The following is a 57,671-nucleotide window of genomic DNA, read 5'->3' on the forward strand; positions in this document are numbered from 1 at the left end:
TTCCGCAGTAGCTCAGTGGTAGAGCTATCGGCTGTTAACCGATCGGTCGTAGGTTCGAGTCCTACCTGCGGAGCCATGGCCCGTTGGTCAAGTGGTTAAGACACCGCCCTTTCACGGCGGTAACACGGGTTCGAATCCCGTACGGGTCATACAAAAAAGAGTCAGCATTATGCTGGCTCTTTTTTATTTTGTTGATCCTTTTTATCATGTTACTTTCCAGAAATAAATAAAGGAATTTTGGAAAAGCTATGGTATGTATAAAAAGGAGGAAATAAATAATGACACGAGTTAGAGACTTAATGAGTACCCATATTGTACATTGTACACCGCTAGACAATGTATATGAGGCAGCTGTAAAAATGAAGGAAGAATCGGTTGGGTTAATTCCTGTTGTTGAAAATGAGCAAGTTATTGGGCTTGTTACTGATCGAGATTTAGTTGTTCGAGGGATTGCTGAAAAACATCCTGGATCTAATAAAATTACAAATGTAATGACAACAAATATTATCTCAGTTTCTCCAAATGATTCTATTGAAAAAGCTACAGAGCTAATGGCACAGTATCAAATTAGACGGTTACCAGTAGTTGATAGTGGTCAGCTTATTGGCATGTTAGCACTAGGGGATTTAGCTATAAGGGAATCGGCAGATGATCAAGCTGGATTTGCCTTGAGCGAAATCTCAGAGCGTACAGAGTAAATTGAAACTTTAATTAACCGAGATTTTAATGGTCACTCATAAAGAGCTAAATTATATATAAAGTTCAGATGCATTATTCTAGTATATATGGATTAAACTAATATGTTAGCGTGATGTATCTGAGGCATTATATAATAAGTATATGGTTAATAATTTCCACAGTTTTTTTAAATTTGTTATTCTTCATTTTTAATAAGAGAAAAGATGATATACTGATAGATATAAGTATTATGAGAGATTTTGAATATAACAATATTAATTTTTAGTGGTACGATAATAAATTAATATTTCCTACATAGATGAAAAGGGAAGGGGAATTATATGAAGGCTGTACAGGGCGATCCAAATTGGAATTTGGTTACAGATACATATATAGAACCAAATAATTTTGCTGAATTATTTTCTTTGCTTGTACCTTGTCACCCAAAAGGTGAGGGGAAAGAACGAACTATATTAGTATGGAAAGAGAAAGAATTTTATAAAGAAGAAAATTTAGCGGCATTTATCGTATATGGCATGAATAAAGTAAAGAATTTACCGCAGTTTCATAAAGATGAAATTCCAACTTTAGTGCGTATTCTTCGCTTATGCCAAGAGATTGGTTGGTATGAAGAGGCAAATGCTTTTATGATAGCACAAGGATTAGCTGAGTTTGTTCATACTTCATTGGAATATGAAACATGGGATCTTTTGACGCAATCAGTTGCTTTAAACTATTTAATTATTAAATATCGTATAGGTGAATTGACAGATAGGGATATTGAAATTTGGGATAGAGTTAAATTTAATGAGAAATGTATAACCGATTGTAAACATTTATTATCTCATAAAGAAGTATTGGAATTTACATTCTTTTATATGTGCAAGAGAGCGAAATCATTATCAAAAGAGCAATTAAATAGTGATATGATGAGTTTAGCAATGTATTGTAATACTTTCGTATATGATTTATATACACATGATTTATTACGGAAATATCGTAAGTGTACAGATTTCCTATCATATTATGGACCTAGTCAGGCAGTTTTAGCATGTCAAAGAGCTGTATTATCTCAAATTTCCGATCGCTTAGACCCATTAAAGACAACACATGTAGATGATTATTTATATGTAATGAAAGAAATGATGGAGCATATGACGATAGGAGTAATGGATCGATACGGTCATTTTATTGGAAAGCTACTATCTTATGTGCCATTTTTCGAGATGATACAAGTTCCACAGCATGCATATTATTGTGAAGAATTACTGTATATTTGTAAGGGCATTGAATATAAAGAAGAAACACTACGCAATTATATATTTATACAATTACATGATTGTTTACCATCATTCTTTAGGCTATTTCTTAAAAATAAGCGTTACGCAACGATTCATGATATTCTTTTCTATTGGTGCGATGACGAACAACGAATGAGCTTAGAGAAAAAATATAATCTGAGCTTTATTTATGAAAAATATGCTTGTGGATAAACAATATTTTCGATATGAAAAATTAATATAAATTAAAAAGGATCTCCAGTTTATGTGAGATCCTTTTTTGTTAGTAAAACAAGGAGAAAGTGATTAAAACAAGAAACAACATTCCATATAGAAGAAGTTGTGCAGTATAACTTCCTTGTATACCAAAAAAAGTATTGGCTTTCTTATACAAATGCAATATGTATTTTATTGGAGTATCTTTGAAAGATTGGTACACAGTGTCTCCTCTTTCTAAGCTTCTTGTTCTTGTTTTTGTTTTTGGTTATAAGGGACATTAATATATCTAGCTACAAATAATAAAACAGCCATAAAGAATACTGGAAATACAGTAGATAAATAAAAGCCATTACTAATTATATTTGTTATGAGAGCACTCAAAAGAAATATAGCGTTATAAATATGGGCAATTTTTTGTTTTAGTTGCACTTGAAATGATTCCATCATAATTTCTAATGCAACAAAAGCAATAATAATAGATAAAAATACAATGTTTGTATTGTAAATGATTAAACAACAGATTAAACCTAAAAAGGCTGCGTATTCAATTATAAGAGGTATATTGCGTGGCATACAATTTACCTAACTAAATATGGCAGTGGATTTACTGCATTTGTTTTTTCAAAATTCCATTCTCCATTATGTAATTCAAAATGAAGATGTTGCCCGTATGAATGACCTGTGTTGCCCATATGACCTACTAATTGTCCAGCTTGTACTTGATCACCAGTTTGTACAGTACGATCCTTCATATGAGCATAAACAGTTGTATATAATTTCCCATTGATTTGATGCGCAATGAACACAACATTGCCATAGCTAGCTGAATAATAAGATTTCACAACTTTACCTGCAGCAGCAGCTTGGATAGAGACGTTCCCTGGAGCAGCAATATCTATACCATAATGCATTTGTTCCCAGCGTATATCAAAGGTTGAGCTAATTCTTCCTTGAGCAGGGAATTTGAAAGCAGCTGGAATAGATGAAGGCTGATCTGTTTTAGCCTGTGGTTGATTTTGTACTACATAGTGTTTTGCTACATATCCGTATCCTGTGCCAAAACGAATTTTATACCAAGTTCCTACAGTTTCTACTACTTGTACTTGTGTACCGTTTTGTAATGAACCGAGTAGAGCGCTACTTGTACTAGTGTTGCTACGTACATTCAGATTAGGTGTTGCAACAGTATATTTTGTATTATTTTGAACGGTGATTCCTTTTACTAAGGGTTGTGAACCATTAGAGATGAATGCTTTTTGTACGTAACCCGTTTGGCCATTATGTGATATTTTATACCATTCGCCTTGATCTTCTTGAACGGTAATAAACTTGCCATTTGGTAATACATCTAAAATGGAAGATTCTAAATTAGGTTCAGAGCGAACGTTTAATGCATTAGCATTGACGATGTATTGATCATTAGATTGAAGTTTGTTTTTTAGTAAAATAGCATCTTTTTGTACATAACCTACTTTATTATGAACAGATACTTTATACCAACCATTAGTTGTTTCAAGGATGTTCACTTTTGTATTAAAGCGAATTGTATCAATTGATGTGCTTTTTACGTTATCTTCTGTATGTAATGCTACTTGATCGACTTTGACATACCCAGTTTTAACATTAGATAATTGTTCAGCGTTTGCTTTTTGTACATTTGTTTCACCCATAGAAGGAAGTAAAGAAGCAATCGCTACAGTAGTTGCTGTTAAAGCCGTAGCTTTCATATTCATGGAATAGAGACCTCCTCTAGTTGTATAGTTTTAATTTTATTATAGTATAAAGATATAATATAGTGGGTGTATTCACATAAATGTAATATGAAATCAATATAAAAATAAATTTTTTGAGGATAATGATTCCTTTTTATACAATTAATTTGGGTTTTATTTTCTAAAATAGAATGTATGTATTGTATAACTTCAATATTTTGTTGATAATTAAGAAAATTAAAACAGTTGATGATGTCTTATTAGGGTGTTATACTGACAGTGATAATTTTATAGTTTGCTAGGAGAGCTGGTGTTGCCAGCTGAGAGTAGGCCGTAAGCCTTTGATCCTTTTTATTACCTGATCTAGATTATGCTAGCGTAGGGAAGCAATTCGGACACTAACAATGAGTCCCCGTTTCTTTGCGTATAGAAACGGGGCTTTTTTATTTGAAAATTTCATATTGAAACCACTAGGGGTGCTTGATTTGCTGAGAGAGGAATAATCCTTAACCCTTATAACACCTGATCTAGGTAATACTAGCGAAGGGAAGTGGAACATCGAATAAATGTATAATTTTATTTGCTGTAACCACTTCTTATATATAGAAGTGGTTTTTTATTTAGATACATATATTGAAAGGGGATAGAGAAATGAAATTTTGTGATAGATTATTAGAAACTGTGCAACCGGTTTGGGAGATGAGTCATAATCATCCGTTTGTAGTGGGTATGGGAGATGGCACGTTAGAAAAAGATAAATTCCAGTATTATATTATTCAAGATTATTTATATCTGCTAGATTATGCAAAGTTATATGCGATTGGTGTTGTAAAAGCAACGAATCCACAAGTAATGGGAAAGTTCGCTGAACAAATTGATGGGATATTAAATGGCGAAATGACAATCCATAAACAATATGCAAAAAGACTTGGAATTTCTATAGAGGATATAGAGTCTGCGAAACCATCTGCTAAAAATTTAGCTTATACAAATTACATGATGTCTGTATCTCAAAATGGCACACTTGCAGAATTAATAGCAGCGCTTCTTCCATGTATGTGGAGCTACTGGGAAATTGGAAAGCGTTTAAATGATATTCCTGGAGCAAGAGATCATGAGTTTTTTGGTGAGTGGATTCAAGGATATAGTTCGGAAGAATACGGTAATCTTTGTATTTGGTTAATAGATTTATTAAATGAAATGGCAGTTGGAAAGTCTGAGAAAGAACTAGATAGATTAGAGGAGATTTTCTTATATTCCAGTCGATTTGAATATTTATTCTGGGATATGTCCTATCGTAAGGAGATGTGGGGATTTGAGGAGCAAGAACATACTACAGTTTCATAATGTTTCTTTTCATTACGATGAGAAACCAATCATCCATGAATTAAATGCTTCTATACATGAGAAAGAGTTTGTCAGTATTATCGGACCGAGTGGATGTGGGAAAAGTACTTTATTTCGCCTTATTACAGGCCTAGAGAAGGTAAGTATTGGAAAGATAGAACTGACAGAAACAAAGCACCATCCTGTAGGATATATGCCGCAAAAAGATATGCTTTTGCCGTGGAGAACAATTATTGAGAATGCTGCTCTGCCGCTAGAGTGCCAAGGTGTACAGAAGAAAGAAGCACAAGTAAAGGCAAAGGAACTGTTATATAAATTTGGTTTACAAGGATATGAGACAAAACATCCGAAAGATTTATCTGGTGGTATGAGGCAACGCGTATCTTTTATCCGAACTTTGTTAACGGGCGGGGAGATATTGTTATTAGATGAACCGTTTAGCGCGTTAGATGCTTTAACGAAGGCCTCTTTGCAAGAATGGCTGTTTGAACAATGGCAAGAGTGGGAAAAAACAATTTTATTCATTACTCATGATGTTGAAGAAGCGTTATTTCTTTCGAACCGAGTTTTAGTAGTGGAACAGCAGCCGATAACGACTTTGACTGAGCGGATTGTACCACTTGATCATAACAGAACACGAAAAGATTTATATAAACCGGAAGTATTAGCGCTGAAAGATGAGCTTCTTAGTATGTTACAAAGGCAGGTACTTGTGTGATGAACCGATTGAAAGAATTAGTTCCTGCTATTACACTTTCTAGTATTTTACTAGCTGTGTGGGAAATAGGAGCAAGAATTGTAGATGAGATGTACATTTTACCGTCACCGTCTGCGATTGTAATGAAGATATGGAAACTAAAAGACATATTATTTACGGTTCATTTACCTGCAACGTTATACGTCGTTTTAATAGGTGTTGTTATTTCTATCGTATTAGGTGTAGGGCTAGCGATGTTAATGAATGCGAGTACATGGATGGAAAGAGCATTTTATCCATTATTAGTTGCTTCACAAACGATTCCGATTACTGCGCTTGCTCCGCTATTTGTTTTATGGTTTGGATACACAATTTGGAGTAAGGTTGTTGTCACAGTTTTAATTACGTTTTTCCCGATTGCGGTCAATACGTATGATGGACTGCGTAGTACAAAAAAAGAATGGGAGGAGCTCTTAGTTACATATGGAGCAACGAAAAGAGATATTTTTCTTAAATTAAAGTTGCCGTCTGCTCTTCCTTATTTTTTCTCAGCTTTAAAAATTGCAGTTCCGCTTAGTGTTATCGGAGCAGCAATTGGAGAATGGCTCGGTGCACAAGCTGGACTTGGATATTTCAGTAAGAGAATGATGACGCAGTTAGATGGAGCTGGCGTATTTGCACCCATTGTATTGTTATCATTATTAGCTATTTTCTTCGTCGTACTTATTTCCATATTAGAAAAGAAATTCATTAGTTGGAGGAAGCATTCATGAAATTTTTAAAGCGCATCTTTGTGTTTACATTATTAATTGCAATGATTACAGGATGTTCGAGTAATTCAGCATCAGAAAAAAGTAAAAAAGAGAAAGAAATAACAGTCATGTTAGATTGGTATCCAAATGCGGTACATAGCTTTATTTATGCAGCAATTGAAAAAGGATACTTTAAAGAAGAAGGTGTAAAGGTAAATATTAAATTCCCTTCTAATCCGACTGATCCATTAACATTGGCAGCAGCAGGGAAGGTGACAGTTGGCTTGTATTATCAGCCAGATGTTGTTATGGCAAGAGCAAATGAGCAAATTCCAGTGAAATCAATTGGGGCTGTCGTACGTTCACCATTAAATCATGTCGTATCGCTGAAATCAGCGGGTATTCAATCACCGAAAGATTTAGAAGGAAAAACAGTAGGATATTCTGGAACACCTTTAAGTGAGATGTATTTAAAAACGATGGTAAAAGAAGCTGGTGGTAATCCTGATACAGTGAAAGTAGTTGATGTTGGATTTGATTTAGTACCAGCCTTAATTACGAAAAAAGTGGATGCGGTAACAGGGGCATACATTAATCATGAAGTACCGGTTATGCGTCATGAAGGCCATGAACCAGCTTACTTTAATCCAGCTGATTACGGAGTACCGAACTATCATGAACTTGTGTTTGTAACAGGTGATAAAACGTTGAAAAAAGATAAAGAAGCGTTGCAAGCTTTCTTACGTGGTACGAAAAAAGGCTATGATTTCATGAAGAAAAACCCAGATGAAGCATTGAATATTTTATTAAATCATCAAGAAAAAGAAAACTTCCCACTTGTGCCAGAAGTTGAAAAGGAAAGTATGAAAATTTTATTAGAGAAGATGGAAACGAAAGATGAGCCATTTTTATCAGATTCAAAAGAATCTTGGGAGAAACAAAATAAATGGCTGAAGGACAAAGGAATGACGAAAGAAACCGTTCCAGCCGATGAACTATTCGAAAATATTTTAAAGTAGGCGAATGAATATGAAAAATGAGCTCCACGTAATCTCAAATGGCCATATGCCATTCGAAGAGTTAGTGAATGTAGCGATGCAAATTGAGAGTGAGATTGATTATTTGCATATTCGTGAGCGTGAGAAGAGTACGAAGGAGTTATATGAAGGTGTGGAAAGTCTTTTAATGGAAGGCTTTCCGGCTTCTAAAATTGTCATAAATGATCGAATTGATATTGCAATTTTATTAAATATTCCTCGTGTTCAACTAGGGTATCGAAGCACAGATGTAAAGTCAGTGAAAGAAAAGTTTTCGTATTTGCATGTCGGTTATTCTGTGCATTCCCTAGATGAAGCGATAGTAGCATTTAAAAATGGAGCGGATTCACTCGTTTATGGTCATGTATTTCCGACAGATTGTAAAAAAGGTGTGCCAGCGAGAGGGCTTGAAGAAATTTCTGACATTGCAAGGTGTTTATCTATACCGATTACAGCAATTGGAGGAATTACTCCAGAAAACGCAGTGGATGTCCTTACTAACGGTGTAAGCGGTATAGCAGTTATGTCCGGAATTGTAAGTAGTAGTGACCCATATAGCAAAGCGAAATCTTATAAGGAATCAATAAGAAAGTGGGCGGAAAAACATGTGTGAGAAGTATGATGTAGCGATTATTGGTGGTGGTGTAATTGGTAGTTCAGTTGCACATTTTCTAGCAGAAAGAGGACATAAAGTAGCGATTGTAGAGAAGCAAAGAATTGCATCGGAAGCTTCAAAAGCAGCTGCTGGTCTACTTGGTGTTCAGGCAGAATGGGATGCGTATGATCCGCTATTTGAACTTGCTAGAGAAAGCCGAGCTATATTTCCACAACTTGCAACAGTTTTACGTGAAAAGACGGGTATTGATATTGGATATGAAGAAAAAGGAATTTATCGTATTGCTCAAAATGGAGATGAGAAGAAAAGAATCCTTCACATTATGGATTGGCAGCAAAAAACAGGTGAAGATTCCTACTTTCTAACGGGAGACCATGTGCGGGAAAAAGAGCCGTATCTATCCGAATCCATTATAGGAGCAGTATATTATCCGAAAGACGGTCATGTTATTGCACCAGAGCTTACGAAAGCATTCGCACATTCTGCGGCAATGTCAGGTGCTGATATATATGAACAGACAGAAGTATTTGATATTCGTATTGAAAATAATAAAGTGACTGGAGTTATTACAAGTGAAGGTATTGTCACATGTGAGAAAGTCGTTATTGCAGGAGGTTCATGGAGCACGAAGTTACTCAATTATTTTCACCGCGATTGGGGTACATATCCAGTTAAAGGAGAAGTGGTTGCGGTAAGAAGTAGAAAACAACTTTTAAAAGCACCTATTTTTCAAGAAAGATTTTACATTACTCCAAAGCGCGGTGGACGTTACGTAATTGGGGCAACAATGAAGCACCATACGTTCAATAAAACTGTGCAGCCAGAAAGTATAACTTCTATATTAGAGCGTGCTTATACAATATTGCCAGCTTTAAAAGAAGCAGAATGGGAAAGCGCGTGGGCAGGATTAAGACCACAATCGAATCATGAAGCTCCTTATATGGGAGAGCATGAAGAAATAAAAGGTTTATATGCTTGTACGGGCCATTATCGGAACGGTATTTTATTAAGTCCTATTTCTGGCCAATATATGGCTGATTTAATAGAAGGAAAGCAAGAGAATCATTTGCTAGATTCCTTGCTTTCTAGAAGAGTTTAGAAAGGGGATGGAAGTTTGAATTTAAAAATTAATGGTAACCAAATTGAAGTGCCAGCGAGTGTAAAAACAGTAGCTGAGTTACTTACACATTTAGAGTTAGATAACAGAATTGTTGTAGTAGAGCGTAATAAAGATATTTTACAAAAAGATGATCATACAGATACATCTGTTTTTGATGGAGATCAAATTGAGATTGTAACTTTCGTAGGAGGCGGTTGATTATGTTGAACATTGGACCATTTTCATTTCATTCTAGACTTTTATTAGGTACAGGTAAATTCCCTGATTTTGACGTACAGCAAAAGGCAATTGACGTTTCTGAAGCTGAAATTTTAACGTTTGCAGTACGTCGTATGGATATCTTTGATGCAAAGCAACCTAATTTATTAGAGAAACTTGATGTGAAAAAATATACGTTATTACCAAATACAGCAGGAGCAAAAAACGCTGAAGAGGCTGTTCGTATTGCAAAATTAGCAAAAGCTTCTGGGCTTTGTGACATGATAAAGGTAGAAGTTATTGGTGATGATAGAACGTTATTACCTGATCCGGTAGAAACGTTAAAGGCATCTGAAATGTTACTGGAAGAAGGATTTATCGTACTTCCGTATACATCTGATGATGTTGTATTAGCACGTAAATTACAAGAGCTTGGCGTGCATGCGATTATGCCAGGAGCATCTCCAATCGGATCAGGACTTGGTATTGTAAATCCATTAAATTTGAGCTTCATTATTGAACAAGCGACAGTACCAGTTATCGTTGATGCCGGTATTGGTAGCCCAGCTGATGCGGCATTTGCAATGGAATTAGGAGCAGATGGCGTGTTATTAAATACAGCTGTATCAGGAGCAAAAGATCCTATTAAAATGGCACAAGCAATGAAATTAAGTATTGAAGCAGGCCGTTTAGGATTTGAAGCAGGTCGTATTGCACGTAAACGTTGTGCAACTGCAAGTAGTCCTTTAGAAGGAATGAGTGTAGTTGAATAATCGATATTCTCGCCAAGAACTATTTTCTCCAATTGGAGAAGAAGGACAGCAAAAGATAAGAGAAAAGCATGTGCTTATTATCGGTGCAGGTGCATTAGGTAGTGCAAATGCAGAGATGTTTGTAAGAGCAGGTGTTGGCAAGATAACAATTGTTGACCGTGATTATGTAGATTGGAGTAATTTACAAAGACAACAATTGTATGCAGAGAGCGACGTAAAGAATAATCTTCCGAAAGCTATAGCGGCTAAAAAACGTTTAGAAGAGATTAATAGCGATGTAACAATAGAAGCTCTCGTTCAAGACGTAACAGCTGAAGGGCTAGAAGAACTTGTTACAAACGTTGATGTAATGATTGATGCGACTGATAATTTTGAAACACGCTTTATTGTGAATGATATAGCACAAAAATATTCTATTCCATGGATTTACGGTGCATGTGTAGGTAGTTATGGTCTTTCTTATACAATCATTCCTAGTAAAACACCATGTTTATCATGTTTATTGCAGTCGATTCCGCTTGGCGGGGCAACATGTGATACAGCGGGTATTATATCACCTGCTGTATCTCTTGTCGTTTCTCATCAAGTAACAGAAGCTCTTAAACTGTTAGTAGAAGATTACGAATCACTTCGAGATGGGCTTGTATCGTTTGATATGTGGAAGAATGAGTATTCATGTATGAATGTGCAAAAGCTTCGCCAGCATAATTGTTCTTCATGCGGAGAGAATGCATTATATCCGTATTTAAATAAAGAGAACACATCAAAAACAGCAGTTTTATGCGGGCGAAATACAGTTCAAATTAGACCACCTCATAAAGAGGAAATGAATTTTGAACAATATAAAGAGTTGCTGGAAGGTCGCGTGAATGATTTAAATGTAAATCCATATTTACTATCATTTTCTGTTGAAGACAAGAGGTTAGTCGCCTTTAAAGATGGCCGTGTGCTCGTACATGGAACGAAAGATATAAGCGAAGCAAAAACGATTTATCATCGCTATTTTGGATAGAAAAGGATGAGTGGGATGAAAGTGAATAAAGCTTTAACAATTGCAGGGTCTGATAGCGGCGGCGGTGCTGGAATTCAGGCAGATTTAAAAACATTCCAAGAGCTTGGTGTATACGGAATGACGGCTATGACGGCAATTACTGCTCAAAACACGCTTGGCGTTCAAGGGGTATATCCTGTTCCGTTAGAAGGTATTACAGAACAGCTGAATTCAATTGGTACGGATTTAACACCAGATGCAGTGAAACTAGGAATGTTATTTAGTAGTGAAATAATTCAAATTGTTGCAGAACAAATTAAAAAATTTGGCTGGAATAATATTGTGCTAGATCCCGTTATGATTGCAAAAGGCGGTGCATCATTATTACAGCAAGAAGCAGTTCAAGCATTAAAAGAATATTTATTACCAGTAGCAACTGTTATAACACCGAATGTCCCAGAAGCAGAAGTGTTAACTGGGATGGAGATTCATAATGTTGAAGATAGTAAGGAAGCTGCAAAAGTATTGCACGAATTAGGTGCTAAATATGTGCTTATGAAGGGCGGACATGCAGAATATCAAGGTAATGAAGTAATTGATTTCCTCTTTGATGGAGAAAAATTTATTGAGTTTAGAAGCGAGCGAATTCCTTCAAAGCAAACGCACGGAAGTGGGTGTACATTTGCTTCAGCGGTTACAGCAGGACTTGCGAAAGGATACTCAATTGAAGATGCTGTTCAAGAAGCAAAACGATTTATTAGTATAGCAATTGAAGAGCCATTGAATATTGGTAGTGGTCATGGACCGACGAATCATTTTGCGTATAAAGTGAATAGAACGCGTGTATAGATAAGTGAAAAGCCAGTTTTATAACTGGCTTTTTTTCTGTTTACTTTTTCAAAATACAGGAGTAATATATCAGCCAGAATATATTTTTTTGTAAACGCTGAGTCCAATTATATGGAGCGGAGGAACCAATTTGTGCAGTGTCACTAGGGGTGAATCTTTCAAATTTGAAAGTAGGGCTACTCTCAAAGCCCGAATCCGACAGCTAACTTCGTAAGCGTCTTGAGAGAGGACGGTGCCATGATGGATACATCACTTCATCGATCTGATTAGTATAGGGGAATATCAATCTATGTTTGATTTCTTTTATACTAAGGAGGATGAGGTACATGGAACTAACACTTATTTGTGTTGGAGAAGAAAGTAAGGTAAATAGTTTAAGAGATCTAGTTGCATTTCAACATGAGTTAGTTATTTTTACAGCAAATGAAGAGGTAGCGGCTGAAGTTAGGAATTGTGGGTTTGATTGGACTTATAGTTTTAGTAAGGAGCAGGATTTTACTAGTATTTGTGAGTGTATTAAGAAGGTCATTTTACTAGGGGATGAGCTTCCAATCGTTAGTTTCTTCACAGAACACATTCGTTTTTCTTTTCAAGCACCTATTACTGTTGTTACAAGGAATAAACGATATCCAGCGAGGCTCTATGAAACAATTGGAGCTAAGTTTGTCGTGTTTACAAATTGTGATAATATTTCTTTTTTATTTTCTGAATAGGGCGGGGGAAGAAATGATGAAGGTACTATTACTTGGAGATATAGCAAATCGTTGGGCAGTATCGGTAGAGCGAGTTCAAGAATTGGTTCAAATTGATCCTCTTTTTCCCGGGCCATATATTATATTACCGTCAAAAGATGCTTTGTATTTAGAGATGGATATTACCGAGTATGAGCAGCTACATGCAGAATTGACACAAGTTTATATTCGTGGGAGAAATTTACGTGCATTTTTAAGAGGAGAATAAAGGTTGAATAAAAAAGAGCGAATGCTGAGTGCAACAGGCTATGCACTTCATGTCATTCGCTCTTTTTATTTCATATTTAAAAGGTCATTTTTAAGAAAAGAAAAGAGAAATAAAGAAAATAGATGAAATAATAGTAATAATCTTCAATGTAAGCGTTTAAATGAATGTAAATATTATTATTTTCAGCAATTTCCCCCTTTACAAGTGAAATATAGAGGAGTATATTTACTCTCATAAATCATTCATAAAATTTCCAAAAAAACCTAAAATCGCTGAGTTCCAGAAATGGAGCGGGGGAACCAATTTTGTGCATCGTCACTTGGGGTGAATCTTTCAGTTTTGAAAGTAGGGCTACTCTTTAGGCCCGAATCCGACAGCTAACCTCGTAAGCGTTTAGAGAGGAGGTTTACTTTTTGTTGTTCATTTTTTGAACACTGAGTAGAGCTCAGTGTTCTTTTTTAATATTTAAATGGTAAATTTTAACAAAAGAAGAGAGGGATAGTTATGTTAGATGTTGTAATGGTCGGGATTTTTATTTTATTAGTTGCATCGATGGCAAGTCTTGCAAGTTGGTCAGATAAAGTTGTGAAAGAAGGAAAGCAATCATGATGATTGTCTTATCGGTTATTGTCGCAGCAATTACAGTGTATTTAGTGTATGCATTATTAAATCCAGAGAAGTTTTAATTAGGGGGAATCATTCATTATGATTTGGGTTGCAGTCATTATTACAATGCTCTTGTTTATTTTAGTAGCAAAGCCAACGGGGATTTATTTAGAAAAAGCTTTTCAAGGTAGCAAAACGTTAGATAAAGTATTCGGGCCTTTTGAAAAACTTATTTTTAAAATTACGGGTGTAAAAGCATACAATCAAACGTGGAAACAGTACGCATTATCATTAGTTTTATTAAATGGATTTATGATCGTTGTCGTATACTTCATTTTCAGATTACAAGGTGTGCTGCCACTAAATCCAGCGCATATTGAAGGGATGGAGCCTACGCTCGCTTTTAATACAGCAATTAGTTTTATGGCTGATACAAACTTACAGCATTATAGCGGTGAAAATGGTTTATCTTATTTATCACAATTAATCGGAATTACATTTTTAATGTTTGCGGCACCAGCAACGACATTAGCGCTCGTTATGGCTTTTATAAGAGGACTTGCTGGAAAAGAACTTGGTAACTTTTTCGTTGATTTTACGAGAGCGTTAACGAGAGTGTTTCTTCCTATCGCATTTATTGCGGCACTAGTTTTTGTCGCACTTGGCGTACCGCAAACGCTAGATGGAGCGGTTACAGCACAAACGATTGATGGGGCAAAACAAAGTATATTACGTGGACCTGTTGCATCATTCGTTTCCATTAAGGAACTTGGAAATAACGGCGGTGGATTTTTCGGAGCAAACTCTACGCATCCTTTTGAAAATCCAGGACAAATGAGTAATATTTTGCAAATGATGCTTATGATGTTATTACCAACAGCACTTCCATTTACGTACGGACGAATGGTAGGAAATAAAAAACAAGGTCGCATCCTTTTCGTGTCACTATTTATGGTATTTTTACTAGGGTTTATAACGATTACGACATCTGAACTAAACGGGAACCCGGCATTAAATGGAATGGGTATCGAACATGTACAAGGAAGTACAGAAGGGAAAGAAGTACGATTTGGAACAGTATTTTCTTCACTATACGCAACAGTAACGACAGCTGCTGAAACTGGGGCTGTTAATACGATGCATGATACGTTAACACCAATTGGCGGTCTAGTTCCACTTGTAAATATGATGTTAAATACAGTGTATGGCGGCGTTGGAGCAGGCTTTGTAAACATTATGATGTATGCAATTATCGCGGTGTTTATATCTGGGTTAATGGTTGGACGGACACCAGAGTTTTTAGGTAAAAAGATTGAAGGTAAGGAAATGAAATTAATCGCGGTCACGATTTTATTTCATCCATTGCTCATTTTAGGCTTTTCGGCATTAGCTCTTTCAACAAATTTAGGGACGGATGCTATTTCTCATTCCGGTTTCCACGGTTTAACGCAAGTTGTATATGAGTATACATCGTCAGCTGCGAATAACGGATCTGGATTTGAAGGATTAGGAGATAATACACCGTTTTGGAATATTACGACTGGTTTAGTTATGTTTTTAGGACGTTACTTCAGTTTAATTACGATGCTAGCTGTGGCAGCTTCGTTGAAAGAAAAAACGGTAGTGCCAGAAACAGTCGGAACGTTCCGTACAGATAATAGTTTATTTGGTGGCATCTTCATCGGAACAATTGTAATTGTTGGTGCATTAACATTCTTTCCGATGTTAGTACTCGGACCAATTGCAGAATTTCTTACATTGAAGTAATGGAGGGTAAATGATGAGACCGGTAGTAGTAAAAGAAAAACAATTAAATGAGTCACAAATACATGCTGTAGAAGATGAAGTTAGACAAGCGAAAACGATGGATCGTGATATCGTAACACATGCGATGAAGCAATCCATTGCGAAATTGAATCCGAAAGTCATGATAAAGAATCCGATTATGTTCGTTGTGGAAATTGGATTTATCATTACGTTCATTTTATCTTTTCTTCCAAGTAGTTCTAGTAGTATACCAGGTTGGTTTAATATAACAGTTTCTCTCATTCTATTATTTACAGTTTTATTTGCGAATTTTGCAGAAGCATTAGCAGAAGGTCGTGGTAAAGCGCAAGCCGATTCTTTAAAGCAGTCAAAGAAAGATGTGTTTGCAAATGTTGTAAAAGAAAATGGAGACATTGTCCAAGTTTCAGCAACTGATCTTACAAAAGGTGACGTTGTTATCGTAAAACAAGGAGAAATGATTCCGAATGATGGCGAAGTAATCAAAGGATTAGCATCTGTAGATGAATCTGCAATTACAGGGGAATCAGCTCCTGTTATAAAAGAAGCAGGCGGTGATTTTTGTTCCGTAACAGGTGGAACGATGGTCGTAAGTGATGAAATTACAATTGTCATTACGAGTAATCCTGGTGAATCATTTATAGACAAAATGATTTCTTTAGTAGAAGGAGCTGCTCGTCAAAAAACGCCGAATGAGATTGCTTTAAATACAGTATTAACGAGCTTAACTCTTATTTTCTTGATCGTCGTTGTGACGTTGCCGATTTTTACAAATTATTTAGGGTTTCAAATTGATACTGCTGTGCTAGTTGCATTATTAGTTTGTTTAATTCCAACGACAATTGGTGGGCTATTATCGGCAATTGGTATTGCTGGGATGGACCGTGTGACAAAGTTTAACGTGTTAGCGATGTCGGGGAAAGCAGTAGAAGCTGCTGGCGATATTAATACAATTATTTTAGATAAAACAGGTACAATTACTTTTGGGAACCGGATGGCTCATACATTATTGCCTGTAGGAAATGAAACGATTGAGCAAGTTGGAAAGTGGGCCGCTATTAGTTCTGTTTTAGATGAAACACCAGAAGGTCGATCTGTTATCGAGTATGTGCAGGGAAAATCTATATCATACAATAGAGAACTTGCAGAACAAGGTGAGTTTGTTCCGTTTAAAGCAGAAACGAGAATGAGTGGTGTTGATTTACAAGACGGAACGAAAGTGAGAAAAGGTGCTGTAGGTGCCGTTATTGAATGGGTTGAGTCACAAGGCGGAATAATTCCGAAAGATGTAAATCAAAAAGCAGACTTAATTTCAAAAGAGGGTGGAACACCACTTGTAGTTGCAGTAGATAATCGTATTTACGGTTTAATTTATTTAAAGGATACAGTAAAACCGGGTATGCGTGAGCGTTTTGAACAGTTACGCCAAATGGGGATTAAAACGGTTATGTGTACAGGTGATAATCCGTTAACGGCAGCAACGATTGCAAAAGAAGCTGGAGTAGATGAATTCGTTGCCGAGTGTAAACCGGAAGATAAAATTGCTGTTATTAAAGCAGAGCAAGATAAAGGGAAACTTGTAGCGATGACAGGTGATGGTACAAATGATGCTCCAGCATTAGCGCAGGCCGACGTTGGATTAGCGATGAACAGTGGTACGACAGCAGCGAAAGAAGCGGCGAACATGATTGATCTAGACTCGAATCCAACGAAAATTATTGAGGTTGTAGGAATTGGTAAGCAATTGTTAATGACGCGAGGTGCGTTAACGACGTTTAGTATTGCGAATGATATAGCGAAATATTTTGCAATCATTCCAGCAATGTTTACACTTGCGATTCCGCAAATGGAAGCATTGAACATTATGAAATTAACATCACCACTGTCAGCGATTTTATCAGCATTAATATTTAACGCTGTTATTATTCCATTACTCATTCCGTTAGCGATGAAAGGTATTGCATATAAACCGATGAGTTCTAATGCATTGCTTAGCCGAAACTTACTTATTTATGGGCTTGGCGGAGTTATCGTTCCGTTCATTGGAATTAAAGTAATTGATATGATTGTCGGCTTGTTCATATAAGGAAGAGGGGAAAAAGATGGAAAAGAAACAAAGTATACTATCACCAATTATCCGTATTACTTTTACATTTCTAGTGTTGTGTGGACTTGTATACCCACTTATTGTTACTGGTATTGCACAAGCAGTGATGAAGGATAATGCGGATGGAAGTCTAATATATAATGATAAAAATGAAGTGATTGGTTCTAAATTAATCGGGCAAAACTTCACGGATCCACGTTATTTTCAAGGGCGTGTTTCTAGTATTGAATATAAGGCAGAAGCATCTGGTTCAAATAACTATGCACCATCTAATCCAGATTTAGTAAAGCGAGTAGAGAAAAGTATTGAAGAGTGGAAGAAACAAAATCCCACTGTTCCAGTCACAGAAGTACCGATAGATTTAATGACAAATTCAGGTTCAGGGCTAGATCCGGATATTAGTCCAAAGGCGGCTTCCGTACAGGTAGAGCGCATCTCGAAATTAACGAGAATCCCGAAAGAATCGCTGGATCAGTTGATTAAAGATCAAACAGAAGGTGCAGCACTTGGTTTATTTGGAGAAGATCGCGTGAACGTTTTAAAGTTAAATTTAGAATTACAGAAACTACTGAAATAGTAACAGTGCTACCTCAATCTAATGGATTGAGGTAGCGTTGTTTCGAAAGAAAGGTTGTGAATGTTTTGTATGCAGATGACTATAAACCGACTTTTCAAAGGCGAACACCAGAGGAATATTTAGAATATATTCGTCAGCAAAATCGGGGAAAGTTAAAGTTATATGTCGGAGCAGCTCCAGGCGTAGGAAAAAGTTATAAAATGCTCTTTGATGCAAGGGAAATGAAAAAAGATGGAATTGATATTGTAATTGGTTTAATTGAAACGCATGGAAGAAAAGAGACGGAAGAAGCAATTGCTGATTTAGAAAAAGTTCCTTTGAAAGAAATACAGTATAAAGGAAAGGTATTTTATGAGCTTGATGTGGAAGGAATAAAAAAACGCGCGCCGCAAGTAGTCGTAGTGGATGAACTTGCGCATAGTAATGTTCCTGGTTCTAAACATAAGAAACGTTATATGGATGTGCAGGAATTGTTAGAGGCTGGTATATCGGTATTATCAGCGTTTAACATTCAACATTTAGAAAGCGTTCATGATATTGTAGCTCAAATTACGAATGTAAAAGTACGAGAACGTATTCCAGATTTTATTTTGCAAAAAGCAAATGAAATTCAGCTCGTTGATGCAACGCCCGAGGTATTAAGGAAGAGACTAATAGACGGAAAGATATATAAAGAAGAAAAAATTCAGCAAAGTTTACAAAATTTCTTTACACTTAATAATTTAGGAGCACTTAGGGAATTATCACTTCGCGAGGTTGCCGATGATATGGACGAGAAAATTAGCCAAACAGTAATAGAACCAATTGGCGTAAAAGAAAAAATTCTTGTTTGTGTACAATACAGTTCAACAGCGGAGAAATTAATAAGACGGGGATGGCGCATGGCTGATCGGTTAAATGCTGAATTGTACGTATTAAACGTTGAGAGGGAAAATATAGATTCTATTTCAGCTGGAAAAAAGCAGACGATTGAAGAGTGGAAGACGCTAACGAATCAATTTGATGCAAGTTTTGTATTAGAAGAAGCAAGAGGGAGAAAGCCAGCGGATGTTATTATTGAAGTTGCGAAAAGATTACAAGTAACGCAAATTTTACTTGGGCAATCGGCAAGAACTCGTTGGGAAGAAATACGAAAAGGTTCGATTGTAAATGAGATTATGAGGCAAACGAGGTATATTGATATTCATATCGTTGCAGATCAAAGAGTTTAAAATAGAGCCGCCTTTTTTTGGGGCTCTATTTTGCTTTTTGTACAGCATGAAAACTTAGCATTTTCATTGCATATAAGATTACAAGTAAAAACATAATTGCGCCTAGGAAGAAAATCCAAAAGTAATTTTGGTTAAATAAAAGAAATCCACCTATAAGTGGCCCTGTACCCATACCAAGATAGCGGATGAAGTTGTATATACCGATAGCTGTTGCACGTTCTTGTACGAATTCTTCTGTTAATAAAGTAGTGTGAGTTGGCATAGAAAGTCCCATACTAAAACCGTACAAAGATGTAACGATAATGATGAAGGGGATATTGATGCTATATGTGAAAGAGAATAAAACGACACATATAATATTGAAGAAACTCGTAATAAATAAAGCTTGCTTTGTTGTGAGGCGTTTTTGCAAAAACTTGTAGCAAAAACTTCCTAGCATGATAGAAAGAGACATTGGTACAAACATAAGACCAATTTTATTTACAGTTAAATGAAATGAATTTGTTAAAATACTCGGTAAAAAAACGAGAAAGCAAAAGTAAATACAAAATTGAATGAAGCCAATAAGAGTAATAGAAAATCCAGTTTTATTTTTTAAGATAAGAGAGTAATTCTTTTGTGCTTTAGACTGCTTAATTACATTTGGCTTTGTTTCTGGAAGTAGTGAAATGTTTATCATTAATAAGATAATGCCAAGTGTAGATAAAAAGAGAAATACAGATAAGTGACCATTTATACTGCCAAGATAACCACCTATGAGAGGAGCCATTGCAGGTGCGAGGGCAAGTAACATTTGGTATAGGCTCATCGCTTCTCCGCGTTCTTTTCCTTCAAATAAATCGCCGATAATCGTTGCTGAAACTACAGGTATAGCCGCTATTCCTATAGCTTGAACAGCTCTAAAAAAGAGAAATAAATAAATGTTTGCCGAAAAAGCACATCCGATTGAAGCAATCGTACTAATAATTAAACTAGGAATAAGGACAGATTTTCTCCCTTTTGTATCAATTAAAGGGCCATATATGAGCTGCATAATCGCAAGAACGAATGTAAAAAGTGAAACTGTTACATTTACAAGATAAAGAGAAGTATGAAAAGAATTTTGAATCATCGGTAAGATAGGTGTGTAAATATTTTGAGCGAAGGAACCGAATAAGGCACTAATACAGATAAAATATAAAATGAAATTTAGTTTAGATTTTTTCATCTTGTTAACCCCCTTGTAATTTAGTTTCCTAGGAAACTAAATTTATTTTAACATGATTTTCTCACTTGTAAAGATGAAAAAATAATTTTAAAATGGTATATAGTTAAATTGTTTCTTCGGAAACTTAGGAGGCGGACGGATTGAAGCATGCAACGAAGCAAATGGAAATACTGTCGGACATTCGTACACTTTTGCATAAAAAAGAAGAACATTTAAAACGACAAAACGAGAAGTTTCTTCGTGAGACAGGTGTAAGTAGTATGTCTTTATCTGAGTTACATGTAATCGAATGTATCGGAAAAAATGGTTTGATGAATGTAACGGCAATTACGACAGAAATGGGCATGACGAAGGGAGCAATCTCTAAAATTTGTACAAAGTTGTTTCAAAAGCAATTCGTTGAGAAGATGCAAATGTTAGATAATCAAAAAGAAATCTTCTTCCGCTTAACGGAAAGTGGGAATGAAATATATAAAGCTCATGAAAAATTGCATAAGCAAGCTGAAGAAAAGTGGTTGTTACTTTTAGATGGATATACGAAAGAAGAGCAAGACTTTATTCAAAGGTTTATAAAGGATGTCTCCAATCATTTGGAAATATAATTGGAAGAAAAAACTCCTTTTTCTCAAGTCTTTTAAATATAATTTCTGAAAGAACTCATATATAATAGAAAAAGATACTTAACATGGTGAATAATTAAAGAGTCAATATATATAGAGGAGAGAGTAACATGCTTGAAAATACGGGGTTAGTATTAGAAGGCGGCGGTATGCGTGGTGTGTACACGGGCGGGATATTAGAATACTTTATGGAACAAGATTTATATTTTCCATATGTAATCGGTGTATCAGCTGGTGCTTGTCATGCAGCGTCGTATCTTTCCAGACAAAGAAATAGAAATAAAACGGTCAATATTGATTATGCATCACATCCGAAATATTTATCGTATAAAAACTTATGGAGAAAACGTCAGCTATTTGATATGGATTTCATTTTTCATGAAATTCCAGAAAAGTATGTGCCGTTTGATTTTGAAACATACTTTAATAGCCCGGAACGTTTCCTTGTAGGAACGACGGATTGTGAAACAGGGCAATCTGTTTATTTTGAAAAAGAAGGAACGAATGATGATGCGCTAAATTTATTACAAGCGTCTAGTTCATTGCCTTTCATTGCACCGGTAGTAAATTACCGCGGTAAACAACTGTTAGATGGCGGGATTTCTGATCCAATTCCAGTTCGTAAAGCGCAAGAGGATGGATTTAAAAAATCAGTCGTTATTTTAACGAGAAATCATGGCTACGCGAAGAAAAAATCAAGGTTTGGATGGGTTGCAGCGAAAGCTTATAAAAAATATCCGAACCTTGTTAACACGATGCTCAATCGTTATGAAGTGTATAATGAAACACTTCACTATATTGAAAAAGAAGAACAAGCTGGCAATTTATTTGTTATTCGCCCAGAAGTGCCGCTTCAAGTAGATCGTATGGAAAAAGATACAGCAAAACTACAAAATTTATACGAGCAAGGCTATGAAGATGCAAAGAGACAGTTTGCAGATTTAAAGGCGTTCTTGCAAAAATAAGTATTAGGCTGCGGAGAAGAGTTTCTCCGCAGCTTTTTTATATTGCTACTTATACGTTACTTTTTAAAAATGTATGAATGTTTAAGTGTTTAAAGAGTTTGTAAAACACCGGGGTTTCTTGTTGAGGAGAATTTATTTGAAGGATATTATGATGATGTAGCGCTACTAAACTATTAAATTTATGAGGTGATTGTTAATGAAAGGAAAAGTTTTTTCAATTACGACTTTAGTATTATTAGCAACATCAACCTCAACAAGTGCATTCTATCCAACTCTAAGCGGTAACCTACTATCTTACAGAGCTCAAACTACTACGAATCAAAATGCATCTCGTTGTTCAGTAGCAATTTCTTTTATTAAATCAAATGGAAATAATTCATATATTGAAAGCGCTTCATACAAATTAGGATCCCATGAATCTGGAAGAGCATTAAACGCAACTGTGAGTAATGGTGCATATAACGCCTTTGGTGCAAAAGGACTATACTCGGAGCATTATGCAAATGAGAATAATGACTATCAAGAAGATACACACAAAGGTACTTTTGATAGTAATGGTAACTTACGATTACAGTGGTAAAAAGCATTAAACAGTTGTCTTTATAAATATTTAGATAAGGAGAAGGGGATGTTCATCATCTCCTTCTTATTTAAAAGGAGCACAGACATGTACCTAGCTTTTAAAAATATAAAAAGCAATAAACTGTTTTTCTTAATTCTCCTTATGTCATTTTTTATTTCTTTTCTTTCTATATCAATAGCCGCACTTTTAACAGAGTCTAAACGAAACTTTATATCTGCTTTTCAAATCGGTTTTCCAGAGAAGAACCAATTTTTAACTGTTCCGATAGCGAATGCAACTGAATTGGAAGAGATAATTCCTTTCATACAAGATACTTTTGTTAAAAGTGATATTTATGTAGAGCATTTAAAAGCATTAAATAGTTCAGGGGCAACAAAGATCATAGCTGTGAATTTAAAAGATGATTATTATTGGAAGCCATATATTTCTGAAGGACAATATTTTCATCGTGAAAATGTAAACGATATGGTTGTTGGCGATCAAACGAATGTAGAGGAGTTATATGAATTTGATGATACATATAAAAAAATAGGAACTATATCAAGAAAAGACAGTGACGTCGGTGTAGCAGGCATATACGTTCCACTTCAAAACTTACCTACTATATCTAAAAAAGGTATTATCGCGAGTAAACAATTACAATTAACAGTTGTTAATCCTACATCATCTATTCATAATGAAATAAAAAAGTTTATGGGTAGGAGTAAAGAAGTGCTTTCGGGAGATGTTCAAATACTGAATGAACGAGATCTTCAGGAACTACATGTGACACATATAGATCCAGCAAATAAGTATTATTATAAATTTATTCTTGTTGCAATTGTTTCTGGCATTTCTGCGGTTTTATTTTGGATTTATAAAAAAGAAAGAGAGATTTCATTAAAAAAAGCAGTAGGTGCTTCTAATATATCTATTTACTGCGAACTATATATTCAAATTTTGTTTATTTCTCTAGCAGCGATGTTCTTAGTTTTTATTACGTTAGAAATATTTTCGGGAACAATTCATACTTATTTTCAGACATACTTAGTAAAACCGTTAACACTATATGTATTGATATGCAATGTTATTTTTATAATTTTTCTTACAATTTTTGTTACTATAATTCCAATCAAGCACATTATAAATATATATCCCGGAAAACATTTAAGAACGTAGGAGGTCTTCATGTTTTTTATATTTGATTCTATACGGTCTGTGAAAAAACGGTTGTTACCAAGTTTGATTATAGTAATTTCTTTAATTATTGCATTTTCTTCAGCAATAGAATTTGTTAGTAATCTTTCGGGATATCGAAAAATGATGACGGTAGCAAATAATTTATCGACTCATAAAAATTTCTATGAACTTTATGCGACGCAAGATATAACCTTGTTTAGCGAAGAAAAAGCGAAAAATGATTATCAATATTTCATGCAAGGGTTATCTAATATGATACCAATAACAAATAAAACTAATTATCTGTTCCGTAACTATTCACTTAGTTTAAAAAAAGAAAATGGAACGATAAAGACTCTTATTGTTGATAAAGATATTAATAAGTACTTTCGTATACGAATTTCACAAGGAAGATATTTTGAGGAATCGGAATTTCATAAATCAGTATTTGATATTAGACCTGTTATATTAGGGGCTAATTATATAGAAAAGGTATCTATTGGTGATGTTATACCATCTGGAAAAATGAAGCTAAAAGTAATTGGCTTTTTAGAAAAAAATTCACCATTTACATATCCTCGAAGTGGTGAAATATCGGATAATCGTATTACATTATTAGATGACATGGCGATTTTACCAATTGGAACAGAAGAAATAGAGTTCTATAGTGTAGAACTTTTATACAATGGGTTAATTATAGAAACAAATGAGAAGATAAATATAAATGAACTTCAAAAGAAAGTATTAAAGGTAACAGAAGGTAAGGGTTATTCGTATTATGTTACAAATCCGAATAAATTGTTAGAAAACGAAAAACAAGGTATTGATAATATGTCATACCCCTTATTATTAAGCGGTACAGTCTTATTTTTTTCATTTCTATCTATTGTATTAACATCAATGGCAGCACTTTATATGGAGCGTAAAAGTATTTCTATTAAATCAGCGTTAGGTGCAAGCACTTTTCAAATATGTCTTCCATTTATTATTGAGTATATGTTGCTATTCGTTTTAGCGATATGTATAGGCATAATGTATTTTCAATGGGAGAATAGCGGAGTAATTGAAATTCAGAAAGGGCTAGAAAATAGTATAGTATCTTTCTTTGGAACGTTAAAAGTCTCTATAGAATCATTGGTTGTTATAGGTGCTTTATCACTTGTAATGATCCTCGTTATATATGCAATCATTTATTTCAATGTACTAAAAATAAAAAATACATATATGAAAGAGGTGTTATAAATGATTCAGCTCGCAAATGTGGCTAAGGGATATGGAAAGAGTAATTTTAGTGCTTTACAAGATATTAATCTTACAATAGAAAAAGGCGAAATGATAGCCATTATGGGACCATCTGGTTCTGGGAAATCAACCTTGCTTAACATTATTGGTTTAATTGATAGCCCCTCTACTGGAAAGTATTTTTTAGATGGAATGGATACGAGTACATTCAAGTCAAATTATCATAAGTATAGAAACACGGAAGTTGGATTTGTGTTTCAGAACTTTTCGCTATTAGATGATTATAAAGTTGTTGACAATGTAATGCTTCCGCTTATATATAGAAGAATTTCTCATAAGAAACGTATGCAAATATCAAAAGAAATGCTGAAAATGGTAGGGCTTGAGAGGCATATTAACAAATATCCTTACGAGTTATCAGGAGGAGAACAGCAAAGAACAGCAATAGCAAGGGCTTTAGCACAAGATACAAAAATTATACTTGCTGATGAACCGACTGGTGCTCTTGATCAAGAAAATGGGGAGAAAATTATGAGTATTTTACAAGAGATTAATAAAGAAGGAAAAACAGTGTTAGTTGTTACACATGATCAAAAGGTAGCTGCATATTGTCAGAGGACGATACGGTTACTTGATGGTTGTATGGTATAATATGGATAATGTTATGTGAAGAGGTGATACATATGGAAAATGTCTATAAAGGACTTAGGCATACTGGGTTTATTATGATGTTTATTTTTGGTAGCGTATTTTTACTTCGCTGGTTTATTCATGATGAAATGTTAATAGATCAACTTATTGGTTTTAGTGTGGGCATAGTAATGGTTATTTCATCAGTTTTCATTCAAAAGTATAGTAAAGAATTAAAGGTAGAAGAGAAGTATTAAAAGGTTATAACCTTCTTCATATTTTGAATGATTGTTGTAAAAGAAAAGTAGAGCATCGGATTTCGATGCTCTACTTTTTTAATGTGGTAAGAATATCAATTGATAAGCAAACAAAATTCCAAATACATATACAAGTGGGTGAACAGCACGGAATTTACCTTTTGCCACTTTCATAAGTGGATATGAAATAAATCCAAGTGCGATACCTGTTGCGATACTTGATGTAAGAGGCATGCTTAAGATTACTAAAAATGCTGGGAATGCTTCATCAAATGCGTCCCAATCAATGTGGCGAACTGAACCCATCATAAGACTACCAACGATAATTAATGATGGAGCAGTAATAGCTGATACACCAGAGACAGCACTTACTAATGGTCCGAAGAATGCTGCTAGTGCGAATAGAACAGCTACTGTAACAGTTGTTAAACCAGTACGACCACCAGCTGCAACACCAGCAGATGATTCAATGTAAGCTGTTGATGGTGTCGTTCCGAACATAGAACCAATAGTTGCTGAGAATGAGTCAGATAGAAGAGCTCGTCCAGCTTTTGGGAGTTTTCCGTCTTTCATAAATCCACCTTGTTGAGCTACCCCAAGTAATGTACCTGTTGTATCAAATAATGTAACAAGGAAGAATGAAAATACAACGCCGTATAATCCATAGTTAATTACGTCAGAGACAGCAGTAATTGGATTTGAAACGATAATTCCTTCTGGTAATCCAGGCATTGATGTAACACCGTTTGAGAATGTTAATTGTCCTGTGAAGAAAGCGATAATACCAGTTAATAGCATACCGATAAATAGTGCGCCATTTACATTTAAAGACATAAGGATAATAGTAATTCCAAGTCCAGCTAATGCTAGTAGAACTGGAGCAGAGTGAAGATCACCAAGTCCAACTAAGTTTGCATCATTTTTTGTAACGATACCAGTTAATCGTAAACCGATAAAGGCGATAAATAACCCGATACCAGCAGTAATTGCATGTTTTAAGTTTTCAGGAATTGCTTCCATTAATTTTGTACGGAAAGATGTAAATGATAGCAAAATTAAAATCATACCTGCTACGAATACAGCAGAGAATGCAATTGCGAAAGTCATGCCTTCATGCGCTTTTACAACAGAGTAAGAGAAGTAAGCATTTAATCCCATACCTGGCGCGATTGCGATTGGTAAGTTTGTAAAGATTGCCATAAATAATGTTCCGACAACAGCAGCAATAATTGTTGCTGTAAATGCTTGTTCAAATGGAACACCTGCATCTCCAAGGATAACAGGGTTTACGACAATGATATATGCCATTGTTAAGAAGGTAATAATACCTGCCATAATTTCAGTTTTAATAGAAGTTTTATGTTTTGAAAGGTTAAACATATAAACATCCTTTCTGTTTACGAATAATTTTCACAACAGTTATATATAATATTCGTTTTTTATCTATTTTGCAATAGTTTTGCATAAAAAGTTTATAACAATTCATATTTTGTGTCTTAAATTCGAATATTAATCGTAAACCGATGTGTGAATTTCAGCTTTTTATTGTGCACATGCTAAGGAAAAGGAGTTGAAAGCAGCTATGCCACAGCAAAAAAACTTTATAACAATGCCTGCGCAACATCAAAATAAGCAGCCTGGTATTGAATCATTAATGAATCCTCTACCACAGTTTGAAGATCCAAATTATAAAGGAAGTGAAAAGTTAAAAGGGAAGAATGTGTTAATTACGGGAGGAGATAGCGGAATTGGACGAGCAGTTTCCATCGCTTTTGCAAAAGAAGGAGCAAATGTTGCGATTGCTTATTTAGATGAGGAAGAAGATGCAAAAGAGACGAAACAACGTGTTGAAAAAGAAGGTGTAAAGTGTGTATTGTTGCCGGGGAATTTGAGTAATGAACAGCATTGTAAAGATATTGTGGAAGAGACCGCCCGGCAGTTAGGTAGTTTAAATATTTTAGTGAATAACGTTGCACAGCAATATCCGCAGCAAGGGCTAGAGTATATTACAGCAGAACAGCTAGAAAAAACATTTCGTATTAATATTTTTTCTTATTTTCACGTTACGAAAGCAGCCCTTTCTCATTTGAAGAAAGGGGATGTCATTATAAATACGGCATCTATCGTTGCATATGAAGGAAATGAAACGTTAATTGATTATTCCGCAACGAAAGGAGCAATCGTAGCTTTTACAAGATCACTTTCTCAATCGTTAGTGCAAAAAGGGATTCGGGTAAATGGTGTTGCACCAGGACCGATTTGGACACCGCTTATTCCATCGAGCTTTGATGAGAAGAAAGTCTCTCAGTTTGGGAGCAATGTCCCAATGCAAAGGCCTGGTCAACCATATGAGTTAGCGCCGGCATACGTATATTTAGCGTCTGGTGATTCTTCTTATGTTACTGGACAAATGATACATGTAAATGGGGGCGTTATTGTAAATGGATAGTTTTCATTTATAAGAGCAAAGTAATGTTAATTCCACTTATTATAGTGAGCGCTAGGGGGGATATAGCTGAAAAAGTTATGTTTCGTCATACTATTATTTTTCATCCTACCGGTTAGTGCTTTTGCTAATACAGATCATTTAATATTAGTGAATCTTACGACAAATCAGTTGTCTTTTTTTGAGAATGGAAATTATACAAAAACATTTCCAGTAACGACTGGAAGAGATCGTACACCTACGCCTGAAGGTAACTTTTGTATTATAACTAAATTTAAAAATAAAGAATACTATCGAAAAAAAATACCTGGGGGTGCACCGAATAACCCTCTCGGTACGAGGTGGCTTGGACTAGATAAGAATGAATATGCGATTCACGGGACGAACCGGGAATGGACGATTGGAAGTAGGGAATCAAATGGTTGTATTCGCATGCATGACAGGGATATACAATGGTTATATGACAGAGTACAATTACAAACAAAAGTAATCATTTCTCGTTTTCATACGAGCCCCGAATATGAAGCGAATAAGCTTGGTTATCGCGTTGTGAGCTGGAATGGTCGAAAAATAGAAGAAGAACAAATTGGAGTACTAACGCTAGTAGACCGCGCGGATATATATTGGCAAGAACCAAATGGACAGTTAACGAAAGTGAAAACGGTATTGCCAAATGAAAGATATCCAGTGTACTCAAAACGCAAAGACGGAATATATTATATAGGAAACAATTCGTATATTATAGATGAAACAGGAGAGAAAATTCGTTACGAGCAAATTCCTTCTTCGATTTTAAGTAATATATATAAACGGAAATACAATGTTCCGTAATGGCTACCGTATTATAGACGGTAGCTTATTTATACTTGGAGTTTAACTGCAACTATTGTATTTTGCTGAATATAATACAGTACAGATAGGGGGCGGTTATATTATGAAAAGTGAATTTGCGTTTAAAGTTTTTTTAGTAACGACCTGTTTATTTATCGTGTATTTATATGCGTTTCTCGTCTTTTCTTTTTATGTTCCATATGTTGATTTAATATTGTTCTTCGGATTTATTTGGGCGTTTGTGAAAGCGAGGGAAGGAGAGAAGAGTATATATCGGCGCATTACCTTATGCGGGACGGCCGTTCTCGTTATTTTGTACTTTTTTATTATGCATGATTTTTGGAGGGGAATGTAAAAAAGCATACGATGAATCGTATGCTTTTTTGTTTAATATTTAGGCTTAAATGTATGACAACAAGTCTCTACACTCGTTGCTACAGAACTTTCTAGCGTCTCGTTTGTTAAAACAGCAGCTGTATATGAATCATTTTCAGTTTGACCAGTTTCATCTGCATCAGGCTGAACGATGATCGCACTTGCTTGACAAAAGTTACCTTGTCCCCAAAAAGAACAGTTGGAAACAGAACATCTTACTTCTGGCATAAAACCCCCTCCTTATACATTAGTGTGGGATTTTACGCCCATTTCATGTGTAGAAGGAGTTTCCTTTTCTCGTTACTTTTTCGTTTGCTCAAGCCATTCTTTTAATTTGTCTTTCGGCTGTTCACCACTAATACGGCTCACTTCTTTGCCATCTTTAAAATGAATGATTGTTGGTGTACCTTGAATTTTATATTCATCCCAAGGAGCATCTAATTTTTCAATATCCATAACTTTCATATCAACGTTCAAGTCTTTAGCCATTGGCACTACGACAGGAGATAATTTTTGGCAATGAACGCAAGATGTTTGATAAAAGTATACTGTTTCTTCTTTTTTCTCTTTTAAATTCTTTTGAAGATCTGAAAGAGAGATTTTATTTGTGTAGTAGTCAGGACCATCTGTTTGACTACCAGTAGCACTTCCTCCTTCCATTTTTTGGCTGGTAGTAGTTTTTTCTTCCATTTGTGTTACAGCGAAAATTGCCGCAAACAAGGCGATAATAATACCACCAAATATGAGCATTTTTTTCATTCTTTCATCTCCTTATTTGTTTTTGATGACAATAAAGCTACAAACAGCGATTGTAATAAAGCCGATAAGTGCTAAAAACGGGATTGTCACAAAGCCGAACCAGTTTATGTATTCTCCCGTACATGGTACACGTCCACAAGCTGCCCCAGCAGCTGAAAATGCTGCGACTTTTTGAATTGCATAGTGATATAAAGAAATACAAGCACCAATAGTTGCGATTGGTAAAGAATAATTTGCGATGCGATAGTCTTTCTTTGCCACAGCGATACCGAGCCATAAAACGAATGGATACATAAAAATACGTTGATACCAACAAAGAACACAAGGCTCAAATTTCATGATTTCGGAAAAGTACAGACTTCCTAGTGTAGCGATAAAAGAAGCTCCCCATGCGGTAAGTAAAGCATATTCTTGCTTTTTTTCTCGTCCCATATTTTATACCTCTCTTATAATAGTTACATACTAAATTATAGTATGAAGTGGTATGGAAAAGAAAGAAAAAATATGTTTATCAATAAAAGTTTTATAAGGAGAAACTTTTATTGATATAAATATTTTAAAAAAGCGCCATTCTCCGGAAGAGAATAGCGCTATAGTTTACATTTGAATTTGTTCTACTTCTTCTACATGAGACTTTTGGGATGCGTGGTCAATATATTGAAATAGGAGCTGCAATTGTTTATCAACTTCTGGGAGTTCTTTACTGTATTGATAAGCGTGTAAAAAATGCTCAATACGCTTAGAAAATAATTGATCGTTCGTTTGAACCATGAGAACGAGTAATTTATCCCAGTTACAGCAATACGTGTAATAGAGAGCTTTATCATAGTCGTTATATGTTTGCACTGTGTACCCTCCTTACCGAGAGTTATATATAGTGTGTGATAAGTAAGGAGAAATACACTTGAAAGAATTTGTTAAGAAAAAAAGTGAATGAAAAGAAAAAACGAGGAGTTTCCTCGTTCTTTAAGCTTTTGGCATTGGCGTAGGTGTTGGTTTGCCATAGCCTTCTTTGTATTTATTATCGATATAGTTACGAATTTCAAGCGTTGATTTTCCTTTTTGTTTCATGGAAGCAGATTCAACTGCGATTTCTAGGCAATTGACGCAAGTCGTTGCATGGGAGTCCCAAACAACTTCACCATTCTTTTTAATTTCACGAATAAAGCAGTTTTTATTATTTTTATGTCCTACACTTTCACCGCAACCACAATAGCATGGAATCCAATCTAATAGCTCTGCATTTTGTCCAGCGACGGTGTAGATATCTTTCATTTGTGGATCAAGCTTATCTAGGAAGGTCGGAAGTGTGTCGACTCCTTTTGTTTTCTCTTGAATGTCAGCTTGCTGAGTGTGCGATGCGTGGTCATGTTCTTCTTTTTTTGATTCAGAAGATTTTTGGTCATTTGTACCAGTACTTCCGCATCCAGCAAGAATTAAGCTTAGTACTGCAAGTAAAGAAAATACATACTTTTTCATTCGCTTGTCCCCTTTACAAATGTATTAATCAAATTGTATCAGAGATTACGGTGTATCGGTTGAAGATTTTTTCGACTGATTTTTGAAGCGCCATCTTAGCGAATGGAATAGAAATAAAAGTGGTATGTAAGCGTATACAATATATAAACCTGCTTGAGATAGTACGGTATTTAATGTGTTGATACTTTCACGGTTTGTGAAAAGTAGAGAAGCTGAAAATATGATGAAAATAAAAAACGGTAATGTAAATTTAAATGAAATATGAAAGGAACGCTTCATCGTTTGACATGATGACCAAATGGTTAAGCAAAGGTTTGGTAAAATAATTAAAAACCAAACGAAAATAATAATATATTCAAAGCGCTGAATAAAAGGAACTTTAATTATTTTTAACATCGTTAAAGTAGGCCAAATAGTACGGTTTAATTGTCCCTCGCTGTAATACATAAAAGATACGATAGCTAAAACTACATAAATTAAGGTGCTAAAAGCAATTCCAGCATGGGCCCATCGCTTTAAAGATTTTCCTTTTTCAATAAAGGGATAAAAGATAAGAATTGTTTCAAACCCTAGAAATTCCAATGCAGAGTGTTTTGCAGATATAAGCATGTCAAAAGGTGAATGTGTAAAAATAGGTAAAATATTACGGAAATGAGCATATTTCATTGGATAGATTAAAAAGAATACAACGAAAATAGGAAGAACAATACCCCAAAAACATATCCCTGTCACAGAACGGAAGCCACCTTTTATAATGTAGTAAGTGACTAACAAAAACATAAGCGTAAGTTTCCATAACTTAATGGTAGGGAAAATCCAAACTTGTATCACTTCCATATATGTACGAAGAACAGTAAGGCAAAATAATAAGCAATAAAGAGTGAAAATTACAGAAAATATAGAGCCAAACCACTTTCCAAAGGTTGTTGTATGAATACTAATTAAATCTCCGTCTTTTTCAAGCATTTTTAACATACAAAACAGCACAATATGAGTTGCAATTCCCGCAATAATAAGAGAAATCCAGGCATCATAACCAGCGTTTTTTAAAATTACACGTTGATATCCGAGAATTCCTATACCAATCTGGAGAGAATGCAATAAAATAAATGCAAAATATGGAGAGACTGTCTTTGTTTTATTTATTGTATTCATTGCTTATTTCACCTCACTATTCTCCGATTCCAGATTGTACAATATTAAGATCTAAATTTATATCCACCGCTATATTTTTATACATATTTCGAATTTGTTTTATATTCCATTTTCTTGTATGGCTTCTAATTTCATCTCGTATTCCTAAAGGATCAATTTCCTTTTCTTGAAATTGTTTTATTAAATCTTCACAGTCTTTTTCGACATTTCGTTCAATTTGTTTTTTTATATAGTTGATATTTGTTTTTTTTCTTAGATCAATCCAATTAGGAGAGTTTTTAATTAATCCATTTAGTTTTAAATGGATTTTTACTTTTGGTATGTCGCCAGTTTGATCTATATCATACTTATTTTCCCCAGCTAAGTTTTGTATAACAACCATACCTTTATGTTTATCCTTTTTTATTGCTGCTTCGTAACGTCCATTTTTCGTAGGATTAATAAGTAATTTTGCTAAAACAGAATGTCTTTTATCCGTATACATGACGACTTTATCGCCTTTTAAAAAGGCAAGTCCTTTGACAGCGACAGAATGATTATCGTCCATTTTAATATAAGGAACATAGGCATCACATACAGAAGAGTAATAATTATATAAAAAAATGTTTAATTCAGTTTGTGGAATGTTCTCATTTCTTATATTTTGCTCGAGTAAATCAGCAATATATAAAGACCCATTTTTTTTTCCGTAATTTAAAAGCTCTTCAGCCGATCCATCTACAATTGCTAGTTGTACATCACGCCCGATATTTGGGTCACGTTGTAAGTTAGTAATAATCTCTCCCATTCCGCGTTCCCCTAGAGCCTTTCCAAATAGGACGACACGCATTTGACCTACAACAACATTGTGAGGAGATTTCGCATTTAATCGTGAAGCAATTGTTTCAAGTGAACGGGCAGATGTTGTTTGCGTCTCTGGTTTAGACTTTACACCATGTGTGTACTCTGGGAATAGAATAGTTCCTTGGAATTTTTTGTTTTTTGTGATGTCAAATCCAGCAATATGAATAATACGCTGTGCATCCACTATATACGTTTGTGTACAGCCAGTTTGTAAAACGAAGAAGATAATGATAAGGTGCAATAAAATTTTTTTCATTCATTCTCACCATCACGTTTTTGCTTCGATTTGTTTGGATTGTAGCGCCATTTTGATTTTGGTCTAAGAAAAGAAGGTCTTTGTGCCGTTTGACTAAATGGTAATCGAAGAAAACCTTCTGCTGTACCTAAACCACGAAATGGATATAAAGGTAATAAATAAGGTGATCCAAGTGATTTTAATTTAATTAAATGAGCTAAAATAAATACAAATCCGACAATAAGGCCTAATCCTCCGAATGCACCGGCTAAAAGAATAAGCGGAAAGCGTAACAACCGGATAGTAGAAGACATCTTTACAGTCGGTGTTGTGAAAGATGCAAGGGCGGATAAAGCAACTGCAATTAATAAAATTGTACTTGTTAAAGCTGCTTCAACAGATGCTTGTCCAATTACAATCCCCCCAACAATCCCAATCGTTTGTCCGACTTTTGTCGGTAAACGTGCTCCTGCTTCACGAAGCAATTCAATTGTAATTTCTAAAAAGAGTGCTTCTAGAATAGGAGGGAAAGGTACGTTAGCTCTCGAGAAAATAATAGGACCTAGTAAATCGGCAGGAATCATTTGATAATGATATGTTAAAGCCGCTGTATAAATAGCGGAGGAAAACAGAGAAAATATAGCTCCGAAAAAACGAATAATACGAAAGAACGATCCAATCATCCACGGTAAATAATAATCTTCTGGTGAAATGAAAAAATCCAGTAACGTTGTTGGTCCTGATAAAGCATATGGAGAGCCATCTGTTAAAATTAAAACTTCCCCGTTAATTAACGCAAATACAGCTCGATCTAATCGCTCTGTAGGTAATAGAACAGGAAAAGGTGAATTGCTATTATCACTAATAAATTGCTCAATCATAGTTGAATCAAATGGGACATCAAAGTCAATGTCTTCTAGCCGTTGTATTGCGGTGTTGATGAATTGTTCATTTGTAATTCCTTCTATATAAGCAACTGCTACTTTCGTTTTTGATATAGATCCGACGGTAACTTCTTTAAAAATGAGTTGCTCCGTTACGATATTTCGGCGTAATAAGTGGATATTTGTATCAAGGTTTTCAACGAAACCGATTTTAGGCCCGATTACGCTATACTCATTTTCTGTATCGTTATATAATCGTTTTCCTAAAACAGTACTTTCGGCACGAATTAAAGCATATTGATCAGGATTCGAATTGTTTTTTAAGCGTATTAAAATATATCCACCTAATAATTTTTCACGAATATCATCAATAGAAGGGGAGGTAATAATGTCTTCAATAGAGATGATATTACATAAATCAGAGATGTTTTGGATTTGTTCCGATTCCTTTTTTATAGGAGTTAAAATGAATTGTTTAATAATAAGTGCTTCCACGACAGATTTATAATAAAACAAGCACAACGTTTCATCTTTAAGTATGTTATAAGAGACAAAATCGCTTGATTCTTTCATGGTTTGTATAAATTCTGGAATAGAACAAAGTGTTTTTGTATTAGTCTTTTTTGATTTCTTAGATGATAAACCGAACATTTTCTCACCCCTAACTTACATCATTTACTTGTGTTAGTTTTTGGGAAAGACGGGAATTTATACTTAAAAATTGAAAGTTCATAAAGAAAAGGAAGAGTGGTGAATGGCTCTTCCTTTTTAGCATTTTAATTTGTTTTTTGTTCTTTAATAGACTTCACTAATTTCATCATTTCCGCTCGTATATCTTCTTTTTTTACATTTAATTTTTCGGCAATTTGTTTAATGTCCATTCCATCTTTTTTCATTTTTAATACATCGTCAAGAGAGGTATTGCTTTTTTGAGAGATGATTGTTAACACAGTAAGATGACGCAATTTGATGTTATATTCTTTCATTTTTTGCTTTAGCTGATCCGGTGTGGATTTTTGCATAGTTGCTAACTGTTGTAGCAGTGCTTGCTTTGTTTCTTTACTCATATGATGCTTTTTCAGCTTACTTGGATCTACACCGAAATGCTCGGCTGTTTTCTCCCAAGATTTATTTTGCTTATAGTAAGATAAAACATCTTTTATTTCTTGTTTACTGATTCTTGCAATATGAGCAGCTTTCCAAATTTCATGTTTGTTATAGCCGAGTTTTTCTAGCGATTGCATTTCTTCTTCTGAAATTGGTTTATGGTGATGCATTGTTACTTCTTTTGGCGTGGCAGCGGAAGCGGGGAAGGTAGATATCCCGCATAATAATGCTGTCATAGTCATACAAACAGCGATTTTTTTGTACATGTAAACTCCTCCTAGATGGATAATGTAGAAAACTGTACACATATCATTTCCATAAAATGTGAAATACTTGTGAACAAGTTAAGTTTTTTTATTCACAGCATGGAATGATGTTTTTAGAAGTTTTCCAACATAAAACATTGATTAATAGTAAAAAACTAAGGTATAATCGAAATTGAAAATCAATATCAATACCAATAATAAACTTATACATATAGATAAAAATAAGGGAGAGATAAATATGACTACATATACTTCCATCGCTAATGTGATTAAAGAAAGGCGCTCTGTTCGTACATTTACAGACAAAGCAGTAGAAAAAGATTTATTAATTGAACTATTAAACGATGCAACATGGGCACCAAATCATAAGCACCGTGAACCATGGAATTGTAAACTATACATCGGAGAAGGCCGCAAGAAATTAGTAGATGCAGTATTAAACTCTTTCACAGAAGAAGAAAGAGCGAAACGCGGTAAAATTTTATCAGATCGTTTCTTAAGCACGCCTGCACAAATCGTTGTATATATAAATGAAGATCCGCGTCAAATTCAGCGTGACGAAGATTACGCTGCAACATGTGCATTTATGCAAAACTTCCAGCTTCTTGCTTGGGAACGCGGATTAGGTTGCGTTTGGAAATCAGGCGGATTGAACTACAATCCATTATTTATAGAAGGAATCGGTTTAACAAGAGGACAACGTATCGTTGGAATTCTTCATATCGGCTATTTCGATAAAGCGCCAGAAGGAAAAGCGCGTACTCCGATTACGGAGAAGATGGAGATTATTGAAGGTTAATTGATGAGACATTCTCGTTTTTGCGGGGGTGTCTTTTTATTATGCAATCAATCCTCATGAAAGCTTGTTTTTCATCATACACTTTCTTAAGGGAAAGTGTAAGGAGGGAAAATAATGAGAGCAAGTGACGATAAAGCACTGCAATATGCGATTGCGGAAATTACGGAAATTGCGACTGGATTTGGGCTTGATTTTTATCCAATGCGTTATGAAATATGTCCAGCGGAAATTATTTATACATTTGGTGCATATGGGATGCCGACAAGGTTTTCACATTGGAGTTTTGGAAAACAATTTTTCAGAATGAAATTACAATACGATTTGGGACTGAGTAAAATATACGAACTCGTTATTAACTCTGATCCATGTTACGCCTTTTTATTAGATACGAACTCTTTAATTCAAAACAAATTAATTGTCGCGCACGTTTTAGCACACTGTGATTTCTTCAAAAATAATATTCGTTTTTCAAATACGAAGCGAGATATGGTAGAAAGTATGTCAGCGACAGCTGAACGGGTGAAAGCATATGAGCATAAGTACGGAAAAGAAGAAGTAGAAACATTTTTAGATGCCGTACTTGCCATTCAAGAGCACATTGACCCGTCGCTCATGCGTCCCAAACTTGCGTGGAGTATTGATGATTTAGAAGAAGAAGTAGAAAAGAAAAAGGTATCACAATACGATGATCTATGGAATTTAGATGATCGAAATAAAAAACAAGAACGCTCTAATATACGTAAAAAGAAGAAAATCCCGCCGCAACCAGAGAAAGATTTACTCCTCTTTATTGAAGAATATAGCCGTGAGCTAGAAGATTGGCAGCGTGATATATTAACGATGATGCGTGAGGAAATGTTATATTTTTGGCCGCAGCTTGAAACGAAAATCATGAACGAAGGCTGGGCGTCCTACTGGCATCAACGCATACTTCGTGAAATGGACTTAACATCTGATGAAGCAATTGAATTTGCAAAATTAAATGCGGGTGTTGTACAGCCATCAAAAACAAGCATTAATCCATACTACCTCGGTATTAAAATGTTTGAAGATATTGAAGAACGGTACAACAATCCAACAGAAGAAATGAAACGACGAGGCGTAAAACCAGGATCTGGCCGTGATAAAATGTTTGAAGTACGCGAAATTGAATGGGACGTATCGTTCCTAAGAAACTACTTAAATAAAGATCTTGTTATGCGAGAAGATATGTACTTATTCCAGCGCCAAGGAAAAGAATATAAAGTAATAGATAAAGAATGGGAAAATGTGCGTGATCAACTCGTAAATATGCGGACAAATGGTGGGTTCCCGTACTTAGTAGTAGAAGACGGAGACTACTTAAAGAACGGAGAATTGTACATTAAACATAGTTACGAAGGAATCGAGCTCGATTTAAAATACTTAGAAAAAGTATTACCATATCTTCATCAACTATGGGGAAGAACGGTGCATATGGAGTCCATTGTGGAGAGTAAGGGTGTTGTGTTTTCTTATGATGGGAAGATGGTGCACCGGAAGTATGTGTGATGGAAAGAACGGACATAGGATACTGTGTCCGTTCTTTTTTATTTGGAACAAGGTCAAATATGCTATTCTTTAAAAAAGGGAGTTACATAGAGAAATGGAGCGATTCAAATGAGCAAAATAGGGGTATGTAAGGTTGATATTACGCCGCCTGTAGGTATTGATTTTGTCGGATATCATAGAGAGGCAGGCATAAATAATGTTGAAGAACGTATTTACGGGACAGTTTTTGTATTTGAAAAAGATGAAATAAAGACTGTGTTTATAAGCATTGATAATATCGGTATGTTAGTAGAAGATACGAATATGATTCGTGAACGAGTAGCGAGTGAGGTTCATGTGCCAGTTGAGCGAATAACTGTTGTTTATACTCATACGCATTCCGGTCCAGAGACAGTCGGTGATGATCCGCTAGTGCAGTCGTATAAAATGATTTTAGTAAATAATGTAGTACATGGTGCTGTTACTGCAAATAACAATTTAAAGCGATGCGAAGTTGGATGGGGTGTTACGACAGGTGATATTGGGGTCAATCGAAGAGAGAGAACATCTGATGGAAAAGCGAAGATGGGAACAAATATAGATGGTGTTGTAGATAAACGAATTGGTATGTTAGCAATAAGAGATGCTGAAACGAAGGAGTTATCTGGGGTTTTAGTATTTTGTACTGCGCATCCGAATGTTTTAAAAGGTGATAGTGATGAATTATCAGCGGATTATCCTGGAATGACGAGAGAGATTCTAGAGCAGATAGTGAACTGCCCTGTTATTATCGTTCAAGGTGCCGCTGGAAATGTGAATGCGAAATATCGCGGTTCAAGGGAAGCGTTAAAACAAATGGCCTATTTACTTAGTGGACATGTATTAACGATGTTGCCAACAGTTACATATAGCTCAATTGTAAATTTAAGAACAGTTTCGAGTATGATGCAAATGAAGTTGAATGATATTCCTGAATTTGATGAGATACGAAGCATGGCTCGATTAGCCGAGAAGCAGTGGGGCGTGAATACGGACGAATGGCTTACTATCGTATTAGAGAAATATAGGCAAGGTATTCGGCGGTTAAGTATTGATTTAGAAGTGCAACTGTTTCAAGTTAATGATGGGATTTTCTCTGGCATACCGATGGAACCATTTTCAGAAACTGCCCTAGAAATGAAAGAAATCCTTCAAAATGAATTAGTTTTCTTTGGTGGATATATGAACGGATATCTTGGTTATTTACCCACAAAAGACGAATATGCATATGGCGGATATGAAGTAGAATTAAGTCCTATTGTGTATGGAACAGTTACAAATTTGTTAATGCCACCGGGAGAGAATACTGCGGAGCTGATTGTGAAGAAGGTTACGGGTTTATGTAATAAAGTGAACCTTTAATGAGACAGATTTTTGAACGCAGAGTAAAGAATATGACTAAGTGTGTGATTTTGTTAAGTCAACGTAATTAATAATGATTATTATTATTAATTACGTTGACTTTTAAAAAAAGAAAAACTAGAATTTATAAAGGGATCTTCAATTGTTCGCTATCATTTGTATAGGAGGTAAGTTATGGTGTATAGCTTTATTTCTATAAGATGTAGGTTGGCTCTTTATAGTTTTGGTGTTATTTTTATCTTTTTTTGTATAGTATTTTTGGTGAATCAAAAGGTGTATGCAGAAGATGTACCGTGGACATCAGTTTCAAATGAGGGAGAACGTGTACTTTTTCAAGAACAATCTTTGTATAGTGATGATCGAAGGGGAGAAGATCTTGTTTCGCCTTCATTTGAAGGGCGTAAACATGGTAGGGAAGATTGGGGAGCCTTCTTAGAAAATACGAAGTTAAATTATTCACCTAACATTCTTACCTATTCTGTTATAGGAATAGATGATCGAATACGGGTTAATGATACAACTTCATATCCGTATAGTGCCGTAGTCCATATAGCAACTCAGTATAATAGTGGAGAAATTTATGGATGTACAGGAGCACTAATTAGTAAAGATACAGTGCTGACAGCTGGACATTGTATTTACAATAAAGAAATTGGTGGATGGGCAACAAATGTTATTGTAACTCCAGGACGTAATGGAGGACAAGCACCGTATTTACCTTATAAAGGAACAAAACTTTACTCGGTAAGTGGATGGACTGATAACGAAAATTCAAATTATGATTATGGAACGATTAAATTAAATGGGTCTCCAGGAGATTATACAGGTTGGTTTGGATATAGAACTACCTATGTAGAATCACCAAAAGGTTTACTTGCGGTGATTCCTGGATATCCAGCTGATAAAATAGGAAATGAACGTTACACAATGTGGAGAGATTATGGTCCAATTGAAGATGTTAATCCTAGCAGACTAACATACAAGATTGATACTTATGAAGGGCAAAGTGGATCACCTGTATATCATTATTTTGATACAGGTATCAAAATAATAGCCATTCATACAAGAGGGAATAAAAATATGAATTTTGGAAATCGGATAACAGACAATGTGTTTAATAATATTAAAAGATGGTCTGAATAAATATAGTAAATCCATTTGGATTCATTTTCTTAGAATTTGGTATTTAAGAAATTTAAGCGAAATATATTTAACTTCAAGTGAAACTATTGAGTTTGGAAATTTAAATGTAGGTGTAGTTCAGTTATCTAAAGCAAGTATGCCCTCATACTACACCATCTTTAGGTATTGATGTAATAGTAAAGAAAGTTATAGAACAGAGCTATATGAAAAAGAACTTGGAAATATCTAAGTTCTTTTTTTGTTTCAAATTTGTGAAAGAAAGACATATTGATTGAAATTAAATTTTTTATACTCTATCATATACCCATACGGGTATAGGTTTTTGTGGTACATGAGAAAATTAAATAATATGGAGGTTTAAAATATGTCCAGAAAAATAGTTGTAGTAGGCGGAGTTGCCGGCGGGGCATCAGTAGCTGCAAGGCTTCGTCGTTTAAGTGAGGAAGATGAAATTATTATGGTTGAACGCGGTGAATACATTTCATTTGCAAACTGTGGATTGCCATATTATATTGGCGGTGTCATTACAGAAAGACAAAAATTATTAGTACAAACTGTTGAAAGGATGTCAAAGCGTTTTAATTTAGATATACGTGTATTGAGTGAAGTGGTAAAGATTAATAAAGAAGAGAAAACAATTACTATAAAGAATGTAACTACAGGTAAAACATATAACGAGGAATATGATGTTTTGATTCTTTCACCAGGGGCGAAACCAATTGTTCCACCTATTCCGGGCATTGAAGAAGCAAAGGCGTTGTTTACGTTACGAAATGTACCTGATACAGATCGTATAAAAGCGTATATTGATGAGAAGAAACCACGTCATGCGACGGTTATTGGTGGTGGATTTATTGGAGTGGAAATGGTTGAGAATTTAAGAGAACGTGGGATTGAAGTTACTCTTGTAGAGATGGCAAATCAAGTAATGCCACCAATCGATTATGAAATGGCAGCATATGTGCATGAGCATATGAACAAGCACAATGTTGAGCTTGTTTTTGAAGATGGTGTAGATGCATTAGAAAAGGGCGGGACTGTTGTACGTTTAAAAAGTGGTTCAATTATAGAGACAGATATGATTATTTTAGCAATTGGTGTACAACCAGAGAGTAGTTTAGCGAAGGATGCAGGATTAGCATTAGGAGTTAGAGGGACGATAAAAGTAAATGAGAAATTTCAAACATCGGATCCACATGTATATGCAATTGGTGATGCGATTGAAGTGAAAGATTTTGTTACAGAAACAGAAACGATGATTCCTTTAGCGTGGCCAGCTAATCGTCAAGGTCGCATGTTAGCAGATATTATTCATGGTCATACGGAGTCTTTATATAAAGGTACGTTGGGAACTTCTGTGGCTAAAGTTTTTGATTTAACAGTTGCTTCGACTGGAGTGAATGAGAAAATATTAAAACGACTAAATATACCCTATGAGGTAGTACATGTACAGGTAAATTCTCATGCAGGATACTATCCGAATGCTACGCCAGTGCTAATAAAATTAATCTTTAATAAAGAAAGCGGAAAAATTTACGGAGCACAGGCTTTAGGGCGTGATGGGGTAGATAAGCGTATCGATGTTATTGCAACGGCAATGAAGGCAAATTTAACTGTAATCGATTTACCAGATTTAGAATTATCATATGCCCCGCCGTATTCTTCTGCAAAAGATCCAGTAAACATGGTGGGGTATGCTGCAAGTAATATAGTAGATGGTTTTGTGGACACAGTGCAATGGCATGAAATAGATCACATTGTTGAAAATGGTGGGTACCTTATTGATGTTCGAGAACCTAATGAACTAAAACAGGGAATGATTAAAGGCTCTATTAATATTCCATTAGATGAATTACGTGATCGATTGGAGGAAGTACCAATGGACAAAGAAATATATATCACTTGCCAACTTGGTATGAGAGGGTATGTTGCAGCGCGTATGTTAATGGAAAAGGGATATAAGGTAAAGAATGTAGATGGTGGTTTTAAGTTGTATGGGACAGTATTGCCAGAACGTGTTGTATATTAATATTTTTCATCTTCTACTTAAAAATTTAGTGGAAGATGAAAATCTATAGATTAAGGTTTTATTTTTTGGTTTGCGAACATATAAGACAAAAATTAAAAATAGGGGTTTACAAAATACCCTATAGGGTATAATATATTGTCATAGGTTATAAATGGTGACATAATGGTAATGAGGTGATTATAGAATGGAATATAATCAAGATATGAAAAATAGATTGAAACGTATTGAAGGTCAAGTTCGTGGTGTGCTTCGTATGATGGAAGAAGGAAAAGATTGCCGAGAAGTTATTACACAGTTAACAGCATCTCGTTCTGCACTTGATCGTACAATTGGACTCGTTGTTGGAACGAATTTAGAGCAATGTTTGCGTGAACAGTTTGAAAGTGGTAATGGTTCAAATGAAGAGTTAATTAAAGAAGCTGTTCAATTACTTGTAAAAAGCCGATAATCTGTCAAACGTAAGTGTTGACAGATTTTCAAAAACGTTTTAATATACCCCTACAGGTATACGTATATAAATTGTGGAGGAATCGATTATGAGTATAAAAGTGGATATGAGTTTAGATTGTAAAGGTTTGGCTTGTCCGATGCCTATTGTGAAAACGAAGAAGGCAATAGAAGGGTTAACACCAGGGCAGGTGATTGAAGTTAAGGCAACAGATAAAGGATCTACGGTAGATATAAAAAGTTGGGCGGGTAAAGTAGGACATCAATATATCGGGACGAAACACGAGGGTGATGTATTGGTGCATTATGTTAGGAAAGCAAACGAGCATGAAGTGAATGAAATTGTGAAATATCCTCATACAATTATGAATGCAGAATTACAGTCTATATTGTCTAATGGAGAAGAGAACATTGTATTAGATGTTCGCGAAGCAGCGGAATTTGCTTTTGGCCATATTCCATCCGCCATTTCGGTACCATTAGGTGAATTAGACAGCGCAGTGTTAGATGAGACAAAGCAAATTTATGTTATTTGCCGAACTGGTAATCGCAGTGATATAGCTTGCCAAATGTTGAATGAGAAAGGTTATTTAAATGTGAAAAATGTCATTCCAGGTATGGTAGAGTGGCAAGGGAATATAGAGAAGTAAATTTTTTTGAACAAAAATATACCTATGGGGGTAATTAAATGAATGTTAAACCGTTACAAGCAAAAGATGTGGCAGAGAAAGTTTTATTCGGAGAGTTATTTATTTTAGATGTTCGTAATGAGACGGATTATGAAGATTGGAAAATTGAAGGGAAACAAGTTTCTTCTATTAATAGACCTTACTTTGACTTATTAGATGGTGTAGATCATATTGTAAGTGAATTACCTAAAGATAAAGATGTTTTAGTAGTATGTGCAAAAGAAGGGTCTTCTATATTTGTGGCAGAGCAATTAACAGAGGCGGGATTACAAAATATTTATTATTTAGCTGGTGGCATGAAAGCTTGGAGTGAATATGTGAAGCCGTTAAAAGTAGGGGATGTACAGGGCGGAGGAAGTATATATCAATTTAATCGCCTTGGAAAAGGCTGTTTATCTTATATGGTTGTTTCTAACGATGAAGCAGCAGTTATTGATGCAGTAAGAACGGTTGAAGCATATGAGGAGTTTGCGAAAGAGCATGGTGTTACGATTACGAATGTAATGGATACACATTTACATGCAGACCATATTTCTGGTGGGCGTAAGTTAGCAGAAAAGGTAGGTGGTACGTATTGGTTACCGCCAAAAGATGCCGAGGAAGTCGTTTTCTCATATGAACCACTTGTAGAAGGATCTGTTATTACGGTGGGGGGTACAAAGATTGAAATTGACGCGTTATACTCACCAGGGCATACGATTGGAAGTACGTCATTTATTGTAGATGATTCTTATTTATTATCAGGCGATATTTTATTTGTAGATTCAATTGGACGTCCTGATCTTGCTGGTAAGGCTGAAGATTGGGTGAGTGATTTAAGAAATACGTTATATACACTTTATAAGGAACTGTCTCAAGATTTAATTGTTTTACCAGCTCATTATTCAAAAATAAGTGAAATGGATGAAAGTGGTATTGTTAGTGCGAGCTTACATGATCTATTTAAAGAGAATGTAGGGTTAAATATTGCTGATGAAATAGAGTTTCGTAAAACTGTGACAGAGAACTTACCGCCACAACCAAATGCATACGAAGAAATTCGTCAAACGAATATGGGGAAAATTCATCCGAGTGTGGAAGAAGAGCGTGAAATGGAGATTGGCCCAAATCGTTGTGCAGTGCATGAGTCATTATAAAAATAACAAATTGGAGGAATTGATGATGAATATAAAACAAGTATTAGATGCGAAAGGTTTAGCATGTCCAATGCCGATTGTAAGAACGAAGAAAGCGATGGATACTTTGCAAACTGGAGAAGTGTTAGAAGTACATGTAACGGATAAAGGATCAGTTAAGGATATTCCAGCGTGGGCAAATAAAGGTGGTCATGACATCGTAAAGCATGTAGAAGAAGCTGATGTGCTGAAATTTTGGATTAAGAAGGCGTAGGAAAAAATATTGTTATAAATGCAGAGAGGGTGGTTATATGAACACAATAGTAAGTACGCTTTTCATTGTACTTGCTACATGGTTTGTTATTTCACGATTTTTACCAGTGAAAGGTGTGCAAAATATCAGTGGAAAAGAATTAAAGAATATAGTGGAAAAAAAGGGGAAACAATTTATCGATGTTCGTACAGTAGGTGAATATAGAGGAAATCATATGAAAGGATTTCAGAATATCCCGTTAAATGAGTTAGCTAGTAGAGCAAGTCAGTTAGATAAAAATAAGGAAGTAATCGTTATTTGCCAAAGTGGAATGAGAAGTAAGCAAGCTGCAAAGATGTTGAAAAAACTAGGGTTTCAGCAAGTAATAAACGTTTCAGGTGGTATGAATGCTTTGTGAGGAGGGACTTTAAAATGAAAGAAATGACAGCAAAAGAATTAGAAGAAAAATTGTTACGTAAAGAAGCAGTAAATATCGTAGATGTCCGTGAAGTAGCAGAAGTAGCAGAAGGAAGAATTCCAGAAGCATGTAATATTCCGCTAAGGCTATTAGAGTTTCGAATGCATGAGTTGGATAAAAAGAAAGAGTATATTATCGTTTGTCGCTCTGGCGGAAGAAGTGGAAGAGCAGTTCAGTTTCTAGAGAGCTACGGTTTTCAAGCAATCAATATGATAGGTGGTATGTTAGCGTGGGAAGGTAAAGTCATATAGTGAAGTAAGTGATTTGGGCCTTTTTATAAACAGATAAATACCCCTATAGGTAATTGGAGGGAGAACAATATGGAACAACAGAAGAAAACGACAATCGTGTTATTTAGCGGAGATTACGATAAAGCAATGGCTGCTTATATTATTGCAAATGGTGCAGCGGCGTATGACCAAGAGGTAACTATTTTTCATACTTTCTGGGGATTAAATGCTTTAAGGAAAGATGAACATGTGAATGTAAAGAAAACATTTATAGAAAAAGTATTTGGAAAAATGATGCCACGCGGTGCCGATAAGATGGGATTATCCAAAATGAATTTTGCTGGCATGGGGCCAAAGATGATTAAAGGCATTATGAAAAAACATAACGCAATGCCTTTGCCAGATTTAATTGATTTGGCGAAAGAACAAGGAATTAAACTTGTAGCTTGTCAAATGACAGTAGATTTATTAGGGTTAAAAGAGGAAGAGATTATGGAAGGGGTAGAGTTTGCAGGCGTAGGGGCATATTTAGCAGATGCTTCGGATGGGAATGTAAACTTATTCATTTAAATCACCTTCTTTTTAGAAGGCGGGGGATGTAAGATGAGCTTAGTCGTATTACTTTTTATAATTGGGTTTATAGGATCGTTTATATCAGGAATGGTTGGGATTGGTGGCGCGATTATTAATTATCCAATGATCTTATACATTCCAGTATTGCTAGGATTTACTGGCTATACGTCACATGAAGTGAGCGGTATTACAGCGGTACAAGTATTCTTTGCAACTTTTGCAGGCGCGTGGGCATACCGGAAAAGTAATGACATGAATAAAACGTTAGTTATGTATATGGGAGCTAGTATATTAATAGGAAGCTTCATAGGGAGTTTCGGTGCTAACATATTAGAGGAACATACAGTCAATGTTGTTTATGCAGCATTAGCTACAATTGCAGCTATTATGATGTTTGTACCGAAACAAAATAATAGTGGAGATGTGAAGTATAATAAATGGTTAGCAAGCTTGTTAGCGTTCGTTGTAGGGGGAGCTTCAGGCATTATAGGAGCTGGAGGTTCATTCCTTTTAGTTCCCATTATGCTAGTTATTTTAAAATTACCACTGCGCATGACGATCGCGACATCTATCGCTATTACGTTTATTTCCTCAATAGGGATTACTACAGGAAAAGTGATTACTGGGCAAGTAGTTATCATTCCAGCTCTAATTATTGCGGTTGCCAGTATATTTGCTGCGCCACTTGGAGCACGAGTCGGGAAGAGGCTAAATCAAAAAGTACTGCAATATGTATTGTCCACTTTAATTGTAGGCACTGCTGTTAAAATGTGGATCGATATGATATCAAAATAAAAGGATGGTGCTGCTTACAGCCCATCCTTTTATTTATTGCCCGTAAACCTAACGGATTATAGTTTTACTTTATGCCCAAATAACTTTCATTAAGTTTTTATATTCGTCATTTGCTAATTTATATAGCATTCTCGTATGTTCAAAGACAAGTGCTGGATTAAAGTTTGGTTCTGAGAATGCAAGAGATGCTGAAATATCAATTGCATTTTGCTTGTTTAATGTGAATTTTGCAAAGCGATAAGATGTGTTTAATTCATTAATAACATGTAAAATATCATTTGTTGATGTTGCATCAGGCACGTGAGCAACATTGAAGCAGTATATATCTACCGTAGGATGTTCGTTTTGGAAAGCAGCGATAAGTTGAATTTTTGCGCCAGCTTCTGTCTCTAATCCTACTGAAAAATGAACAGAGCCATCATTTTCATCTATATTTTCTTCCATGTATATATCGTTGGATTTTAAGTAGTCTTTAAAATCTGAGATGTTATGTTTTACTGCAGCTTTCATATGTATGAGCCCCCTGATAATTGGAATAGATTGCTACTATTTATTATAATTTAAAAATATTAAAAAAGATAGTTAGAAAGTTCTGATTTTTGATTCTGAAGAAATAAAAAGAAGCAGTACTCTACCTCCATAGAGTACTGCTTCTTTACTATTCATTGTCGTTAGACGATGTTTCTGTATCTTCACTGCTATTTTTGTTCTTATTTTTCACTTCATTGTTACTTGATTCGCGTTCACTTGAATTTTCAGACTTAGATTCTTTTGTCTTTTTCGAATCAGAGTCTGAGTCAGACTTTGTATATGCAGGTAGCCCAAGATGAGTACGAAGTTCATTTGTAACATTAGCTAATTCTTTTTTATCTGGATTGTAGTAGTAAGTTCGACCACCACCAGCAGATTTGCTACATGTATCGTCACCTTTTGCCATATAGCAATCATCACCTTGGATTTGTAATTTCTCAATTTCCGAATCCGATCCATATTTATAGAATGAAAGCATATCATCAAATGTTAAGTTTGTAACGAATTGTCCGTTAATATCATCAATGATGTTGCCAACTTTTGTTACAGAACCAACACTTGTTAGTTTCTTTAAAATAGCCTCGATAACGAGTTGTTGACGTTGTCCACGCATTGCATCACTATCGATGTGTCTTGTTCTAGCAAGAGCAAGAGCTTCTTCGCCATTTAACTTTTGAACACCTTTTTCTAGGTGAATTGCCTCAGCATTATCATTGCTATCTTGCTCAGTAAATTCAACTGGTACATCAACTTCAACACCGCCCAAGTCATCGACGATTTTTATAAATGATTTAAAGTTAAATTTCACAAAATAATCGACAGGAACATTCATTAATTTTTCAACTGCATCAATGCTTGCTTGTGGTCCACCATTTTTTCCGTTTTTAGCAGAACCGAATGCATGAGCGTGTGTAATTTTATCTTTTTTCTTTTCTATTGGGATATAAGTATATGTGTCACGTGGGATACTTAATAGTTTAACAGTTTTGCTATCTTTATTAAATGTTGCAAGTAAAAGCGCATCTGTTCTTATAGCTTCACCATATTCTTTTCCTCGGACATCGCTTTCATCAACACCCATTATTAAAACAGAGACGTTATTTGTAATAGGTTTTACAGCTTTATCTCGTAAATCAGATTTATCACCGCGTGCTAAATCGTGTGCGGCATTTCGAACAGCAGAAGATGCTTTATTTACTAAAAACCAAGTATAACCGCCGCCTATTAATAAAACGAATAGTATAGCGCTTATAATAATTTTTATTTTTTTCTTATTTTTTTTCGGTTTACTGCGTGTATTTTCTTGCAAAGATGGGTTTTGCTCCATTTCTTGTACTCCTTCATTTGGATTGAAATACGACACTCATATCCACTTATTATAATGAAATTTAGCGAAAAAAAACATTACAAATCATTTACATTTCGTAAAAATTCAATTTATTTATAAAAAGTCAGATTTTCTATATATTATTTTGTAGATGTAGAATAAGTATAAGGGCTATTAGTAGAAATGAAAATATATATTATGAGAAAGTGATAGGGAAGTAAGATTTGTTGAAATATAGCCAAGAAGAAATGAGTAAGCTTACTTATTTTTTCTATATAATAAAGAAGAATTTGACGGATAAAGGAGAGAGCATAATGAAACATACATCATTCCGAGCAATCGTTGTGAACGAAACGGAAAATCATCAGTTTGTAAGAAAAGTTGTTGAGAGAGAAGTAAGTAGTTTACCTGAGGGAGACGTACTCATACAAGTTCATTATTCTTCATTAAATTATAAAGATGCCCTTTCAGCTACTGGTAATAAAGGTGTTACGAGAACGTATCCTCATACGCCAGGAATTGATGCCGCAGGAGAAGTTGTGAGTAGTGAAGATAACTCCTTTAAGGTAGGAGATCAAGTTATTGTAACGGGATATGACTTAGGTATGAATACCTCTGGTGGTTTCGGAGAATATATTCGGGTCCCATCATCTTGGGTCGTGCCTTTACCAGAAGGAATGTCATTAAAGGAAAGTATGATGTATGGGACAGCGGGTTTTACTGCTGCTTTGTCGGTATATAAGCTTATTGGAGCAGGAATCAAGCCTAGTATGGGAGATGTTTTAGTAACGGGTGCTACAGGCGGCGTAGGGAGTGTAGCTGTTAGTATATTAAGTAAGTTAGGGTTTAACGTAGTAGGAGCGACAGGGAAAATGGAAGAGGAACAGATGCTACTACGTCTAGGAGCGAAAAAAGTGATTCATCGCGCGGAATTGAATGATGAATCAGGAAGACCGATGTTAAAAGGGATATACGCCGGAGTTATCGATACTGTAGGTGGACATATGTTAGAAACAGCTTTAAAAACAGTAAAGTATGGTGGTTGTGTAACGACATGCGGTAATGTGGCAGGCCAGGAACTACAAACAACAGTATATCCATTTATTTTACGAGGCATAAGCCTTTTAGGGGTAGATTCCGTGCAATGTCCAGTGGATGTGAGAAGAGATGTGTGGACGCTTTTAGCGAAAGAATGGGGAAATAAAGAATTACTATCTTATACAGAAGAATGTACATTAGAAGAATTAGAGAAGAAGTTTACACTTATATTGCAAGGAAAGTTAAAAGGAAGAACAGTTGTTAAAATATAATGAAAAAAGAGACGCTTAAGTTAGCGTCTCTTTTTTCATTATAATGATTGTTTTAAATTGATTTTTCCTTGTTCGCCTAAAACACCGTCAGCGATATTTACAGCGTGATCGCCAATGCGCTCTAAGTTACTTACCATATCGACGAAGATGATACTTGCATCACCTGAACAGCTGCGTTCGTTTAGACGTAATACGTGACGTTTACGAAGAACACGTTCCATTTGGTCGATTTTGCGTTCTTTTGCAATAACAGTTTGAGCTAGTTCAGTATCGAAGTTTGTTAAAGCTTCAACTGAGTCTTGCAGTGTTGAAATCGTTAATTCTAGCATTTCGTTTAATTCAGCTAATGCTTCGTCTGATAGTGAAACACGGTTTGAAATTTGGAAATCTACAAGTTCTACAAGGTTTTCTACATGATCACCGACACGTTCAATATCTCCAACAACACCTGCTAAAACAGAATGTTTTTCAGAATCCGTAGGTGAAAGTGGCTTTTCTGACAGTAAAACTAAATACTCGGTAATTTTTTTATCTAAATTGTTAATAGCTCCTTCTAATTGAGTAGCCATGTTTGCGTGTTTTTTGTCTTGTGTATTTAAAAATTGATTTGCTTCTTTTAATCCATGTAATGAGAACTCAGCCATACGGATAATCTCTTTTTGAGCTTCAGTTAAAGCGATGGCTGGAGATTGTTCAATAAAGATTGGATTTAAATGTTGCGGTTTGAAATTAATAGCAGAATCTTCGCCGCGGATAATTTTTGTTACAATCCATGCTAATACTGCAATGAATGGGAACTGAATGATTGTATTTGTTACGTTAAATGTTCCGTGTGCAAATGCAATAGTCATTTCTGGATTCAAGTTTAATGATGTTTGGAAATATTGAATTAAACTTGTAAATGGTACTAATAAAATTGTAAAGATAATTGTACCGATAATATTAAAGATAACGTGAACTAATGCTGCACGTCTTGCTGCAATTGAAGTACCGATAGCTGCTAATACTGCTGTAATTGTCGTACCGATGTTATCACCGAATAATACAGGAAGAGATGCTTGTAAATCGATTGCACCTTGACCGAATAGTTCTTGTAAAATACCGATTGTTGCACTTGAGCTCTGTACAATTAAAGTGAAGACTGTACCGACAACAATTCCTAAAATTGGATTATCACTCATGCTAATCATTAAATCTTGGAATGACTCTAAAGAACGAAGAGGTTTCATACCTGCGCTCATTAATTCTAAACCGAAGAATAGCATACCAAAACCGAATACAACTTGACCTACAGAATGTACTTTTTTATTTTTAAAGAAGAATAGTAAGATTGCTCCAACTGCCATAACTGGGAGAGCATATTCTCCGATTTTAATTCCGATAATAAATGCAGTAACTGTCGTACCGATGTTTGCACCCATAATAACACCGATTGCTTGTCTTAATGTCATAAATCCAGCACTTACAAGTCCGACTGTTAAAGCGGTTGTTCCTGAACTTGATTGGATTAATACAGTAACTAACATACCTGCTAGTACACCCATAAGTGGGTTTGTTGTAAAACGATCTAGAATATCTCGAAGACGATCTCCAGCTGCTTGTTGCAGTCCATCGCCCATGTATTTAATCCCGAATAAGAAAATACCTAATCCACCAATGAACTGGAAGATCATATCTTGAACATTATATTCCACGCATTCCACTCCTTAAATTTCATGTACGATGTAATTATTAACTGAACCTTGAGGCACTGTAAACGGTTTGCTAGTAAAATTTACACTAATTTTACAAAGAGAAGAAAAGTTTACAATCCCTTAAAGAAACAGCTGTATTTTATTGGTTTTCATCTTGTGAAAATCTTAATTTTGTAAAGAAATCACACTTTTTAGAATAATAATGTTCAGTTGAATATCAAGGAAAGCGTCTGCGAGTTCATCGTATATTTTTTGATGAAAGTTAAAAAAATATGTAGGAAAATGCATGTAGTTTTATAACAGCAAAATGAGGGAAAATAATTTTTTAACACGATAAAAAAGCTACTGATTTATCCAGCAGCTTTTTCCGTGTTTTTATCGCTATGCTTTTGTTTTCTTATGCTTGTAATGTAAATGAAGAGAAAAGCAATAAGTAACAGAGAGGAGTAACGATATACAGTTGCATAGTTTGTAAAATGAGCAATAAATCCAAATATAATAGCTCCAGCGCCGATACCAAGGTCAAATGCGGAGAAGAATGTAGCCGTTGCTACGCCACGTCGATGCGGCGCTACGCGGTCAATCATCCATGCTTGTAGTGCAGGTTGGATCGCCCCAAAACCACTTCCGTAACATGCTGCAGCAATAATTAAGCTCGGAATTGTCGTCGTATACGACAATAAAATAATACCTGTAAACGTTATAATAACTCCCGGAATGATGACGAAAGTATGGCCTTTCGCATCATATAGCTTTCCAGAGAATGGACGAGTCACAGCAATTGCTAGTGCATTACATAAAAAGAAAAGGCTAATATCAGCTATGCCGACTTCTGTAGCAAATAGTGTTATAAAACTTCCGATTCCTCCGTACATTAATGTAATACATAATATTAATAATGAAGGAAGTAAAGCTTTACGCTCAATAAATCCATCGAGAAAAGAACTAGATGATTGTTGTGGAGGCTGTTTCGTTTTTTGGATTTGAAGTAGTTTCGTTAATATTAATGAAACAATTGTGCACGATAATGCACATAAAAAAAGAATTGTGAAGTTATATGTTTGCATAAGCCATAGTCCGATAAGTGGACCGAGGGCCATTGCGATTGTTCCAGAAAGACCAAAATATCCCATGCCTTCTCCGCGGCGAGCTGAGGGAATTAAATCAGAAACGACAGTTCCATATGTAGTCGTTGTAATACCGAAACCAGCTCCGTGTAAAATACGAACAGCAAGCAAGAGAAAGATTGTTGAGGCGAAAAGGTAACTGCCCATAGCGAGTAAACAAATAGCAGTACCGATCATTAAGATGATTTTTTTATTAAATTTTTGCAAGGCGTTCCCAGTTAGCGGTCTAACAAAAAGTGCCGCAACGGTAAACATGCCGACAACCAATCCGATATTGGAACTTGTGCCACCAATTTCTTTCACATAAACAGGTAAGGTTGGAATTAACATTTGAAACCCTAAAAACATACATAAGTTTGCAAAAATTAAAGCAACAAACTCTTTTGTCCATAACGGTTCTCGTTTTACGAGTATTGCTTCTCCCATATATTCATCCCCTATATAAAATTTTCTCTTTTCTTTCGAGTATATGTATTGGCCAATGAAACAGTCAAGGAAGGTGTCTTGAAAACGGATAACAATTTTTAAGATGAAAAACTGACAAATTTGTGTAAAAGCTACACAACTATGACAAAAAGATGTAAAGTATAGATGTATAGACTTGTAGGTGTTAAGAATGATAGAAATTGTTTTTTCTTTAAAGAAAGCGGATTCAAAAGGGTAGTGAACAAGAAGGGGATATATACTTTTTCACTACATATATTTGAAAAGGTTTACAATATGATGAAGAAAGAGGCGTGTACATATGAGACGATTAGGTATTTCTATTTATCCAGAACATTCAACAGTAGAGAAAGATAAGGAGTATTTAACATTAGCAAGTAAATATGGATTTACACGTGTGTTCACATGTTTATTATCTGTGGATGGAGAAAAAGAGAAAATTATAGAAGAATTTAAAGAAACGATCTCTCATGCGAATGCATTAGGGTTCCAAGTATTAGTTGATATTAGTCCATCTGTTTTTGAACAATTAGGTATTTCGTATAATGATTTATCATTCTTCCATGAATTAGGTGCGTACGGTATTCGTTTAGATGTTGGTTTCTCAGGATTAGAAGAATCAATTATGACTTATAATCCGTATGGTTTGAAAATTGAGATTAATATGAGTAATGGTACGAAGTATGTAGATAACATTATGAGTCATAGACCAAATCGTGAAAATTTAATTGGTTGTCATAATTTTTATCCGCATCGTTATTCAGGGTTATCATACGATCATTTCATTAAATGCTCGAAACAATTTAAAGATTACGGTATGAGAACGGCTGCTTTTATTTCATCATTTGATGCAACATACGGACCTTGGCCAGTAACAGAAGGGTTATGTACATTAGAGCAGCATCGTGAATTACCGATGACAACACAGGCGAAGCATTTATTCGCGACGGAATTAATTGATGATGTTATTATTGCAAACGCATATGCGTCAGAAGAAGAATTACAAGCACTAGGTGCATTAAATAAAGAGAAACAAACATTTGATATAGAACTATATGATACAACGACAGAACTAGAAAGAATTATCGTATTAGACGAACCACATTTTTATCGCGGAGATGTATCTGAATATATGATTCGTTCTACACAAAGTCGTGTGAAATATAAAAAAGAAGAGTTTAAACCTCATAATACGCGTGAAATTAAGCGTGGAGATTTATTAATTGATAATGAACAATATGGCCAGTATAAAGGCGAATTACAAATTGCATTAAAAGATATGGTGAATACAGGAAAAACAAATGTAGTTGGTCGAATTATAGAAGAAGAAATTTTCTTATTAGATTATTTACAAGCATGGGATAAATTCGGGTTCACATTAAAGAAATAGAGAGAATATAAAGGGGAAAAACTACTGATTTCAGCAGCTTTTCCCCATTTATATATAAAGAGCGAGAGGAAGAGCTATGACAAAGGTGCATCAGCGATTAATTTCTATTTTAGAGGAGTTTTTAGAAGAGAAATCGATGTTAAATCGAGCTTTTTTAGCGGGCCGTTTACATGTATCGACGAAGACGATTCAAAAGGATATAAAATTATTAAATGATATATTGGAAGAAAACGGAGCGAAAATCGAATCGCAAAGAGGGACTGGGTACGAATTAGAAATTATACAAATGAAGAAATTTGAAGAATTTTGTGTGAGTCTATTTCAAAAACAGACGGAAAAGATTCCAACTTCTTATGAAGAAAGAATAGCGTACATTCTGCAGCGTGTTTTAACGACAGAGGGATATGTGAAGCTTTCAGAATTAGCGGAAGAGATTTATGTGAGCAAATCAACGGTCAATTTAATTATGAAAGATGTTACAGATATATGTAGTCGCTATAAATTACAAATTGAGAAGAGACCGTATTATGGTATACGTATTGTTGGAAAGGAATTTAATATTCGTTCTTGTTTATCACAATATGGTTTACCGCGTTATGACCATACTCCGTTTCATGAGCAATTTGAGCAGACGGAGACGTATTTATCGCTACCTCATATATCACTCATTCGTTCAATTATATTAAAGTATATTGAAGGCGGAACAATATATTTATCTGATATAGAAATTGATAATTTAGTCATTCATATTGCAATCGCATTAAAGCGTTGTCAAAGTCAACATTATATGAAAGGACTGCATGCGGAGCAATCAGAACTTATAATAAAGAAAGAATATACAATTGCGAAGCAGATTTTAGGAGATTTAGAGAAAGAGTTAAAATTTTCATTTCCAGAAGAAGAAGTATTATATGTGACGATGCATTTATTAAGTACTGCTGTTACAACGAGAGATCGCTATGAAAATGTAGAAGAGCTATTAGGGAAAGATATATATGCATTTATGCAACATATTCTTTTTAAAGTAGCGGAAGAACGGAATCTTATTTTTTATTATGACGAAGAATTATTATTTGGATTTGGTATTCATTTAAAAACGTTATTAAATCGTTTGAAGTATAAGTTAAATACGAGAAATCCTCTTTTGGCAGAAGTGAAAAAGAATTATCCGTATGCTTTTGAAATTGCGGTTCTTGTTGGAGATATCATTGGTGAATATACGGGTGAATCGATCCCTGAAAGTGAAATTGGCTATATTGCAATTCACTTCGGCGGAGCGATGAGCCGTTTGCAGGAGCAAAATCAAAAGAAAAGATGCTTATTAGTTTGTGCGACTGGTCAAGGAAGTGCACAGCTATTAAAATATAAAATTTTATCACAGTTCCGAGATAAATTAGAGATTGTAGGTATTACAGGCTATTATCAATTGAAAGTAGAAGATCTTTATAAAGAAAAAATAGATTGTATTATTAGTACGATTCATATACCGAGTGGCTTGCCTGTTCCAGTTATAAAAGTGAATTCAATATTTGATGATAAAGAGATTAAATCGATTGGTCAGCGGTTGTTTACGCATGTAAATAATAGTGTGCGGCAATATATTAAGGAAGATTTAATCTTTTTAAATCATAGTGCTTCTACGAAAGAGGATGTTATTCAGTTTTTATGTGAGAAAGCTGCTGAGAAACATTATGTACAAGAAAACTTTTATGCTTCTGTTATGGAAAGAGAAAATACGTCTCCGACAGCGGTTGGGAATTCAGTTGCAATCCCGCATCCGATGCAGTTATTAAGTGAGGAAACTTTTTTGATGTTTTGCACACTTGAAAA

General features: G+C 35.1%; 64 protein-coding genes, 2 tRNA genes and 4 riboswitches (1 of these 70 running past the window's edge). Of the genes, 49 read left to right on the top strand and 17 right to left on the bottom strand.

Features of this window, described 5'->3' with window-relative positions:
- The first annotated feature begins 1 nt into the window (after position 1).
- The 4 genes from AC1Q8M_RS00005 to AC1Q8M_RS00020 all read left to right on the top strand — a co-directional run bounded on the left by AC1Q8M_RS00005 (position 2) and on the right by AC1Q8M_RS00020 (position 2,171).
- Positions 2–76 (top strand) — tRNA-Asn (locus tag AC1Q8M_RS00005).
- A gap of 1 nt (position 77) precedes the next feature.
- Positions 78–149, top strand: a tRNA-Glu gene (locus tag AC1Q8M_RS00010).
- A gap of 129 nt (positions 150–278) precedes the next feature.
- Positions 279–698, top strand: coding sequence for a CBS domain-containing protein (locus AC1Q8M_RS00015; RefSeq protein ID WP_016513712.1), 420 nt, complete (start codon positions 279–281; stop codon positions 696–698).
- A 321-nt stretch (positions 699–1,019) separates the two neighbouring features.
- Positions 1,020–2,171 carry a DUF3965 domain-containing protein gene (locus AC1Q8M_RS00020; RefSeq protein WP_000648915.1) on the top strand — a complete coding sequence of 384 codons (1,152 nt, stop codon included), beginning with the start codon at positions 1,020–1,022 and terminating at the stop codon, positions 2,169–2,171.
- A gap of 240 nt (positions 2,172–2,411) precedes the next feature.
- Here AC1Q8M_RS00020 and AC1Q8M_RS00025 read toward each other — a convergent pair whose 3' ends face one another.
- Positions 2,412–2,750: a hypothetical protein gene (locus AC1Q8M_RS00025; protein WP_001137818.1), complete on the bottom strand. Its 339-nt coding sequence runs from the start codon at positions 2,748–2,750 to the stop codon at positions 2,412–2,414.
- Between the two features lie 5 nt (positions 2,751–2,755).
- Positions 2,756–3,910, bottom strand: coding sequence for an SH3 domain-containing protein (locus AC1Q8M_RS00030; protein ID WP_001056045.1), 1,155 nt, complete (start codon positions 3,908–3,910; stop codon positions 2,756–2,758).
- A gap of 269 nt (positions 3,911–4,179) precedes the next feature.
- Positions 4,180–4,291, top strand: a riboswitch (TPP riboswitch).
- A gap of 60 nt (positions 4,292–4,351) precedes the next feature.
- Positions 4,352–4,455: riboswitch (TPP riboswitch) on the top strand.
- An 85-nt stretch (positions 4,456–4,540) separates the two neighbouring features.
- On the opposite strand from AC1Q8M_RS00030, the gene tenA reads away from it, so the two are divergent.
- The 19 genes from tenA to kdpDN all read left to right on the top strand — a co-directional run bounded on the left by tenA (position 4,541) and on the right by kdpDN (position 19,515).
- Positions 4,541–5,236, top strand: a complete 696-nt coding sequence (gene tenA, locus AC1Q8M_RS00035; RefSeq protein WP_000666820.1) for a thiaminase II — start codon at positions 4,541–4,543, stop codon at positions 5,234–5,236.
- Entirely contained in the window at positions 5,205–5,954 is a 750-nt protein-coding gene (locus AC1Q8M_RS00040) for an ABC transporter ATP-binding protein (protein WP_001256788.1), read from the top strand. The genes tenA and AC1Q8M_RS00040 overlap by 32 nt, the downstream gene beginning before the upstream one ends.
- Positions 5,954–6,706 (top strand): ABC transporter permease, encoded by a 753-nt coding sequence (locus AC1Q8M_RS00045; protein ID WP_001080857.1) that lies wholly within the window; start codon positions 5,954–5,956, stop codon positions 6,704–6,706. Before AC1Q8M_RS00040 ends, AC1Q8M_RS00045 begins: the two co-directional genes overlap by 1 nt.
- Complete coding sequence (locus tag AC1Q8M_RS00050; protein ID WP_000670422.1) at positions 6,703–7,704, top strand: ABC transporter substrate-binding protein; 1,002 nt, start codon at positions 6,703–6,705, stop codon at positions 7,702–7,704. The genes AC1Q8M_RS00045 and AC1Q8M_RS00050 overlap by 4 nt, the downstream gene beginning before the upstream one ends.
- Positions 7,705–7,714: 10 nt before the next feature.
- Positions 7,715–8,335: a thiazole tautomerase TenI gene (gene tenI, locus AC1Q8M_RS00055; protein ID WP_000787167.1), complete on the top strand. Its 621-nt coding sequence runs from the start codon at positions 7,715–7,717 to the stop codon at positions 8,333–8,335.
- Positions 8,328–9,437, top strand: a complete 1,110-nt coding sequence (thiO, locus tag AC1Q8M_RS00060) for a glycine oxidase ThiO (RefSeq protein WP_000333304.1) — start codon at positions 8,328–8,330, stop codon at positions 9,435–9,437. The genes tenI and thiO overlap by 8 nt, the downstream gene beginning before the upstream one ends.
- 15 nt (positions 9,438–9,452) lie before the next feature.
- Positions 9,453–9,656 (top strand): sulfur carrier protein ThiS, encoded by a 204-nt coding sequence (gene thiS / locus AC1Q8M_RS00065; protein ID WP_001049502.1) that lies wholly within the window; start codon positions 9,453–9,455, stop codon positions 9,654–9,656.
- Between the two features lie 2 nt (positions 9,657–9,658).
- Positions 9,659–10,429 carry a thiazole synthase gene (thiG, locus tag AC1Q8M_RS00070; protein ID WP_000931981.1) on the top strand — a complete coding sequence of 257 codons (771 nt, stop codon included), beginning with the start codon at positions 9,659–9,661 and terminating at the stop codon, positions 10,427–10,429.
- A complete protein-coding gene (gene thiF / locus AC1Q8M_RS00075; protein ID WP_098257011.1) occupies positions 10,422–11,441 on the top strand; it encodes a thiazole biosynthesis adenylyltransferase ThiF in 1,020 nt (339 codons plus the stop codon). Before thiG ends, thiF begins: the two co-directional genes overlap by 8 nt.
- 15 nt (positions 11,442–11,456) lie before the next feature.
- Positions 11,457–12,269, top strand: coding sequence for a bifunctional hydroxymethylpyrimidine kinase/phosphomethylpyrimidine kinase (gene thiD / locus AC1Q8M_RS00080; RefSeq protein WP_090978436.1), 813 nt, complete (start codon positions 11,457–11,459; stop codon positions 12,267–12,269).
- Between the two features lie 85 nt (positions 12,270–12,354).
- A riboswitch (cyclic di-AMP (ydaO/yuaA leader) is annotated at positions 12,355–12,502 on the top strand.
- 93 nt (positions 12,503–12,595) lie between these two features.
- A complete protein-coding gene (locus AC1Q8M_RS00085; RefSeq protein WP_000424089.1) occupies positions 12,596–12,982 on the top strand; it encodes a hypothetical protein in 387 nt (128 codons plus the stop codon).
- Between the two features lie 13 nt (positions 12,983–12,995).
- Positions 12,996–13,229, top strand: coding sequence for a hypothetical protein (locus AC1Q8M_RS00090; RefSeq protein ID WP_002025339.1), 234 nt, complete (start codon positions 12,996–12,998; stop codon positions 13,227–13,229).
- A 3-nt stretch (positions 13,230–13,232) separates the two neighbouring features.
- Entirely contained in the window at positions 13,233–13,355 is a 123-nt protein-coding gene (locus tag AC1Q8M_RS00095; RefSeq protein ID WP_001034419.1) for a hypothetical protein, read from the top strand.
- 134 nt (positions 13,356–13,489) lie between these two features.
- Positions 13,490–13,635, top strand: a riboswitch (cyclic di-AMP (ydaO/yuaA leader).
- A 98-nt stretch (positions 13,636–13,733) separates the two neighbouring features.
- The gene (locus tag AC1Q8M_RS00100) at positions 13,734–13,838 is read left to right on the top strand and encodes a SipW-dependent-type signal peptide-containing protein (RefSeq protein WP_000887894.1); all 105 of its coding nucleotides are present in this window, start codon (positions 13,734–13,736) and stop codon (positions 13,836–13,838) included.
- Positions 13,838–13,915 (top strand): K(+)-transporting ATPase subunit F, encoded by a 78-nt coding sequence (gene kdpF, locus AC1Q8M_RS00105; RefSeq protein ID WP_223153441.1) that lies wholly within the window; start codon positions 13,838–13,840, stop codon positions 13,913–13,915. Before AC1Q8M_RS00100 ends, kdpF begins: the two co-directional genes overlap by 1 nt.
- Positions 13,916–13,934: 19 nt before the next feature.
- Positions 13,935–15,602: a potassium-transporting ATPase subunit KdpA gene (gene kdpA / locus AC1Q8M_RS00110; RefSeq protein ID WP_098361146.1), complete on the top strand. Its 1,668-nt coding sequence runs from the start codon at positions 13,935–13,937 to the stop codon at positions 15,600–15,602.
- A gap of 13 nt (positions 15,603–15,615) precedes the next feature.
- A complete protein-coding gene (gene kdpB, locus AC1Q8M_RS00115) occupies positions 15,616–17,706 on the top strand; it encodes a potassium-transporting ATPase subunit KdpB (RefSeq protein ID WP_001247992.1) in 2,091 nt (696 codons plus the stop codon).
- A gap of 16 nt (positions 17,707–17,722) precedes the next feature.
- Entirely contained in the window at positions 17,723–18,304 is a 582-nt protein-coding gene (gene kdpC / locus AC1Q8M_RS00120) for a K(+)-transporting ATPase subunit C (protein WP_098361147.1), read from the top strand.
- A gap of 56 nt (positions 18,305–18,360) precedes the next feature.
- A complete protein-coding gene (gene kdpDN / locus AC1Q8M_RS00125) occupies positions 18,361–19,515 on the top strand; it encodes a KdpD-like non-kinase potassium sensor (protein WP_098361148.1) in 1,155 nt (384 codons plus the stop codon).
- A gap of 25 nt (positions 19,516–19,540) precedes the next feature.
- Here the strand turns inward: kdpDN and AC1Q8M_RS00130 are convergent, their stop codons facing one another.
- Entirely contained in the window at positions 19,541–20,722 is a 1,182-nt protein-coding gene (locus AC1Q8M_RS00130; protein WP_098855421.1) for an MFS transporter, read from the bottom strand.
- Between the two features lie 140 nt (positions 20,723–20,862).
- On the opposite strand from AC1Q8M_RS00130, the gene AC1Q8M_RS00135 reads away from it, so the two are divergent.
- The 7 genes from AC1Q8M_RS00135 to AC1Q8M_RS00165 all read left to right on the top strand — a co-directional run bounded on the left by AC1Q8M_RS00135 (position 20,863) and on the right by AC1Q8M_RS00165 (position 26,177).
- The gene (locus AC1Q8M_RS00135; protein ID WP_000679679.1) at positions 20,863–21,324 is read left to right on the top strand and encodes a MarR family transcriptional regulator; all 462 of its coding nucleotides are present in this window, start codon (positions 20,863–20,865) and stop codon (positions 21,322–21,324) included.
- Between the two features lie 128 nt (positions 21,325–21,452).
- Positions 21,453–22,307 carry a patatin-like phospholipase family protein gene (locus AC1Q8M_RS00140; protein ID WP_000892691.1) on the top strand — a complete coding sequence of 285 codons (855 nt, stop codon included), beginning with the start codon at positions 21,453–21,455 and terminating at the stop codon, positions 22,305–22,307.
- Positions 22,308–22,503: 196 nt separating this feature from the next.
- Complete coding sequence (locus AC1Q8M_RS00145) at positions 22,504–22,887, top strand: hypothetical protein (protein ID WP_000676992.1); 384 nt, start codon at positions 22,504–22,506, stop codon at positions 22,885–22,887.
- Between the two features lie 87 nt (positions 22,888–22,974).
- Entirely contained in the window at positions 22,975–24,048 is a 1,074-nt protein-coding gene (locus AC1Q8M_RS00150) for an ABC transporter permease (RefSeq protein ID WP_098361150.1), read from the top strand.
- Positions 24,049–24,057: 9 nt separating this feature from the next.
- Positions 24,058–25,290 carry an ABC transporter permease gene (locus AC1Q8M_RS00155; protein ID WP_000465076.1) on the top strand — a complete coding sequence of 411 codons (1,233 nt, stop codon included), beginning with the start codon at positions 24,058–24,060 and terminating at the stop codon, positions 25,288–25,290.
- On the top strand, positions 25,291–25,941 hold the full coding sequence (locus AC1Q8M_RS00160) for an ABC transporter ATP-binding protein (protein ID WP_098361151.1): 651 nt from the start codon (positions 25,291–25,293) through the stop codon (positions 25,939–25,941).
- A gap of 32 nt (positions 25,942–25,973) precedes the next feature.
- Complete coding sequence (locus tag AC1Q8M_RS00165) at positions 25,974–26,177, top strand: hypothetical protein (RefSeq protein WP_000432806.1); 204 nt, start codon at positions 25,974–25,976, stop codon at positions 26,175–26,177.
- 78 nt (positions 26,178–26,255) lie between these two features.
- Here AC1Q8M_RS00165 and AC1Q8M_RS00170 read toward each other — a convergent pair whose 3' ends face one another.
- Entirely contained in the window at positions 26,256–27,557 is a 1,302-nt protein-coding gene (locus AC1Q8M_RS00170) for an NCS2 family permease (protein WP_000482710.1), read from the bottom strand.
- Positions 27,558–27,759: 202 nt separating this feature from the next.
- Between AC1Q8M_RS00170 and AC1Q8M_RS00175 the strand changes: the two genes are divergently transcribed.
- From AC1Q8M_RS00175 to AC1Q8M_RS00185, 3 genes are all read left to right on the top strand, one after another.
- A complete protein-coding gene (locus AC1Q8M_RS00175; RefSeq protein ID WP_088361063.1) occupies positions 27,760–28,626 on the top strand; it encodes an SDR family oxidoreductase in 867 nt (288 codons plus the stop codon).
- 66 nt (positions 28,627–28,692) lie between these two features.
- On the top strand, positions 28,693–29,454 hold the full coding sequence (locus AC1Q8M_RS00180; RefSeq protein WP_098855422.1) for a L,D-transpeptidase: 762 nt from the start codon (positions 28,693–28,695) through the stop codon (positions 29,452–29,454).
- Between the two features lie 103 nt (positions 29,455–29,557).
- On the top strand, positions 29,558–29,809 hold the full coding sequence (locus AC1Q8M_RS00185) for a hypothetical protein (protein ID WP_000834195.1): 252 nt from the start codon (positions 29,558–29,560) through the stop codon (positions 29,807–29,809).
- Between the two features lie 32 nt (positions 29,810–29,841).
- Here the strand turns inward: AC1Q8M_RS00185 and AC1Q8M_RS00190 are convergent, their stop codons facing one another.
- The 9 genes from AC1Q8M_RS00190 to AC1Q8M_RS00230 all read right to left on the bottom strand — a co-directional run bounded on the left by AC1Q8M_RS00190 (position 29,842) and on the right by AC1Q8M_RS00230 (position 36,557).
- A complete protein-coding gene (locus AC1Q8M_RS00190) occupies positions 29,842–30,057 on the bottom strand; it encodes a DUF1540 domain-containing protein (RefSeq protein ID WP_001115481.1) in 216 nt (71 codons plus the stop codon).
- Positions 30,058–30,129: 72 nt separating this feature from the next.
- On the bottom strand, positions 30,130–30,588 hold the full coding sequence (locus tag AC1Q8M_RS00195; protein WP_090978455.1) for a thioredoxin family protein: 459 nt from the start codon (positions 30,586–30,588) through the stop codon (positions 30,130–30,132).
- 12 nt (positions 30,589–30,600) lie between these two features.
- Positions 30,601–31,020, bottom strand: a complete 420-nt coding sequence (locus tag AC1Q8M_RS00200) for a disulfide formation protein C (protein WP_000532261.1) — start codon at positions 31,018–31,020, stop codon at positions 30,601–30,603.
- A gap of 165 nt (positions 31,021–31,185) precedes the next feature.
- Positions 31,186–31,434 carry a YhdB family protein gene (locus AC1Q8M_RS00205; RefSeq protein WP_001195459.1) on the bottom strand — a complete coding sequence of 83 codons (249 nt, stop codon included), beginning with the start codon at positions 31,432–31,434 and terminating at the stop codon, positions 31,186–31,188.
- Between the two features lie 120 nt (positions 31,435–31,554).
- A complete protein-coding gene (locus AC1Q8M_RS00210) occupies positions 31,555–32,067 on the bottom strand; it encodes a PCYCGC domain-containing protein (RefSeq protein WP_000761026.1) in 513 nt (170 codons plus the stop codon).
- A 45-nt stretch (positions 32,068–32,112) separates the two neighbouring features.
- On the bottom strand, positions 32,113–33,222 hold the full coding sequence (locus AC1Q8M_RS00215; protein ID WP_090978457.1) for a GerAB/ArcD/ProY family transporter: 1,110 nt from the start codon (positions 33,220–33,222) through the stop codon (positions 32,113–32,115).
- A 16-nt stretch (positions 33,223–33,238) separates the two neighbouring features.
- Positions 33,239–34,321 (bottom strand): Ger(x)C family spore germination protein, encoded by a 1,083-nt coding sequence (locus AC1Q8M_RS00220; RefSeq protein WP_000722245.1) that lies wholly within the window; start codon positions 34,319–34,321, stop codon positions 33,239–33,241.
- Positions 34,318–35,835 carry a spore germination protein gene (locus AC1Q8M_RS00225; RefSeq protein WP_072939951.1) on the bottom strand — a complete coding sequence of 506 codons (1,518 nt, stop codon included), beginning with the start codon at positions 35,833–35,835 and terminating at the stop codon, positions 34,318–34,320. Before AC1Q8M_RS00225 ends, AC1Q8M_RS00220 begins: the two co-directional genes overlap by 4 nt.
- 125 nt (positions 35,836–35,960) lie before the next feature.
- On the bottom strand, positions 35,961–36,557 hold the full coding sequence (locus AC1Q8M_RS00230; protein WP_141532540.1) for a hypothetical protein: 597 nt from the start codon (positions 36,555–36,557) through the stop codon (positions 35,961–35,963).
- Between the two features lie 238 nt (positions 36,558–36,795).
- On the opposite strand from AC1Q8M_RS00230, the gene AC1Q8M_RS00235 reads away from it, so the two are divergent.
- From AC1Q8M_RS00235 to AC1Q8M_RS00295, 13 genes are all read left to right on the top strand, one after another.
- The gene (locus AC1Q8M_RS00235; RefSeq protein WP_000214819.1) at positions 36,796–37,356 is read left to right on the top strand and encodes a nitroreductase family protein; all 561 of its coding nucleotides are present in this window, start codon (positions 36,796–36,798) and stop codon (positions 37,354–37,356) included.
- Positions 37,357–37,470: 114 nt separating this feature from the next.
- Positions 37,471–38,886 (top strand): stage V sporulation protein SpoVR, encoded by a 1,416-nt coding sequence (spoVR, locus tag AC1Q8M_RS00240; protein ID WP_098361155.1) that lies wholly within the window; start codon positions 37,471–37,473, stop codon positions 38,884–38,886.
- A 108-nt stretch (positions 38,887–38,994) separates the two neighbouring features.
- Positions 38,995–40,266 (top strand): neutral/alkaline non-lysosomal ceramidase N-terminal domain-containing protein, encoded by a 1,272-nt coding sequence (locus AC1Q8M_RS00245; protein ID WP_097946849.1) that lies wholly within the window; start codon positions 38,995–38,997, stop codon positions 40,264–40,266.
- A gap of 174 nt (positions 40,267–40,440) precedes the next feature.
- Positions 40,441–41,409 carry a trypsin-like serine peptidase gene (locus tag AC1Q8M_RS00250; protein WP_086422276.1) on the top strand — a complete coding sequence of 323 codons (969 nt, stop codon included), beginning with the start codon at positions 40,441–40,443 and terminating at the stop codon, positions 41,407–41,409.
- Positions 41,410–41,773: 364 nt separating this feature from the next.
- Positions 41,774–43,438, top strand: a complete 1,665-nt coding sequence (gene cdr, locus AC1Q8M_RS00255; RefSeq protein ID WP_492334106.1) for a CoA-disulfide reductase — start codon at positions 41,774–41,776, stop codon at positions 43,436–43,438.
- Positions 43,439–43,622: 184 nt separating this feature from the next.
- Positions 43,623–43,886 carry a metal-sensitive transcriptional regulator gene (locus tag AC1Q8M_RS00260; protein ID WP_000456206.1) on the top strand — a complete coding sequence of 88 codons (264 nt, stop codon included), beginning with the start codon at positions 43,623–43,625 and terminating at the stop codon, positions 43,884–43,886.
- 88 nt (positions 43,887–43,974) lie between these two features.
- Entirely contained in the window at positions 43,975–44,535 is a 561-nt protein-coding gene (locus tag AC1Q8M_RS00265) for a sulfurtransferase TusA family protein (RefSeq protein ID WP_098361158.1), read from the top strand.
- Between the two features lie 38 nt (positions 44,536–44,573).
- Positions 44,574–45,710, top strand: coding sequence for an MBL fold metallo-hydrolase (locus AC1Q8M_RS00270; RefSeq protein ID WP_098361159.1), 1,137 nt, complete (start codon positions 44,574–44,576; stop codon positions 45,708–45,710).
- 22 nt (positions 45,711–45,732) lie between these two features.
- Positions 45,733–45,963, top strand: coding sequence for a sulfurtransferase TusA family protein (locus tag AC1Q8M_RS00275; protein ID WP_016513699.1), 231 nt, complete (start codon positions 45,733–45,735; stop codon positions 45,961–45,963).
- Between the two features lie 37 nt (positions 45,964–46,000).
- Positions 46,001–46,360 (top strand): rhodanese-like domain-containing protein, encoded by a 360-nt coding sequence (locus tag AC1Q8M_RS00280; protein ID WP_141532539.1) that lies wholly within the window; start codon positions 46,001–46,003, stop codon positions 46,358–46,360.
- Positions 46,361–46,374: 14 nt separating this feature from the next.
- Positions 46,375–46,671: a rhodanese-like domain-containing protein gene (locus tag AC1Q8M_RS00285; RefSeq protein WP_098400878.1), complete on the top strand. Its 297-nt coding sequence runs from the start codon at positions 46,375–46,377 to the stop codon at positions 46,669–46,671.
- 69 nt (positions 46,672–46,740) lie between these two features.
- Positions 46,741–47,220, top strand: coding sequence for a DsrE/DsrF/DrsH-like family protein (locus AC1Q8M_RS00290; RefSeq protein ID WP_000437741.1), 480 nt, complete (start codon positions 46,741–46,743; stop codon positions 47,218–47,220).
- A gap of 33 nt (positions 47,221–47,253) precedes the next feature.
- Positions 47,254–48,018 carry a sulfite exporter TauE/SafE family protein gene (locus AC1Q8M_RS00295; protein ID WP_000060742.1) on the top strand — a complete coding sequence of 255 codons (765 nt, stop codon included), beginning with the start codon at positions 47,254–47,256 and terminating at the stop codon, positions 48,016–48,018.
- Between the two features lie 69 nt (positions 48,019–48,087).
- Here AC1Q8M_RS00295 and AC1Q8M_RS00300 read toward each other — a convergent pair whose 3' ends face one another.
- Complete coding sequence (locus tag AC1Q8M_RS00300) at positions 48,088–48,528, bottom strand: hypothetical protein (protein WP_000642361.1); 441 nt, start codon at positions 48,526–48,528, stop codon at positions 48,088–48,090.
- Between the two features lie 148 nt (positions 48,529–48,676).
- The gene (locus tag AC1Q8M_RS00305; protein WP_000437406.1) at positions 48,677–49,876 is read right to left on the bottom strand and encodes an LCP family protein; all 1,200 of its coding nucleotides are present in this window, start codon (positions 49,874–49,876) and stop codon (positions 48,677–48,679) included.
- Positions 49,877–50,190: 314 nt separating this feature from the next.
- On the opposite strand from AC1Q8M_RS00305, the gene AC1Q8M_RS00310 reads away from it, so the two are divergent.
- Entirely contained in the window at positions 50,191–51,186 is a 996-nt protein-coding gene (locus tag AC1Q8M_RS00310) for a YhdH/YhfP family quinone oxidoreductase (RefSeq protein ID WP_098392034.1), read from the top strand.
- A 38-nt stretch (positions 51,187–51,224) separates the two neighbouring features.
- On the opposite strand, the gene AC1Q8M_RS00315 is transcribed toward AC1Q8M_RS00310, so the two are convergent.
- Positions 51,225–52,880, bottom strand: coding sequence for a Na/Pi cotransporter family protein (locus AC1Q8M_RS00315; RefSeq protein ID WP_000456276.1), 1,656 nt, complete (start codon positions 52,878–52,880; stop codon positions 51,225–51,227).
- 350 nt (positions 52,881–53,230) lie between these two features.
- Positions 53,231–54,433 (bottom strand): MFS transporter, encoded by a 1,203-nt coding sequence (locus tag AC1Q8M_RS00320; protein ID WP_000503253.1) that lies wholly within the window; start codon positions 54,431–54,433, stop codon positions 53,231–53,233.
- Between the two features lie 319 nt (positions 54,434–54,752).
- On the opposite strand from AC1Q8M_RS00320, the gene AC1Q8M_RS00325 reads away from it, so the two are divergent.
- Together AC1Q8M_RS00325 and AC1Q8M_RS00330 are read left to right on the top strand one after the other, a co-directional pair.
- Positions 54,753–55,841: a DUF871 domain-containing protein gene (locus tag AC1Q8M_RS00325; protein ID WP_001253350.1), complete on the top strand. Its 1,089-nt coding sequence runs from the start codon at positions 54,753–54,755 to the stop codon at positions 55,839–55,841.
- A 76-nt stretch (positions 55,842–55,917) separates the two neighbouring features.
- Positions 55,918–57,671, top strand: partial view of a BglG family transcription antiterminator gene (locus tag AC1Q8M_RS00330; protein ID WP_072939921.1) — the 5' portion only. It continues 187 nt past the right edge of the window; only the first 1,754 of its 1,941 coding nucleotides appear in the window; it begins with the start codon at positions 55,918–55,920; its stop codon lies beyond the right edge, outside the window.

The organism is Bacillus sp. GW823-FHT06A10 (assembly GCF_058795375.1).

Bases quoted from the DNA above. Each gene is read 5' to 3' on its own strand.
- AC1Q8M_RS00015 (WP_016513712.1), top strand. From the start codon at position 279: ATGACACGAGTTAGAGACTTAATGAGTACCCATATTGTACATTGTACA.
- AC1Q8M_RS00020 (WP_000648915.1), top strand. From the start codon at position 1,020: ATGAAGGCTGTACAGGGCGATCCAAATTGGAATTTGGTTACAGATACA.
- AC1Q8M_RS00025 (WP_001137818.1), bottom strand. From the start codon at position 2,750: ATGCCACGCAATATACCTCTTATAATTGAATACGCAGCCTTTTTAGGT.
- AC1Q8M_RS00030 (WP_001056045.1), bottom strand. From the start codon at position 3,910: ATGAATATGAAAGCTACGGCTTTAACAGCAACTACTGTAGCGATTGCT.
- tenA (WP_000666820.1), top strand. From the start codon at position 4,541: ATGAAATTTTGTGATAGATTATTAGAAACTGTGCAACCGGTTTGGGAG.
- AC1Q8M_RS00045 (WP_001080857.1), top strand. From the start codon at position 5,954: ATGAACCGATTGAAAGAATTAGTTCCTGCTATTACACTTTCTAGTATT.
- AC1Q8M_RS00050 (WP_000670422.1), top strand. From the start codon at position 6,703: ATGAAATTTTTAAAGCGCATCTTTGTGTTTACATTATTAATTGCAATG.
- tenI (WP_000787167.1), top strand. From the start codon at position 7,715: ATGAAAAATGAGCTCCACGTAATCTCAAATGGCCATATGCCATTCGAA.
- thiO (WP_000333304.1), top strand. From the start codon at position 8,328: ATGTGTGAGAAGTATGATGTAGCGATTATTGGTGGTGGTGTAATTGGT.
- thiG (WP_000931981.1), top strand. From the start codon at position 9,659: ATGTTGAACATTGGACCATTTTCATTTCATTCTAGACTTTTATTAGGT.
- thiD (WP_090978436.1), top strand. From the start codon at position 11,457: ATGAAAGTGAATAAAGCTTTAACAATTGCAGGGTCTGATAGCGGCGGC.
- AC1Q8M_RS00085 (WP_000424089.1), top strand. From the start codon at position 12,596: ATGGAACTAACACTTATTTGTGTTGGAGAAGAAAGTAAGGTAAATAGT.
- AC1Q8M_RS00090 (WP_002025339.1), top strand. From the start codon at position 12,996: ATGATGAAGGTACTATTACTTGGAGATATAGCAAATCGTTGGGCAGTA.
- AC1Q8M_RS00100 (WP_000887894.1), top strand. From the start codon at position 13,734: ATGTTAGATGTTGTAATGGTCGGGATTTTTATTTTATTAGTTGCATCG.
- kdpF (WP_223153441.1), top strand. From the start codon at position 13,838: ATGATTGTCTTATCGGTTATTGTCGCAGCAATTACAGTGTATTTAGTG.
- kdpA (WP_098361146.1), top strand. From the start codon at position 13,935: ATGATTTGGGTTGCAGTCATTATTACAATGCTCTTGTTTATTTTAGTA.
- kdpB (WP_001247992.1), top strand. From the start codon at position 15,616: ATGAGACCGGTAGTAGTAAAAGAAAAACAATTAAATGAGTCACAAATA.
- kdpC (WP_098361147.1), top strand. From the start codon at position 17,723: ATGGAAAAGAAACAAAGTATACTATCACCAATTATCCGTATTACTTTT.
- AC1Q8M_RS00130 (WP_098855421.1), bottom strand. From the start codon at position 20,722: ATGAAAAAATCTAAACTAAATTTCATTTTATATTTTATCTGTATTAGT.
- AC1Q8M_RS00140 (WP_000892691.1), top strand. From the start codon at position 21,453: ATGCTTGAAAATACGGGGTTAGTATTAGAAGGCGGCGGTATGCGTGGT.
- AC1Q8M_RS00145 (WP_000676992.1), top strand. From the start codon at position 22,504: ATGAAAGGAAAAGTTTTTTCAATTACGACTTTAGTATTATTAGCAACA.
- AC1Q8M_RS00150 (WP_098361150.1), top strand. From the start codon at position 22,975: ATGTACCTAGCTTTTAAAAATATAAAAAGCAATAAACTGTTTTTCTTA.
- AC1Q8M_RS00155 (WP_000465076.1), top strand. From the start codon at position 24,058: ATGTTTTTTATATTTGATTCTATACGGTCTGTGAAAAAACGGTTGTTA.
- AC1Q8M_RS00160 (WP_098361151.1), top strand. From the start codon at position 25,291: ATGATTCAGCTCGCAAATGTGGCTAAGGGATATGGAAAGAGTAATTTT.
- AC1Q8M_RS00165 (WP_000432806.1), top strand. From the start codon at position 25,974: ATGGAAAATGTCTATAAAGGACTTAGGCATACTGGGTTTATTATGATG.
- AC1Q8M_RS00170 (WP_000482710.1), bottom strand. From the start codon at position 27,557: ATGTTTAACCTTTCAAAACATAAAACTTCTATTAAAACTGAAATTATG.
- AC1Q8M_RS00175 (WP_088361063.1), top strand. From the start codon at position 27,760: ATGCCACAGCAAAAAAACTTTATAACAATGCCTGCGCAACATCAAAAT.
- AC1Q8M_RS00185 (WP_000834195.1), top strand. From the start codon at position 29,558: ATGAAAAGTGAATTTGCGTTTAAAGTTTTTTTAGTAACGACCTGTTTA.
- AC1Q8M_RS00190 (WP_001115481.1), bottom strand. From the start codon at position 30,057: ATGCCAGAAGTAAGATGTTCTGTTTCCAACTGTTCTTTTTGGGGACAA.
- AC1Q8M_RS00195 (WP_090978455.1), bottom strand. From the start codon at position 30,588: ATGAAAAAAATGCTCATATTTGGTGGTATTATTATCGCCTTGTTTGCG.
- AC1Q8M_RS00200 (WP_000532261.1), bottom strand. From the start codon at position 31,020: ATGGGACGAGAAAAAAAGCAAGAATATGCTTTACTTACCGCATGGGGA.
- AC1Q8M_RS00210 (WP_000761026.1), bottom strand. From the start codon at position 32,067: ATGAAAAAGTATGTATTTTCTTTACTTGCAGTACTAAGCTTAATTCTT.
- AC1Q8M_RS00215 (WP_090978457.1), bottom strand. From the start codon at position 33,222: ATGAATACAATAAATAAAACAAAGACAGTCTCTCCATATTTTGCATTT.
- AC1Q8M_RS00220 (WP_000722245.1), bottom strand. From the start codon at position 34,321: ATGAAAAAAATTTTATTGCACCTTATCATTATCTTCTTCGTTTTACAA.
- AC1Q8M_RS00225 (WP_072939951.1), bottom strand. From the start codon at position 35,835: ATGTTCGGTTTATCATCTAAGAAATCAAAAAAGACTAATACAAAAACA.
- AC1Q8M_RS00230 (WP_141532540.1), bottom strand. From the start codon at position 36,557: ATGTACAAAAAAATCGCTGTTTGTATGACTATGACAGCATTATTATGC.
- AC1Q8M_RS00235 (WP_000214819.1), top strand. From the start codon at position 36,796: ATGACTACATATACTTCCATCGCTAATGTGATTAAAGAAAGGCGCTCT.
- spoVR (WP_098361155.1), top strand. From the start codon at position 37,471: ATGAGAGCAAGTGACGATAAAGCACTGCAATATGCGATTGCGGAAATT.
- AC1Q8M_RS00245 (WP_097946849.1), top strand. From the start codon at position 38,995: ATGAGCAAAATAGGGGTATGTAAGGTTGATATTACGCCGCCTGTAGGT.
- AC1Q8M_RS00250 (WP_086422276.1), top strand. From the start codon at position 40,441: ATGGTGTATAGCTTTATTTCTATAAGATGTAGGTTGGCTCTTTATAGT.
- cdr (WP_492334106.1), top strand. From the start codon at position 41,774: ATGTCCAGAAAAATAGTTGTAGTAGGCGGAGTTGCCGGCGGGGCATCA.
- AC1Q8M_RS00260 (WP_000456206.1), top strand. From the start codon at position 43,623: ATGGAATATAATCAAGATATGAAAAATAGATTGAAACGTATTGAAGGT.
- AC1Q8M_RS00265 (WP_098361158.1), top strand. From the start codon at position 43,975: ATGAGTATAAAAGTGGATATGAGTTTAGATTGTAAAGGTTTGGCTTGT.
- AC1Q8M_RS00270 (WP_098361159.1), top strand. From the start codon at position 44,574: ATGAATGTTAAACCGTTACAAGCAAAAGATGTGGCAGAGAAAGTTTTA.
- AC1Q8M_RS00275 (WP_016513699.1), top strand. From the start codon at position 45,733: ATGATGAATATAAAACAAGTATTAGATGCGAAAGGTTTAGCATGTCCA.
- AC1Q8M_RS00280 (WP_141532539.1), top strand. From the start codon at position 46,001: ATGAACACAATAGTAAGTACGCTTTTCATTGTACTTGCTACATGGTTT.
- AC1Q8M_RS00285 (WP_098400878.1), top strand. From the start codon at position 46,375: ATGAAAGAAATGACAGCAAAAGAATTAGAAGAAAAATTGTTACGTAAA.
- AC1Q8M_RS00290 (WP_000437741.1), top strand. From the start codon at position 46,741: ATGGAACAACAGAAGAAAACGACAATCGTGTTATTTAGCGGAGATTAC.
- AC1Q8M_RS00295 (WP_000060742.1), top strand. From the start codon at position 47,254: ATGAGCTTAGTCGTATTACTTTTTATAATTGGGTTTATAGGATCGTTT.
- AC1Q8M_RS00300 (WP_000642361.1), bottom strand. From the start codon at position 48,528: ATGAAAGCTGCAGTAAAACATAACATCTCAGATTTTAAAGACTACTTA.
- AC1Q8M_RS00305 (WP_000437406.1), bottom strand. From the start codon at position 49,876: ATGGAGCAAAACCCATCTTTGCAAGAAAATACACGCAGTAAACCGAAA.
- AC1Q8M_RS00310 (WP_098392034.1), top strand. From the start codon at position 50,191: ATGAAACATACATCATTCCGAGCAATCGTTGTGAACGAAACGGAAAAT.
- AC1Q8M_RS00320 (WP_000503253.1), bottom strand. From the start codon at position 54,433: ATGGGAGAAGCAATACTCGTAAAACGAGAACCGTTATGGACAAAAGAG.
- AC1Q8M_RS00325 (WP_001253350.1), top strand. From the start codon at position 54,753: ATGAGACGATTAGGTATTTCTATTTATCCAGAACATTCAACAGTAGAG.